The organism is Virgibacillus oceani, from assembly GCF_014638995.1.
GTDB lineage: Bacteria > Bacillota > Bacilli > Bacillales > Amphibacillaceae > Virgibacillus_E > Virgibacillus_E oceani.
Genome location: NZ_BMFR01000001.1, coordinates 230686 through 288356 on the forward strand (window position 1 = coordinate 230686; position 57671 = coordinate 288356).

A 57671-nucleotide genomic window follows, 5' to 3' on the forward strand; every position below is an offset into this window, starting at 1 on the left:
GATTACGATAAAAGGAACAAGAGATGGACTCACATTGTTTATCGACGATTCGTGCTCCTTTGAAGATGTGTTCATCGAATTAAACGGAAAACTTACTGAAAATCATTCAAAAAAAGACGAGCCAACGGTACACGTAACTGTTAAATTAGGTAATCGTTATTTAACCGCTGAACAAGCTGCCAGGCTAAGAGAATTAATAGGGAAAGAAAATCGTTTCCGGGTTCAGTCTATTGAATCTAATGTAGTACCAAGGGACAAGGCGCTATCGTGGATGGAAGATAGTGAAGTGAAACCAATAAATAGAATTATAAGGTCTGGACAGGTCTTAGATGTGAAAGGGGATTTACTCTTAATTGGAGATGTAAATCCAGGCGGGAAGGTAGTATCAACAGGGAATATCTATATTATGGGCAGTTTGCGGGGAATAGCACATGCTGGAGTCAATGGTGACCGGGATGCTGTCATAGCTGCATCATACATGAAGCCCAGTCAACTCCGTATAGCAGATTATATTAGCCGTGCTCCAGATTACGAATCTGATGGTGTGTATATGGAATGTGGTCTTATTGATGAAAAGCAAGACAAAATTGTAATTGATCGACTACAAGTTCTTTCACATAAACGAAAAGATTTAAATGGATTCGAAAGGAGAATAAACAATGGGTGAGGCAATAGTAATTACATCTGGTAAAGGTGGAGTAGGTAAAACTACTACTACGGCAAACATAGGTACAGCTTTGGCATTAATGGAGAAAAAGGTTTGTTTAATTGACACGGATATTGGGTTACGAAACCTTGATGTCGTAATGGGCTTAGAGAATAGGATTATATACGATATTATTGATGTAATTGAAGGGCGTTGTAAATTAAAACAAGCGCTTATTAAAGATAAGCGGTTTGATTATTTATCGTTGCTTCCTGCTGCGCAAACAAGTGATAAATCCGCAAGCACAATCGAGAGTATGAAAAAGATTATAACTGAATTAAAACAGGAATTTGATTATATTATTATCGACTGTCCTGCTGGAATAGAACAGGGTTTTCAAAATGCAGTTGCGGGAGCGGACAAAGCGATTGTTGTCACTACTCCTGAAAAATCCAGCGTTCGGGATGCTGACCGTATAATTGGATTATTGGAGAAAAAAGATATGGATCCACCAAGCTTAATCATAAATCGAATACGGAATCATATGATGAAAAATGGTGATATGCTGGATATAGATGAAATTGTACATATACTCTCAATTGATCTTATTGGTATAGTTATAGACGATGATGAAGTAATCAAAGCCTCAAATAATGGTGAACCAATTGCACTTAATCCAAACACAAGAGTATCTATCTCATACCGGAATATAGCGCGAAGAATTTTGGGTGAAACAGTACCATTACAATCCTTAGAAGATGAAAAGGGAATGTTTTATAAAGTAAAGAAATTTTTTGGTATGCGTTCGTGATTAGAATACTAGCAGATAAATGCAATGATTGCACAAAGCTATCATTGCATTTTTGTTTTATATGACGACAATAATACATTTACGATTATCATCTTCGTTTAGCTATTCCGCTTTTGTAATAACTCGTCTACTTTACTCATACAATTATAAAAAAGTATGGTAAAGGATTGTGAGAATTATGAATAAAGGGGTAAAGCAGGTACGAAAATCTATCAATCAGCGAAAAAACATTCGTGGCATAAAAGCTAAAGGAATGCCCAAAAGAATTACACCTTCATTTCCGCAAGAAGAAGAAAAGCATGGGTACTTTCCGATCTTCCCAGATAACACACATACGCAGCAAACGAAAGACAAAAGCCGGTTTATATCTGGAATAATGCTGAAGGGAATCTTATCGATTATTTTGTTCTTTGGTGCAGCTTTCCTATTCCAAACTAATACAGATCTGTTGGAAAAACCAACTATGTGGACAAGCCATGCACTAACAAAAGAATTTCCATTTGCACGGGTTAATCAATGGTATCAGGAAACTTTCGGATCCCCACTTGCATTTGCGCCACAACAAAAACAGCAAAAGGATAATGAACAGCTTGCCCTGCCTGTTAGTGGAAACGTTACGGAATCATTTCAGGCTAATGGATCGGGTATTATGATTGCACCGCAAGATACTTCAGAAGTAATGGCAATGGATTCAGGTGTCGTCATTTTTGCTGGTAATGATCCGGAGACAGATAAAACGGTGGTTGTGCAGCATGCAGACGGCAGTTTATCATCATATGGATTTTTAAGTGAAATTGATGTACATTTATATCAATTTGTTTCAAATAATGAGCAGATTGGAAATTTTGTACCCAATGACAAGAATGAGACTGTATTTTTTGCGATTGAAAAAGATAATCATTACGTAGACCCGGTACAGGTGATCAAAGTTGACGATACTCCATAAAATAGTACCTACCATTCATATTCATCCAATTCTATTATTATTTATTGGTATTGCTTTTATTACAGGTACATTTGTGGAATTATTTGTTATCCTATCTATTGTTTTAATTCATGAGCTCGGACATTATGTAATGGCTCATTTCTTTAAATGGCGTGTTAGAAGCATTATGCTATGGATTTTTGGCGGGGTAATGGATACAGATGAACATGGGAACAGGCCATTCCATGAAGAAGCACTCGTTACAATAGCTGGTCCATTCCAGCATATTGCAATTTATGGGTTATTATTGTTTTTTTCAAATGCAGAAATTTTCCCTCCATCCATTTTAGAGATAATGTTTTTTTATAATACGGTAATTTTCTTATTTAATCTATTGCCAGTTTGGCCGTTAGATGGCGGAAAACTTTTATTTTTGTCATTATCGGCAATTTTTCCATATCGAAAAGCATACCACTCTGTTATTTTAATCTCATTGGCAGCATGTTTGATCATTATATTGCTTCAATTATTTGTTCTTCCATTTACGCTAAGCTCCGTAGTTCTTATGCTGTTTTTACTTAAAGAAAATAGGGTAGAATGGAAACAGCGCTATTATGTTTTTATTCGTTTTTTATTAAAAAGATATCAAAACCGCAATTTGAGGATTAATGGGGTTCGTCCGATAGTTGTGCCCCACCAAAGTTCATTAATTGAAGTATTCGAACACTTCAGGCGTGAAAAAAAACATCCTATCTATATAATATATCCCGATGATGAACGCAAAGCGATTGATGAAAATGATTGTTTACGCAGTTATTTTTATGATAAGCAGTATTCTAAAACAATCGGAGAAATTGCCAGATCCATTTATTAATTATAATCAAAAATAACAATATGAATTCTTGACAACTACTCGTAAAACGTGCTAATATCAATACGTTATTCATCGTAGCAGCACATGCTACAACCGCACAGAACAGGTTTTTAAACTCAGAAACAGAGTACCTGAATGGCGAGTCCCTATAATTTAAGGAGGTGCAAGGCATGTACGCAATTATTGAAACTGGTGGTAAACAAGTAAAAGTTACAGAAGGACAAGAAATTTACATTGAGAAAGTAACTGCAGAGACAAATGATTCTGTAACATTTGACAAAGTTCTTTTCGTTGGCGGGGATGATGTAAAAGTAGGCGCTCCATATGTTGATGGTGCAACTGTAACTGCTAAAGTTGAAAAGCACGGTCGTCAAAGAAAAGTTACTGTATTCAAATATAAGCCTAAGAAAAACTACCATCGCAAGCAAGGTCATCGTCAGCCTTATACGAAATTAGTTATTGAAAAAATTAATGCTTAAAGGTATTTTCATATGATAAATGTGACTGTGTTTAGGAACAACAACCAAATAAAGGCCTTTGAATTATCTGGACATGCAGAGAGCGGCCCACATGGCTATGATTTAGTATGTGCAGGAGTATCGGCTGTATCGTTTGGTGCTGTCAATGCAGTACTTACATTATGTGAAACAGACCTTGAAATTGAACAGGGAAGTGATGGTGGTTTTCTGCATGTCACACTTCCAGACACTTTAGATTATCAAGTAATGGAAAAAATACAAATCCTGTTCGAAGGAATGATTATTTCACTGGAAACGATTGAACGTGAATATAATCAGTATATTACGATTCAAAGTAAATAAGGAGGTGCAGCTAAATGCTACGTCTAGATTTACAATTTTTCTCACAGAAAAAAGGTGCTGGTAGTACAAAAAACGGACGTGATTCTGAATCAAAACGTCTTGGTGCTAAACGTGCAGACGGTCAGTTTGTAACTGGTGGGTCTATTTTGTATCGTCAACGCGGTACAAAAATCTATCCAGGTGAAAACGTGGGTCGAGGTGGAGATGATACACTATTTGCTAAAGTGGATGGTGTTGTGAAATTTGAACGCTTCGGTCGTGATCGTAAAAAAGTAAGTGTCTATGCAACTGCTCAGGAAGCATAAAAACATAAGCCGGATAAAACTCCAACTATTCTTGGTTGGAGTTTTTTTGTTGCTTAATCATTTTTCTGCTATACTTTTGTTATTATGGGGGGATGGGCGTGAGGGAAAAAGATATTATTGATGTTCTGCGATTATATCGTCATGATTTAATGAACGATTTACAGATTATACAAGGGTATTTAACGATGGGTAAAATGGATAAGGTACATGATAAAATAACTTCATGTATGGCTCATTTTGATAAAGAAAGAAAATTAATGAGTTTAAATATTCCAAAATTCGCTTTATGGTTAATACAATTTAATTCCTTACATGCAACGTTTCGATTTACATATGATATTTGCATCGAAAATAAAAATTTAAACGAAATAGACACTATTCTTTTAAAACAGTGTCAAGCTTGTATTAATTTTCTTGAAAAAGCGGCAAATGATTCTGAGGTATTCGAAGGAAATATAAGTCTTGGTTATCAAGATGAAATGATTGTAACAGTCCAAATTTTTCTTGCAGGTAACTTGAAAAGGTTAGAAAATTATGAAGCAGCGCCTATTTTAGAGCGGTTTTCGTTACATATGAAACAAGAAGATGATGGAATAACTTGTAATTTAGCTATTCCGTTAAATTAATTGAGGTGACTAGCAGTGTTTGTAGATCAGGTGAGTGTTTATGTGAAAGCAGGTGATGGAGGTAACGGTCTTGTTGCCTATCGTCGCGAAAAATACGTACCAAAAGGCGGACCAGCGGGGGGAGATGGCGGAGACGGCGGTAATGTTGTTTTTGAGGTAGATGAAGGGTTAAATACGTTAATGGACTTTCGCTATAACCGACATTTTAAAGCTAAGCGTGGAGAAAATGGTATGAGTAAAAATCAGCATGGTAAAAATGCATTTCCGTTAATTGTACCTGTACCGCCTGGCACTACGGTGGTAGATGCAGATACTAATGCAGTTATAGCTGATTTAACGTATCACAAACAGCAAGCTGTAATAGCACATGGTGGAAGAGGTGGAAGAGGCAATTCACGTTTTGCCACTCCAAGAAACCCCGCTCCAGATTTTGCCGAAAATGGTGAACCTGGACAGGAGCGTAATATTAAAGTTGAACTAAAGCTTATTGCTGATGTTGGTCTTGTTGGATTTCCAAGTGTTGGGAAGTCTACGTTCATCTCAGTGGTAAGTGCAGCGAAACCGAAAATTGCTGATTATCATTTTACAACATTATCGCCTAACCTTGGTGTAGTTGATACAAATGATCATAGAAGCTTTGTGATGGCCGATTTACCAGGATTAATTGAAGGTGCACACGCTGGCGTAGGTCTGGGTCATCAATTTTTGCGACATGTTGAGCGGACAAGAGTGATTGTTCATGTTATCGATATGGCAGGTACAGAAGGCCGGGATCCATATAATGATTTTATTAAAATAAATCAGGAAATAAAGGAATATGACGAAAAGTTAATGAATCGACCGCAGATAATTGCGGCTAATAAAATGGACATGCCTGGTGCAGAGGAAAATTTACAGATATTTAAGAGGAAATTGACGGAAGATTTTCCTGTATTCCCTATTTCAGCCTTGACAAAAGAAGGATTAAGAGATATTTTATTTGAAATCGCTGATACCCTGGAAACTATTCCAAAAACTGCACCGATTGCAGATGATAGTGATGAAGAAGTGGTGTATCGTTATCAGAAAGAAAAAGAGCCCTTTACTATATCCCGAGATGATGATGGTGCTTTTGTGCTTTCCGGAATAAAAATTGAAAAACTGTTTAAAATGACAGATTTTAATAGGGATGAAGCAGTGCAACGTTTTGCCCGTCAGCTCCGTGGTATGGGTGTCGATGAGGAACTTCGCAATCGTGGTGCTAAAGATGGAGATACAATCAGACTGCTGGACTTCGAATTTGAATTTATAGAGTAATTTCCTTGATAAGGGTGTAAAAGAGGGGTATTAATGACGCACATAGATGAAAAGTTTTATTTGGTCCGAAGTGATGTGTTACCTGAATCAATGAGGAAAACAATTGAAGTAAAAGAGTTAATTGAAAGAGGAAAGGTAAAAACAATTTTTGAAGCAGTACAGAAAGTAAACCTATCAAGAAGTGCTTATTACAAATATAAGGACACCGTTTTTCCTTTCCAAGCAATGGTTAAGGAAAAAATAATGACATTGTTTTTCCATTTAGAGGACCGTAGTGGTACACTTTCAAAATTGTTGGCAATTGCAGCAGAGGCTGGATGTAATGTTTTAACAATTCATCAAACCATTCCAATTCAAGGTAAAGCAAACGTTACATTGTCACTTGATATTTCTTCTATATCCTATGATGTAGAGAAACTTATTCATAAATTAAGGCAATTAGATTTTGTTGATCGTGTTGATATGTTAAGTTCAGGGTTAAGTTAGGGAGAGGATTTTTTGACAAAGAGAATAGGATATTTAGGTCCAAAAGGAACATTTACAAAATTGGCTGTTGACGCAGCATTTAATGGTGAAGATAAACATAGCTTTAAAACAATTCCAGAATGTATTGATGCTGTGAATGAAAATATGATTGATATAGGTGTAGTACCTTTGGAAAATGCCATTGAGGGGACCGTGCAATTAACTGTTGATTATCTTGTACATCAAGTGAGATTACCGATTTATGCTGAAATTGTCGTTCCTATCCAGCAACACTTACTCGTGCATTCTGATTTTACAGGGGATTTATCAGAAATAGAAGAAATTCATTCCCACAGCCATGCTATTGCTCAGTGTCATCAATATATTCATAAATACATTCCTTGGGCAGGTATTAAATTCACCTCATCAACAGGAAAAGCTGCCGAAATTGTTAGCGGCAGTGACAAATATATTGCAGCGATTGGAAATAAACTGGCTGCAGAAGAGTATGGTTTAGCCATTTATAAAGAGAATATTCATGACTATTCAAATAACCATACAAGATTTGCTGTTTTGGCAAAAGAAAAAGAAACTGTACATATAAAGCACGCAGTTGACACAGAAAAAACAAGTCTGTTAATTACATTGCCAAGTGATTATGCGGGGGCTTTACACCAAGTGCTATCCGCATTCGCATGGCGTAAAATGAATTTATCAAAAATAGAATCAAGACCAATGAAAACCGGATTGGGGAATTATTTCTTTATTGTTGATGTAAATCAGCCATATGATGATGTATTGTTCCCAAGTGTTAAAGCGGAACTTGAAGCATTAGGATGCAAAGTAACGATTCTTGGAACATATCCGGTTTATCAGCTGGATATTTAAATATGCTTTCCCAATTACTGTCTATTCCTTTAGAAAGGGATAGACAGTTTTTTTATTTAAAATTAAATTATTTTCAACTTTTTTCATTCTAATGCATATGTTGATAATGAGTGATTAGCCCAGTCAACTTGAAATGAAAGGAGTTTGGAATAACTTGAAGATTCACATCGTGCAAAAAGGAGATACATTGTGGGAACTATCAAAGAAATATGGAGTAGATTTTGAACAACTCAAGCAGGTCAATTCACAATTATCCAGTCCAGATATGATTATGCCAGGTATGAAAATAAAAATACCTAGTTCGTCAAAACCAGTACCAAAGGAGGGCATGAATCCAAAAGAATCACAACAGCCTATTGCTACGAATCCATATAAAAATACTTCACCAAAACCTTTACCTGTAATAAAAGAGGATGATAAAGAAAAACCAAAACCAATTCAGCCACAGATGCCAATGCAGCCGAAAAAGGAAATGCCGATAAAACCACAGCCACAACCGAAAAAAGAAATGCCAATACAACCGCAGCCTCAACCGCAAATACCAATGCAACCAATAATACAAATGCCAATTATGGAACAGGAAATGCAAAATTATACGACGATCAATCTTCCAAAAATGCCAGTTTATCATCCGCCGGTTGAAAAACCAAAAGAGAAACCTGCTGTTAAAGAAAAAATGAAGCCAATGCCTTTACCGCAGCCAATGCATATGGTTCCATTATGCTGTCATGTTATTAATCCATATTGTCCACCAGGACCTCATGATTTCTTTCCAGTAATGGGAACATTTCCAGCTGGCCACGCTCCAATGGCACCTATGCACATGCAGCATGGAGGAATGGCTCAACCATATGCACATGGTGGCCATATGATGGAATCACCTGAAATGGAAATGCCAGTGAAACCGAATTATCAGGCTGGAGGAAAGGATTGCGGTTGTAAAGGAAAGGGGTCTTATCCCAATCAAATGGGAGGATATCATATGAATAACCCATCATCATTTGGAGGCTATGATTTCAATCGACAGCCTGGTTATGTTCCACAAAATTATCCACCACATTTTGCTAATGTTCCAGTCACTGAAAATCAATACCCTAAACCACCTGGACCTTCTTTTGACTATAGGAATGAAGAGGAAGACATACAAGGTGAGTAGTAATAGCAGCAGAGACGAATTGAAAACCAATCGTCTCTCTTCTTTTTTATATCGAGAAGGAAAATTAAGAATTGCTAAAGCAGCCCCGATAAAATCAACTGTAATATTGGTGGAAACCGAAACAGGCAGCAAATTTATTTTGAAAAAACACAGTAAAAAAGTTGTTGTTGACCAGCAATGGGAGTTTTTTGCCAATGGAAGGTCGTCTGTAGTTATTCCGTTCATACGATTTCCTAATGGTAAAAAGTTTCTTGTCACCAGTGAACATTATTGGACAATTGCCCCATTTGTAGAAGGGATAAAATTAAATTATGGATTAATTAGCGATCGTAAAGCATGCATAACCACTTTACGATCGTTTCATGACAATGCACAAGGAATAAAAGTTTCAAATCCAATCAAACGTAAATTATTTTATAATCGTTGGTATAACAGATTGCAGTCATTTAAAAGAACGAACGAATATTTCGTTAAAAATGGTTTTGAAAGTCTCTTTACGGATATAGTACAAACTACGGAAACCCAATTACTTATTGTATCCGAACTTCCATGGAGGAAATTAGAGCAAAAAGCCGAACAGCAGCATTCTTGGATCCATGGGGATGTCGCATCACATAACTTTATACGTAACAATAATATTTATTTAATTGATTTTGATTTATTGGCACAATCCCCAATCATATATGATTATATTCAGTTAGCCCAGCGGTTTTTGCCGCATTTAGATTGGGATTTAGAAGCACTGCTTGCCTATCAAATGGTAGAAGAAAATCAATTTAAAAATTGGATTCTTGCAATGGCCGTTCCAAGCGATGTGTTACGTGAATGGCTGCATTATCTTTCTGGAAGCTCCCCGATGCCCATCCATCATTATTTAACGGACATGGAAAAAGAGTGGATTAAACGGCAAGAGTTTTTGAAAAATGCCAAATCAATGCTAAAATTATATTATTAAACAGGGCTGTTTCCAAAAATGCACAAAAGAGTGGGGTTTCTAAGAGGCAAAGGTGCATATTCCAGCAGTGTCCGGAAAGGTGAATTGGGAATCGGTGGTTACGTCGCATGTCAGTTCTTCTGTTTAGATAACAACAGTTTTTAATCACGGCAATAAATTTCTATTTTAGAAAAAAGGAGCAATGGATGATGAGAGAATCCGTGGATAATATTGTGCAATGGTTACAAGAACAAATCAAAGAGACTGGTGTAAAAGGATTATTGGTTGGTGTTAGTGGGGGAATTGATTCAGCAGTTGTTGCCCATTTAATAAAACGGGCAGCTCCAAATAATTCCCTGGGTGTGATTATGCCTTGTAAAAGCACAGCGTCCGACATGGAGCATGCACAGGATGTAATCGATAGCTGCGAAATTGAGGCTGTTACGGTTGATTTATCAGAGACACACGATGTCATGTACAATACTATTCAAAATCAGGTGAAACAAAAAAATCAATGGAATAAAAAAAATGACCAGCTTGCAGATGCCAATCTTAGGGCGAGACTTCGTATGAGTACGTTGTATACACTTGCAACAAATTACAACTATCTAGTTGTTGGTACAGATAATGCTGCCGAATGGTATACAGGGTATTTTACTAAATATGGTGATGGTGGAGTAGATATATTACCTATTGTTAATTTTACTAAAAGTGAAGTTAAGGAAATGGCTAGATATCTGGGTGTACCGGATCAAGTGATTAATAAAAAACCAAGTGCTGATTTATGGGAAGGGCAGACAGATGAAGCAGAAATGGGTACCACTTATGATGTTATTGACGCTTATTTAAAAGGGGAAAAGATACCGGATAGGGATAAGGAAATAATTGAAAGTCTCCATAAACGAACAGAGCATAAACGAAGTGGTGCAGCGCAATATAGTTAAAGGGATTATTTAACTGGTTTAAAAACACCTTTCTTTATACAGGCTAACTTGTAAGGGAGGTGTTTTTATGAACAATAAAATCGTTTTAACATCTGGTTTTATCCTTGTATTTCTATTCGGTTGTTCCAATACAAATCAAGATGATAATGCACAAGGGAATGATGCTGAAACACAACCAATGCATTATGAAACCGATAAAGGACAAAAGGATTTAGGTATCTACGACAATTATGTTGGAGAAAAAGGCGGCTACAAACAAAGTGATCAAAAGGGGACTAATGCTTCTGAAGGAAACAGCGGCAACTATACGGATATATTTACTAACGAAGAATCAAATGAAATATACAGACACGTAACCGGTCTTAAAGATGTAAAGAATGCTCAAATTGCTTCCACAGAAGATAAAATAATAGTCGCAGTTATGTTAAATGAACATCCCAATCCTGATATTCGTGATGTAATTGCACAGGAAGTTCAAAAATTTGTTCCAGACAAGACGGTTGTTGTGTATACGGATGAAATTTATTGGGACAGAATGAGTAATTTGAAGGCTAGATCGGAAGCGGAACATGGGGGAAATGATTTTCAGGAACAAATTAAAAAGTTTTTTAATAATGAATGACCTTTGCTTCCAGGCAAAGGTTTTTACTTTTTATTCGGCACTTTCACTATTTATTTGTCAAATGAATCCTTCACAATGAAGTTGCACTTTATAATTCATTCAATTTTTGATATAGTAAAAAAGGAAATTTCTAGAGAGGAGAATGTCCTATGGCTGGTCATTCTAAGTGGAAGAATATACAACGAAGAAAGAATGCTCAGGATGCGAAGAAAGGAAAAATCTTTATGCGACATGCTAAAGATATATACGTAGCTGCAAAACAAGGTGGCGGGGATATTACAACGAATGCATCATTAAGATTAGCAGTTGACAAAGCAAAAGCGGATAATATGCCGAATCACAATATTGATCGTGCTATAAAAAAAGCAACAGGTACACTAGACGGAGCCAATTTTGAGGAAATCACTTATGAAGGATACGGTCCTGGCGGGGCAGCAGTAATTGTTAATATTTTGACAGATAATAAAAACCGTACCGCTGCTGAAATCAGACATGCTTTCAAAAAAAATGGCGGGAACCTCGGCGAGAATGGCAGCGTTGCTTTCATGTTTGACCGAAAAGGCTATATAGTTATTGAGAATGAAGATGGAGCTATTGATGAGGACGAAATAACCCTTGAAGCAATTGAGGCAGGTGCTGATGATATTGTTGTAGAAGAAGGGGTGTATGAAATTTTTACATCACCTGAAAATTTTGATGCAGTATGTACACATTTGCGAGAAAATGATTATACACTGGCGGATGCTGAGGTCACATTAATTCCGCAAACGTATAGTAAACTAGCTGCAGAAGATACTGAGAAAATGATGAATCTTATTGATGTACTGGAAGATAATGAGGATGTTCAAGATATTCATCATAATTTAGAGGATGCTGAATAGAAATTTCATCTATTTTCTTAAAAAGAGGCTGGACATAACTAAATTGTTTAATCCAAAGCCGAACATTTCACCATACTACAGAAGGAAATACACGGAGACTCCTGCGGGATGAAAAGCCTAGGCTCAGGGCAGCCCGCGGAAAGCGTAGTGTATTTCCCTAGCGGTATGTATGCACCAACTATGTTCGGATTTTATTTTGGTTAAACACTTTTGTCCCAGGCTCTTTTTCAGGTTTTAACAGTGTTGTTATATTTCCTTGTTTCTGTACCCAGGATATAAAGGTGTGTTAAACTAAATAAAGGAATTCCGATGAGGAGAAGGGTAAATGATTGCTTATATTAAGGGTAATATTACATATATATTTGATGACTCTGTTATAGTTGATGTTCAGGGGGTTGGGTACGAGATTATGTGTGCCAATCCTTTTGTATTTCAATCATCATTGCATCAGGAAGTATTAATTCACACTTATCATTACGTTCGTGAAGATATGCAAGTGTTATACGGATTCAAAAACCAGGATCAAAAATCACTTTTCACAAAGCTTCTTCAAGTCTCTGGAATAGGCCCCAAAGGTGCTTTGGCAATATTAGGGGCTGTTAATGTGGGAGATTTTATTGCGGCAGTTGAGCGAGAAGATGACAAATTTTTAACAAGTTTTCCCGGAATAGGTAAAAAAACTGCGAGACAGGTTATATTGGATTTAAAAGGTAAATTGACAACAATGCTTTCGTTAGATGCACAGCCGGAGATATTAAATTCCGAAAGTACTGCTGTATCGCCAAACGGGTTAAATGAAGCCCAGGAGGCATTAAAAGCGTTGGGATACTCAGACCGGGAAATAAAATCAATAATGCCGAAACTGCAAAAGGAAAATATTAAAAATACAGATGAAATTATCCGCAAAGCATTAGGATTATTGGTGAAAAATTAAGGGGAAATCATTATGGATGAGCGTATTGTTACAGGTGAAATACAAGCTGAAGATTCAACAGTTGAGCTTAGTCTCCGCCCCACATCACTTAATCAATACATCGGTCAGCAAAAGGTGAAGGAAAATCTAAGTATATTCATTAAGGCTGCGAAAATGCGTGAGGAACCGCTCGACCATGTTTTACTTTACGGTCCACCAGGATTGGGAAAAACGACGCTTGCTGCCATTATTGCAAACGAAATGGGGGTACAGTTTCGCTCAACTTCAGGACCAGCGATAGAACGTGCGGGAGATCTTGCAGCAATTCTATCATCACTTGATCCAGGTGATGTTTTGTTCATTGATGAGGTCCATCGTCTGCCACGTTCAGTTGAAGAGGTTCTTTATTCGGCAATGGAAGACTTTTTCCTGGATATTGTTATAGGTACGGGTCCTAGCGCAAGGTCAGTCCGAATCGAACTTCCGCCATTCACATTGGTGGGGGCAACAACTCGTGCGGGACTATTATCAGCACCGCTCCGTGATCGTTTCGGTGTATTAAGCAGATTAGAATATTATGAGGCAAAGGATTTATGCTCCATTGTTGAAAGGACAGCAGATATATTTCAAACTTCAATTACAAAAGATGCTGCAGCAGAGGTTTCACGAAGGTCCAGAGGTACACCTAGAATAGCGAACAGACTGTTAAAACGCATTCGGGATATCTCCCAAGTTAAAGGAGAAAATACCATAAGTCTAGAAACAACCGATCTTGCTTTACAGATGCTTCAGGTTGATGATGTTGGCTTGGACCATATAGATCACAAACTTTTAAAAGGAATTATAGAGGGCTTTCAGGGTGGTCCAGTTGGCCTTGATACGATTGCTGCGACTATTGGTGAAGAATCACAGACAATTGAAGATGTTTACGAACCATACTTATTGCAAATTGGCTTTATTCAACGAACACCAAGAGGACGAATTGTAACACCAAAGGCATATCAGCATTTTGGTATAAAAGGGAACGAAACCGAATGAATATAGGAAAACTATTTATTTTTTTAGGGATAGTATTTATTGTGATCGGTGTTATTTGGACGTTTATCGGAAAACTGCCAGGTGACATAAGTTTTAAAAGGGGAAATGTTTCATTTCATTTTCCGATTATGACTTCAATTGTTGTTAGTATTATATTATCCCTTATCTTTTTTATATTAGGAAAATTTCGTTAGTAGTGTAAGGAGATCAGCATCATGAATATAGAGGATTTTGATTTTGATTTACCAGAAAAATTAATAGCGCAAACACCATTAAAAGAAAGAACAGCCTCACGATTGTTAGTATTTAATCGTGAATCAAAAGAAATTGAGCATCGTCATTTTACTGACATCAAACAATATTTAAAAAAGGGCGATTGTCTTGTGTTAAATGACACACGTGTACTTCCTGCAAGGTTATATGGTGTAAAAAAAGATACAGGAGCAAAAATAGAGGTGCTGCTGCTTCATCAGCAGGAAGAGGATTGCTGGGAGGTCCTTGCCAAACCAGCTAAGAAGATTAAGGTTGGAACGGAGTTAACATTTGGAGACGGTAAACTTCGGGCGAAATGTATTGGGACGAAGGAACATGGAGGACGTATTTTACAATTGCAATATGAGGGTATTTTGTATGAAATTTTAGATGAACTAGGTGAAATGCCCTTACCCCCATACATTAAAGAGCAATTACCTGAGAAAGAACGCTATCAAACCGTATATGCAAAAGAAGAAGGTTCGGCGGCAGCTCCTACAGCCGGCCTGCATTTTACAAATGAATTGCTGGATGAAATAAAAGAAATGGGAGTAACAATTGCTTTTATAACACTTCACGTTGGATTAGGCACATTTCGGCCGGTGAGTGTGGAGAATATCGATGACCATACGATGCATTCGGAATTCTACCATATGACGAAGGAAACCGCGGAAACACTTACTGCTATTCGTAAAAATAATGGACGAATCATCTCTGTCGGAACAACATCAACTAGGACTCTGGAAACAATCGCACGCGATAACAATGGACAATTTGCAGAAGCTAGTGGCTGGACGGATATTTTTATTTATCCGCCGTATACATTTCAGGCTATTGATGGTTTAATTACAAACTTTCATTTACCTAAGTCGACATTAATAATGCTGGTGAGTGCTTTAGCAGATAAAGAGAGTATACTACGAGCGTATAATGAGGCTGTACAGGAACGGTATCGTTTTTTCAGTTTTGGAGACGCAATGTTAATAATTTAAGCAGAGGAACGAATATATAATGACACCTATAACATATGAATTAATTAAGACATGCAAACAAACTGGTGCAAGACTCGGCAAAGTGCATACTCCACATGGTTCATTTGATACACCAATGTTTATGCCTGTCGGAACACTTGCTACTGTTAAAACCATGAGCCCGGAGGAATTGGAGGACATTAATGCAAAAATCATTCTTTCCAATACGTACCATTTATGGCTAAGACCAGGCGAAGATATAATCCGTGAAGCTGGTGGTCTTCATAAATTTATGAATTGGGATGGAGCAATTTTAACCGATTCTGGAGGGTTCCAGGTTTTCAGTTTAAGTGATATGAGAAAAATTAAGGAAGAAGGAGTGCATTTTCGTAATCATTTAAATGGTGAAAAATTATTTCTATCCCCTGAAAAGGCAATGCAGATTCAAAATGCGCTTGGCTCAGACATTATGATGGCATTTGATGAGTGTCCGCCATATCCGGCAGCATATGACTATATGAAAGCATCAGTTGAGCGGACATCCCGATGGGCAGAACGCTGTCTTGAAGCACACGCCCGAAAAGACGAACAAGGACTTTTCGGTATTGTTCAAGGTGGTGAGTATGAGGATTTACGAAAACAAAGTGCTCGTGATCTGACATCAATGGATTTTCCAGGGTATGCAATTGGCGGACTATCCGTTGGTGAGCCAAAAGAGATTATGAATCGAGTCCTTGAATTCACAACACCACTTTTGCCGGATAACAAACCGCGTTATCTAATGGGAGTGGGCTCACCTGATTCACTTATTGACGGTGCGATGCGCGGGGTGGATATGTTTGATTGTGTCTTGCCAACACGTATTGCACGGAATGGGACATGTATGACATCAAATGGACGACTCGTAGTTCGAAATGCCAAATATGCACATGATTTTAGTCCGATTGACGAAAATTGTGATTGCCATGTGTGCAAAAATTACACTCGCAGCTATATCCGGCATTTAATTAAATGCAATGAAACATTTGGATTTAGACTTACTACTTACCATAACTTATATTTTCTGTTAAAATTAATGGAGCAAGTACGAGCAGCTATCGCTGAAGATCGACTTGGTGATTTCAAGGAAACATTCTTTGAACAATATGGTTTTAATCAGCCAAATGCAAAGAATTTTTAGAGAAAGGAGGAATTCATAATGAACACACTTATAAATTTAGCACCAATTATTTTAATGTTTGTTATCTTTTACTTTTTGTTAATCCGTCCGCAGCAAAAACGCCAAAAGCAAGTGAAGCAGATGCAATCGGATTTGAAAAAGGGAGATTCAGTCGTAACAATTGGCGGTTTCCACGGAACAGTACATACGATTGATGAAGCGATCGTGGTAATTGAAGGCGGGGACGGTACAAAACTGACATACGACCGTTCTGCAATCCGTGAAGTAAAAAACAGCTAATGCGAAAATAGCAGTTAGAATCAGGGGACAAGCAATAGACGCGTTCCTTAACAGATTAAGGCGCAAGTCTGTTGCTTTTGCCGCTACTGTACATAAGAAAGAAGTTAATGGAATTAATCCATTAACTTCTTTTCATTATTCGTCTAGGAAACTATAAAATTTGAATGCTGTGGATAACTAAACTACCGCATCGGCCACGTCCAGCTCCAGCGCTAAAGCCGTGATGGACTGACAGATACCTCCGTACGATAAGGTCAACATCAATTCGCTTACGCTCACCCGAGTTTCCTTTATCTCCTGCGGTAGATTGTTCGGTTAAAACCGCCACTTTGCGTGGCAACACCGAACCACCCTGCTTGGCAAATCTTTTCGGTGGGACGAGTAAGCGCAGTCTACACGTCGCTAAACGGGCGCCCCCGCTTTTGTTCTTACGATTACTTTTCTTCATTTACTACAACGTTTACTCCAATTACTCCTCCGGCAAGTGCCGCTAAAATAAATCCTAAATGATGAAGCGATTGTTCCATAGAAAATGCTTGCTGATAGCCTAGGTATTGTACTAAAAACGTGAATAATGTGAAGCCTAAACCTGTAAAGGAACCAATTACCCAACCTTTTTGCTTCCCTTTAACACCCGCTACGATGCCTCCAATAAATAACGAAATTAATCCGACCGCCAATGTAATCCATGACAATGTTTTCTCATCCATACTCGTAAAGCGCAGTAGTAACCCTAAGACAAGGCTAACTACCAGAATTAAGCCGAGTATAACAATCCATCCATACATCAAGGCAATAAACTGTTGTTTCTTCATGATGTTGATCTCCCTCCCCCCTGTTTGTCCAGTTACTATCATTTTATTCATGCATTAAGAAAATAGACGGAAAATATTTTAGTTTTCGCTGCATATATTTTTTATAGGGTTGTTTAATATTCAAGGGAAGGTGACCTATGAATGTAATTCTTGCATCCGTTATTTTTATAGTCAGCTATTTATTGATCATGACAGACAAAATGAATCGTGCTGTTATAGCATTATTTGGCGGAACACTGCTGTTATTAACAGGAATATATACTACAGAAGAAGTGTTTATAAACTATATCGATTGGAATACAATTGGATTGTTGTTCGCGATGATGGTACTGATCTCAATTACGGAGAAAACAGGTTTATTTACATATATTGCAATACGTTTTGCTCAAAAGGTTAGAGGGAATCCAATTCCGTTATTAATTGGTGCAAGTGTTTTAACAGCCATAGGTTCTGCATTACTTGATAATGTAACGACCGTACTCATATTTGTACCCATTATGTTAAAAATAACAAAATTATTAAACCTGCCATCCTTTCCCTACTTATTGGCGATAATTTTTAGTTCTAATATAGGTGGAACAGCAACACTTATTGGTGATCCTCCAAATATTATGATTGGACAAGCGGTTGAGCATTTTAACTTTCTATCGTTTCTTATTCATTTAGCACCATTAGCACTGATTATCTTCTTAGCAATGATCTTTACAATCGTTTTCTTGTTTAAAAACAAGCTGCAAAAAAATAAGACGAATGAACAGGAGCTTCTTCATATCGATGCCTCAACATATTTAAGGAAAACACCTATGCTCTATAAATCAGTTTGCGTTTTAGGACTTACGATCACCGGATTTTTGTTTCATTCATTTTTACACATAGAACTGACAGCAATTGCTTTGGCTGGGGCGGTTTTGTTGTTATTATTAACAGAAAAAGAAGTATCCACGGAGCATATATTTGAAAAAGTAGAATGGGTAACATTGTTTTTCTTTATTGGATTATTTACGCTAGTCGGCGGTCTGCAGGAAGTTGGGATTATTGACGAATTAGCTCGTGCAATCATTGTATCTACAGATGGAGATTTCTCCAAGACAGCTATATTGATATTATGGGTTTCGGGTATATTCTCAGGAGTTGTAGATAACATTCCTTTTGTGGCTGCAATGATACCGGTCATTCAAGAATTCCAAAGTTATGGTATGGTATATTTAGATCCAATTTGGTGGTCCCTTGCACTTGGAGCATGCCTTGGAGGAAATGCAACATTAATAGGGGCTTCTGCGAATGTTGTTGTAGCGGGGCTGGCAGAGGGTGCCAAAGAAAGGATACCGTTCATACGCTTTCTGCTTTACGGAATTCCATTTGTATTATTTTCACTTCTTATTTCAACTATCTATATCATTTTCCGTTATCTGATTCCATATGCAGGACAAGCATTATGAAGGTGGCTGGGACAAAAAGTATTCAGTCAAAAAAATCCGAACTATGAATTCTTCCATTAGAATTTGTATTAGTTCGGATATTTCTATTTTATTATACTTATAGTTGCAGCGGGATTATAATGCACGACACATTACCACTTAACCGGTAAGTGTGAAGAGAAGGAGATGATTCACGAAATTACAAACTAATTGTTGAAAGAGTATAGTTCTAACCATCCTATACTGTATTCGATTGTCATTTGAGTCGATGTTCAAGATCTCTTGTTGTGCTTCCTAATTTGACTTCTTTATTCCCCATTCATACCCATTTTTGAATAATAGGTATTTGTTTTAATTCTTCTTTTGTAATAAACCTAAGCGCGAATAATGCCACTATATAGATGCAAGTTAAAATGATCAATATACCTAGGAATATGAAAATGTTAGGCTCAACTAAAGCATACATATCTTTAAGGAATTTACCAACAATCCATGTGATCGTAATTAATGCAATCATTTTACATAAGTCTTTTAAAGGAATGGAATATCGGATCGCTTTTTGAAGTGATGCCAAATGCAATAATGTTACTAATATAACACCTGTAACCATAGCAAGCGCAACACCCATAATTCCAAACTTGGCATTGGAAGCTAACAAAAAAAGTACAGTAAACTTGCATGCCGCCCCGATTAGACTATTCCACATGGCGGGTCTAGCTAAATCGAGAGCTTGTAATGCCGCTTGTAATGGTGCCTGAATATAAAGTAAAATGAAAAAAGGTGCCATTAATATTAAAAAATTGCTTGCATTAGCCGTTCCATACATATATGTTAAAATCGGTACAGAAAATAATGTCAGTACAATTGTTGCAATTGCACCTGAAGCAAACGAGATCCGAATTGCCTGGTGGATGCGATAATGGATCAGTTGCTTGTGTTTATTTGCTTCTGCCTCTGAAATGGATGGTACAAGTGCGATTGCTAAGGATTGAGTAATAAAGGTTGGTAAAAATAGCAATGGCAATACAAAACCAGTTAACTCACCATATTGCTTTGTTGCTAAAGAACTTGATATTCCTGCTATTGCCAGGCTTTGGGCAACTAATATGGGCTCAAGAAAGTATGAAAAGGAACCAATTAATCTACTGCCTGTACTAGGTAAAGCGATAGAAAAAAGTTCTTTCAATGTATCTTTGCTTGATTTTAAATAGCTGAAAAATCGATAACGTATTTTTACAACCTTGTTCCGTTTAAATATGTGGATCATAACTAATAGTGATACGAATTCTCCAAGAATAACACTTGCCATTGCACCAGCAGCCGCATATTCCACACCGTAAGGAAGCAACAGCTTAACGAAAAAGGCCACACAAATTATACGAACTACTTGTTCAATTACCTGCGTAAAACTTTGCGGTTTCATATTTTGCAGGCCTTGAAAATACCCTCTAAGGACGGCTGAAATTGCGACAATCGGTATTATGGGGCAGGTTGCAAATAATGGATACATTGTTCGTTCATCCGTAAGTAATTCGGTAGCAACAATTGGAGTAATAAAAATCATCACAATAGTAAATAAAATACTGGATAGTCCGGTTATAATTAACGATACGATAAGTATTTTTTTAATTTTAACACGATCGTTTCTTGCGTCCGCTTCTGCAACACGTTTAGAAATGGCAACAGGTAGCCCTAGCTGGGTGAATGTAATAACTAAAAAATATGTAGGCAGTGCCATCATGTAGAGGCCGACACCCTCTTCACCCATAATTCTTGCAACAACCATACGATTAATGAACCCTAAAAAACGGGTAATCATTCCGGCAGCAATCAAAATTATTGTTCCTTTTAGAAATGTTTGTTTGGTCATTTATTCGGACCTGCCTTCTCAAAAAATAAATTTTCATATACAATGATATATATGCTATTGAGTTGGCCAAGCATGACAAGAATAGGAAATTAGCTCTGAGTATAAACAGGGAGGGAAGATCTTGGAGGTAGTAAAAACTGTTAATGAATGGAGAGACCTTTTGAAGCCAGCACTCGAAAGTAAAACAAGTGAATTTAGATTAATGGGATATCCTCAAGCTACAAGTGATGACATATGGAATTGTCTGGTACAAAAGGTTTGGAAGGGTAACCCAACGATGCGGTTACATGAGGTTACCCAAGACATATTTCATCTTGCATCTAACTTGTATATGAGCTATTTAACTGTTAATGCCTATCAAGATGACGATTTAATGGCTTCTATTGCCGCTTTAACTGGTGGTCAAACGGGAGAAAATAGTAATAATTGAGGATTTTACATAATGTATTGGCCGTAGAAAAGGGAGGCAATTGGTAGATGAAAAACAGAGGTAAAATCGTTGCCTTTTTTCTGATCGTGTTATTATTTGCAGGTACGATTGGGACAACGATTACTGGAATTACAAAAAATATTAACTTAGGTTTGGATCTGCAGGGTGGTTTCGAGATCTTATACCAAATCGAACCCGTTGATGATGGGGAGGACGTAACACGGGATCTACTTGAAGCAACTGTCAGAACGTTAAATGAACGTGTAAATCGCCTAGGTATTAGTGAAGCTAATATCAATATTGAAGGCGATGACAGAATTCGGGTACAGCTTGCGGGTATAAAAGATCCGGAAGAAGCAAGAGAGATATTGTCAACGTCTGCTCGTCTGTCGTTTCGGAATGTTAGCGATGAGGAACTTTTAGATGGTTCTGATGTAAAAGAAGGAAGTGCAAAACAGGACTTCCATCCCGATACGAATCAGCCAATTGTTACATTGCAGCTGAAGGATGCAGAAAAATTCGGGGAAATTACAAGTAAACTTAAAACGAAAAAAGATCCGGAAACGCCATACCCTGATAATTTACTTGCTATTTGGATGGATTTTGAAGAAGGGGATTCTTTTGCAGAAGAATATAAAAAAGAAGAACCAAAATATATATCTGCACCATCAGTCAGCAGCACATTAAATACAACAAATGTTATGATTGAAGGTAATTTTACTGTCGATTCCGCACAGCGTTTGGCTGATATAATTAATTCAGGGTCACTGCCAGTGAACATGACGGAATTATATTCAACAACAGTAGGAGCACAATTTGGTGAAAAAGCACTGGATAAAACTGTTTTCGCGGGTATTATCGGTGTAAGTATAATCTTTTTGTTTATGATTGTTGTTTACCGATTCCCTGGATTCATTGCCGCAATAAATTTAAGTATATACATTTATTTAATTTTATTAGTTTTTGAATTAATGAATGGTGTATTAACATTGCAGGGAATTGCCGCGTTAATTCTAGGTGTCGGTATGGCAGTAGATGCGAACGTTATCACATTTGAACGTATAAAAGAGGAACTGCGTGAAGGAAAATCGATTTTTGCATCATTTAAAGCCGGTACGAGTAATTCTCTAAGAGCTATTATTGATGCGAATATTACAACTATATTAGCAGCTGTTGTATTATTTATTTTTGGTACCAGCTCCATTAAAGGCTTTGCAACGATGTTAATTTTAAGTATTTTAGTAAGCTTTTTAACAGCGGTTTATGGTACTAGATTATTGATGCAATTATGGATGAAAAGCAAGTTTTTGAAAAATCGTCCAGGATGGTTCGGAGTAAAGAAAAAGGATATTAAGGATATTAAAGATGCAACAGAAGTGGAACCCAAACTGTTTAATCGTGAAATTAATCCAGTTAAGCACAGAAATAAATTCTTTATCGCATCAGTAATTATGATTATACTGGGTGCAATATCTTTAGGAATTTTCCAATTGAATCCCGGCATTGATTTCACTGCTGGATCACGAATTCAACTTGCATCAGATACCAGTATAGCAACGGATAAGATAGAGGAAAGTCTGAATGAATTAGGGTTAGAGGCAAAATCGATAGTTTCATCGGGCGATAATAATGTTGTGTTACGTTTTGATAAAGTAATCGATGAAGATAGAATTTCGGAACTGCAAACATATTTTAATGAAAACTATAATGCCGAAACTAGTGTAAGTATTGTATCACCGATTGTTGGTGAAGAATTGGTTAAAAATGCCCTATATGCATTAGTAATCGCATCTATCGGAATGATTATATATGTTGCATTCCGTTTTGAGCTCTTCTTTGCGATCACTGCTATAATTGCGTTGCTGCATGATGTATTCTTCATGCTGGCTGTCTTCAGTTTTACACGAATTGAATTTGACATAACAATAATCGCGGCTATTCTGACGATTATTGGTTACTCAATTAATGACACAATCGTTACCTTCGACAGAATCAGGGAAAACTTACAGAAGAAGAAGCGAGTCAAGTCCTTTAAAGAACTTGCAATTATTGTAAACAGAAGCTTGGTCCAAACATTGACTAGAAGTATTAATACTTCGGTAACAACGTTGATTGCTGTTTTAGCGTTCTTGTTCTTAGGAGCTGAATCAATCACTGGATTTGCGATTGCCTTGACAGTTGGGCTAATTGCTGGTACCTACTCATCTCTATTCATTGCATCACAGCTTTGGCTAATATGGCGTGGTAAAATGCTTAAGAAGAAACCGGTTGTTTTTGCTAAAAAGAAAAAGGTTGAAGGACCGCAAGTTTAATTACAAACCCTTGCTGCAATTTGCAGCAAGGGTTTGTTTTACTAATGCTTAAAAATTTAGATAAAGGGGTAATTTAAAAACAGGAGGGGTTTCATGAGAGGACAATCATATGTTATTTTAGCCATTATCTTTGTAATCATCGTTGCGGTGTTTGCCGTTACAAATGTGGACACAGTGGAAGTGAATTATTTATTTTGGTCTGGCGAGGCACCGTTAATTTTAGTAATACTGTTTTCCGTTCTCATGGGAGGAATTATCACTGCTGCTGTTGGTGCTGTTAAAATGTTTCGTTTGCAAAGAGAGGTTCGTTCATTAAAGTCCGAGAACAAGAATATCAATTCCTTGCTTGAGAAGCACGGAATTGTCTTAGAGGGGGATACTAATCCTGATCCGAAAAAGAATAATTAAAAAACAGCACTTATGAAAATAATTAAAACTCATTGCTACCTCTGTCTTTCTTTGTGTATAATAAATTAGTCAGGGGTGAGTTTATGTTACAAAGTAAGGCAACATGGAAATTTACAACAATACAGGATAATATAAATCAATGGACGGACGATACAAATAATAACCTTTCCCCAGTAATAAAAGAACTTTTATTACAAAGAGGAATTAATACAGCACAGGATGCGAATGAATTTCTTTCCCCAAGTTTAGATAATTTATTTACGCCAAAAGGTTTTGCATCAATAGATAAAGCCGCAGAGCGTGTACATAAAGCAATCGAGCATAACGAGAAAATATTAATATATGGTGATTACGATGCAGATGGAGTAAGCTCTACTGCCGTAATACTCAAAGCATTGCAAGAGCTTGGAGCGGAAGTTGATTTTTATATTCCCAATCGCTTTACGGAGGGCTACGGTCCTAATGAAACAGCATTTAGACAAGCATATGAAAGAGGATACCGGTTAATTATTACTGTTGATACCGGTATTGCTTCCGTGCATGAAGCAAATGTAGCCAAGGAGCTTGACATTGATTTAATCATAACAGACCATCATGAACCACAGGATACACTGCCCGATGCGTTTGCAATTGTTCATCCAAAATGTTCACCGGATTATCCATTTAAGGAACTTGCTGGAGTCGGCGTTGCATTTAAGTTTGCAGAGCACCTGCTAGGCTATTTTCCAGAACATCTATTAGATTTGGCAGCGATAGGCACAATTGCTGACCTTGTGCCGTTAGTTAGTGAGAATCGTATTCTAGCTTATTATGGATTACGTAAATTAACAGTTACAAACAGACATGGACTTAATGCTTTGAAGAAACTTTGTAAGATTGAAGGTAATGTTACAGAAGAGGATGTCGGTTTTCTGATTGGCCCCCGATTGAATGCTGTCGGCAGGCTCCAGGATGCTGATTTAGCTGTCCAATTGCTGCTGACAGATGACCCTAATGAAGCGGAAGAACTAGCAGAAATGATTCAGGATTTAAACAAAGAGCGCCAGAAAATTGTTGCTGATATTGTAAAAGAAGCAGAAAAAATGGTACAGCCTATTGAGAATAATGGTGTCATTATCGTTGCAAAGGAAGGGTGGAATGAGGGGGTATTAGGTATTGTTGCATCGCGCCTCGTTCGAAAGTATGACCGTCCAGCAATTGTCCTAGCAGTTAACCCTGAAAACGAAAGTGTAAAAGGCTCAGCGCGAAGTATACCCGCTTTTGACTTATTTAAAAATTGCATGAAAGTCAGAAGCCTGTTTACCAGCTTTGGCGGACACGCACAAGCAGCAGGTATGACATTGCCATTGAACAATTTACAACGGTTACAAGATGAATTGAATATTGCTATAAACGATCAATTGACAAAGGAAGATTTCAAGCAGGTTATTGAAATAAGTAAAACGTTGGCTATACCGGAAATGAATGAGACCTTGGTTAATGAAATTAATCGGCTTGCTCCATTTGGAATGGCCAACCCAAAGCCAATATTTCACCTTAAGGAAACCCCAACTGATATAAGGCAATTGGGAAATATGAAAAAGCATCTTAAAGTACAATTCAGACAGGATGCGGAAAGTGTTGAAGGAATTGGGTTTGGCTTCGGAAGTCATTTTGATTGTATTTCTCAGCAAACTCCAGTTTCCCTAGTTGGTGAACTAGGTATAAATGAGTGGAATGGCAATAAAAAAGTACAAATTGTAATCCAGGACATAAAAATAGATGAATGGCAATTGTTTGATTATCGAGGTAAAAAGGATTTAGATATCCTGCCAATTGTAAAAGAAAATGAGGATACATTAATTGTCTGTAGTCGGGTAACGGAAATAATTCCTAAGCAGGCAAATCATTTAATTTATGGAGCAGGATTAGATACATTGTCTAAATTGAATACTTTATTTATTTATGATTTACCAGACAGTCTTACCGATTTAAAGGAGATTATCAAAAAAACAAAACCATCGCGCATTTATGCTTGTTATCATGTTGAGGATAGCAGTTATATGAAAGTTTTCCCAACACGTGATGACTTTAAATGGTTTTATGCGTTAATCCGGACTAAAAAAATTATAGATCTTAATAAAGAGATAGATATAATTAAAGATAGAAGGGCATGGACGCAGGATTTGATACTATTTATGTCAAAAGTGTTTTTTGAATTAGAATTTGTTACTATAGTAAATGGAATCCTTAAATTGAACCCTAATCCCGCTAAAAAAGATTTACAGGAATCAAAAGTTTTTCAACAGCGATTAAATCAAGCGGAAATCGAGAAAACTTTATATTATTCAAATTATGACAAATTAAAAGAGTGGTTTTCAACATGTATTGACGTTGCTGAAGTGCCCAAGGAGGAACCAACCCATGGATTACAAAAAATATATTAAAATCGTAGAAAACTGGCCAAAAGAAGGTATCCAATTTAAAGATATTACCCCATTGATGGACAATGGAAAAGCATTTAAATCTGCTGTTGATGAAATAGTTGAATTTGCAAAAGAAAAAGAAATTGATATCATTGTTGGACCAGAAGCAAGAGGATTTATTATTGGATGCCCTGTTTCATATGCGTTGGAGATAGGTTTTGCACCTGTAAGAAAAGAAGGAAAACTGCCCCGTGAGGTCATAAAAGTAGATTATGGTTTGGAATATGGCAGCAATAGATTAACCATTCATAAAGATGCGATTAAACCTGGACAACGTGTGTTAATTACAGATGATTTACTTGCCACTGGTGGTACAATAGAGGCAACAATTAAATTAGTAGAAGAACTTGGAGGAATTGTTGCAGGCTGTGCGTTTTTAATTGAGCTTACGTATCTGGACGGACGCGAAAAACTTGATGGATATGATGTTTTGACTTTAATGCAGTATTAAATACTATTTATTACCACGTTATTAAGTGTTAAATAATTGATGAAGGTCTGACCGAATGTGTCAGACCTATTTCTAATATAATACACAACACGTAACGCTTGTGAATATGCTACTATATTTCTAATCTTTACTTTTTATTCTTATGTTATAATGTTTATTCCTTTACATTTTTACGAAAATTTTCGATACTATTAAAAAGGCATTTTCATGATTATTCTTCTAAGTGAATTAAGGTGATTATATGGCAAAGGAAGCTATTTTGACAATTGAAGACATAATAGATAAGGCACGACAGTATCTTACGGAGGATGATGCTGCATTTATTCGCCGTGCATACCAATTTGCTGAAAACGCACATGCGGAGCAATATCGGAAATCTGGGGAGCCTTATATTATTCATCCAGTTCAGGTAGCAGGTATATTAGTTGAACTAGAGATGGACCCGGAAACAATTGCCGGCGGATTCCTGCACGATGTCGTTGAGGATACGGATGTAACAGTTGAACAGCTGGAAGAGCAATTTAATCATGAAGTTGCCATGCTCGTTGACGGTGTAACCAAACTGGGAAAGATTAAATATAAATCAAAAGAGGCTATTCAAGCTGAAAATCACCGCAAAATGTTTGTCGCAATGGCTAAGGATATTCGGGTGATTTTAATAAAATTAGCCGATCGCCTGCACAATATGCGTACATTAAAACACTTACCACCTGAAAAACAACGCCGTATCTCTAATGAAACATTGGAGATCTTTGCGCCTTTAGCCCACCGTTTAGGGATTTCCACGATAAAATGGGAGTTAGAGGATACAGCGTTGCGATATTTAAACCCTCAACAATATTACCGTATCGTTCAATTAATGAAACAAAAACGCGAACAGCGGGAATCGTATATTAAAGACGTTATGGACGAGGTTAATCATCAGTTAGAAGAAGTTAACTTAAAAGCGGATATTTCTGGCCGTCCAAAACACCTTTACAGCATATATCGTAAAATGGTTAAACAGAATAAACAATTTAATGAAATTTACGACTTGTTGGCTGTTCGGATTATTGTTGACAGCATTAAAGATTGTTATGCAGTTTTAGGCATCATTCATACTTGCTGGAAACCGATGCCCGGCAGGTTCAAGGATTATATTGCAATGCCAAAACCGAATCTATACCAATCGTTGCACACAACGGTTATTGGACCAAAAGGTGATCCGCTTGAAGTACAAATACGAACGAAGGAAATGCATGAAATTGCTGAGTACGGTATTGCTGCACACTGGGCATATAAAGAAGGGCGGCAATTAAATAAAGATAAGCAATCATTTGAAGAAAAGTTAACTTGGTTTAGGGAAATACTTGAATGGCAAAATGAAACCCATGACGCAGAAGAGTTTATGGAATCATTAAAAGTAGACTTATTTTCTGATATGGTTTATGTATTCACACCAAAAGGCGATGTGATTGAGCTGCCATCAGGCTCTGTACCGCTGGATTTCGCATACAAAATTCATACAGAGATTGGGAATCAAACGATTGGTGCCAAAATAAACGGGAAGATGGAGCCGCTTGATTATAAACTTAAGAACGGTGATATTATTGAGGTAATGACATCAAAGCATTCCTATGGCCCATCACAGGACTGGCTGAATGTAACACAGACCTCTCAAGCAAAAAATAAAATTAAGCAGTTTTTTAAAAAACAACGGCGGGAAGAAAATGTTGCAAAAGGGAAGGATTTGGTTGAGAAAGAAATCAGGTCGTTCTCCCTTGAGCCGAAAGAAGTGTTATCGCAAGAAAATTTAAAACGAGTATATGAAAAGTTTAATTTTACAAATGATGAGGACATGTATGCAGCGGTTGGGTATCAAGGAATTACAGCGGCAATTATTGCAACGCGCCTTACGGATAGAATCCGAGCCACGCAGCAGAAGGAACAAGATCTTGAACAAACACTGGAAAATGTTAAAAGTGAAGTAAAGGAAAGAAAATCGCATAAACGTGATTCCGGTGTTCAAGTTGAAGGGGTTGATAATCTTTTAGTGCGATTATCAAAATGCTGCAACCCAGTACCAGGGGATGCGATTGTAGGCTATATCACTAAAGGCCGTGGTGTTTCCGTCCACCGTGCTGATTGCCCAAATGTTCAAACGGAAGAGGCTCAGCAACGATATTTACAGGTTAAATGGGAAAGTGATCATACAGATAAAAAACAATATCATGTTGATTTGGAAATCTCCGGTTATGATAGAAGAGGCCTGTTGAATGAGGTTTTACAGGCAGTTAATGAAACAAAAACGAATATAACTCAAGTAAATGGCAGGTCAGACCGAAACAAAATGGCAATCATTAATATAACCATTCTCATTCATAATACAAACCATTTACGAAAAATTGTTGAGCGTATTAAACAAATTAAAGATGTATATACAGTAACTAGAACATTGCAGTAGAGGGGCTTTAGAATGAAAGCTGTTATTCAGCGTGCTAAAAATGCAAGTGTATCCGTAAATGAAAAAGTAATCGGTGAAATTATAGATGGATTAGTTGTACTTTTAGGAGTTACGCATGAAGATACGGATGACGATATTAAATATTTGGTGAACAAAATTGTGAATTTGCGAATATTTGAGGATGAAAATGAAAAGATGAACCTCTCCTTAAAAGATGTCAATGGAAGTGTTCTTTCTATTTCCCAATTCACTTTATATGGTGACACTAAAAAAGGAAGAAGACCAAATTTCCTTCAGGCAGCGAAACCGGACATTGCTAATAGTATGTATCAGCGCTTTAACAATCTCGTTTCAGAGCAAAATATTAAAGTGGAAACCGGCGAATTTGGTGCAATGATGGATGTACAATTTACAAATGTCGGTCCGGTTACGTTGATAATAGACAGTAAGGATAAATAGAAATGGATGGCAGATTTCTGCCATCCATTTCTATTGGTTCCCAAAATATTTTGCAAACCCGTTGACGATACCTTTTACGAGCTTCTTTTGGTAGGCGTCAGTTAATAAGAGCTGCTCTTTTTCAAGGTTAGACATGAATCCAAGTTCTACTAAAACACCAGGTTTAAAAGTCTGCCTGATAACATGAAAATCCCCAAATGTAATTCCTCTGTCTTTTGCATTCGTTTCTTTTATAACCTCATGCTGAATAAATCCCGCTAAGCTTTTGTTTTGGTCGTAATAGTAATAGGTTCCAATTCCCGTAACGTTTGGCAGTGTTGGCACGCTATTGTAATGAATACTAATAAAAGCATCGGCATCGATTATATTAGCCAGGCTTGTACGACTGCCAAGTGCAATAAATTCATCATTTTTTCGCGTTAAAACAACCTCCGCACCCAGTATAGAAAGCTCTTGCTTTAATTCTAACGCAGTTTTGTATGAGATATTTTTTTCAAAGGAGCCACTTGTGCCAATTGCACCGACATCACGTCCTCCGTGTCCAGCATCAATTACAATTGTTTTGTTTTTAATCCCACCGCTGAATGAACTAGCCTTCTTGTCTACAAGTGATTTAAAGACAAATCCTGATTTGTCACCATTAGAGATCTCATACCATTCATTTGATTCTGAAACCACTTCAAATTTTTCTCCCTTACTGACAAAATCGGTAATTTCATAATCCGTTGATGGTCCTTTGCGAATGTGCGTATTTTCATGTTGAATCGTGATAGACTTGTTTTCTTTGGCAGTTGAATCCATTTCTTGTTTTTTGTTTGAATCCGCAGCAAGAGAACTGCTGCCATCGCCAGATATTGTTATATAATCATCTGTTATCCAGCCAGTATTATTGTCTAGTTGAATTTCAACCCATCCATTTTGTTCTTGTAAAATCGGGTATTTTTGATCGGTATGTACTTGTCCGGTTTTTTCATAGTTCGTACCAGGACCTGAACGTACATTTAAATTGTCCGTATTAATTATAGCTTCGTTTGCACTCACTGTAATGGAGAACAATAGAAATATACTGAAAAAAAGTAATGTTGTTGATGTAATACGCAAAAGTAATATCCTCCTATTTGAATAAGTAAATACTTATTCTATTTTAATAAAAATATTATTTTTAGGCAAAAATAGAGGGATGGGAGGTTTTATTTTATGCGACTGAACGAAAAACATTGGAATTCAATGACAAATAATGGTATTCATAGTGTAGATCTTCATCGATTTATGGAATTAGAAAATCATGCAAATCATATGGAAATTGCACAGGAGTTAGGAATCTCATTAGGTGAGGTAAAAATGTTAAAGAAAAAAATTAATCGTGCTTGACATTAGTATATAGACAGATTATGATTATAATCATTCAACAATCAAGTTATCCTATACGATTTGTTCAATAGAAAATCCGTTGAGGGAAAAAGTATTTAGAAATCAAATGAAAAGAGAGAAAATGTCATCGGCTGAGAGCATTTTCACATTATGACCTAATGAAAGACATTCCCTAGGATCTGTATCGAAATAAAGTAGGTATAGACGTTTTGCAGGCGTTAACTGTGAAGAGCGGATGCACATTTTTGCATCAACTAGGGTGGCAACGCGGGTAAACTCCCGTCCCTTATTTTAGGGACGGGAGTTTTTTGTATACTTTTTAGTATTTAATGAAAAATTCCAGTGAAATTGGGGGTATTTATAATGACGATTAATGCACCACGTGGTACAGTAGACATTTTACCAAAAGACGCAAAGAAATGGCAGTTTGTTGAGAATACAATAAAAAATGTGTGTAATCGATTTAATTATGAAGAAATAAGAACACCGGTATTTGAGCATACAGAGCTATTTCAACGGGGTGTAGGAGATTCAACAGATATTGTACAAAAAGAAATGTATACATTTGAAGATAGAGGTGGGAGAAGTTTAACACTTCGTCCTGAAGGTACAGCACCCGTTACCCGCGCATATGTTCAAAATAAACTGCACGGATCACCGGTTCAGCCTGCAAAGCTTTATTATTTTGGACAAATGTTTCGATATGAACGTCCACAAGCAGGAAGAATGCGACAGCTCAATCAGTTTGGTGCAGAGGTGTTAGGAAGTGCTAACCCGGCTGTGGATGCTGAGGTGATCGGGCTTGCAATGATGTGTTACCAAGAGCTCGGATTACGTGATTTAAAGCTCGTCATTAATAGCTTAGGCGATAATGAAAGCAGGAAAAATTACCGCAATGCATTAATAGAACATTTTACACCACATAAGAACGAGTTATGCAGTGATTGTCAGACAAGGCTAACGCAAAATCCATTGCGAATACTGGATTGCAAAACAGACCGAAATCATCCGGCAATACAAACCGCACCATCAATGCTGGATTATTTAAACCGTGAATCAAAATTATATTTTGATCAAGTTAAAGAATATTTAACAATGATGGATATTCCATTTACTGTTGACAAAAATTTGGTTCGCGGGCTGGATTACTATAATCACACTGCCTTTGAAATTATGAGTGAGGCAGAAGGATTTGGTGCGATCACAACACTTTGCGGTGGTGGAAGGTACAATGGTCTAGTCGAGGAACTGGGCGGACCTAACACACCAGGTATTGGATTTGGACTAGGACTTGAACGTCTGCTATTAGCATTAGAAGCAGAGAAAATCGAATTGCCGGTTACAGAAGAATTAGACTGTTACTTCATTGCTGTAGGTGAAGAGGCTGAAAAACAAGCTGTTCGCCTTACTTATGAGTTAAGAAAACAGGGAATACAGATTGACAAGGATTACCAAGATCGGAAAATGAAAGGGCAGTTTAAAGCGGCTGATAGATTACATGCTAAATTTGTATTAATCTTGGGTGATGAAGAGTTAAATAATCAGGTTATCAATGTGAAATCAATGCAAACAGGTGAACAAAAGGAAATCCCTATTCCTGAAATGGTTCACTATATGAATGAGATGCTTCAAGGAGGAAAAGCGTAATGAATAATCGTATTTTAGCAGGGACACTTAGGTCTTGGAACATTGATCAGAAAGTTTTACTAAAAGGGTGGGTACAAAAAAGACGTGATTTGGGCGGACTGATATTTATTGACCTGCGTGATAAATCCGGTCTTGTACAAGTTGTATTTAACCCTTCTTCAAAAGAAGCATTGGAAACGGCAGAGAGCGTTCGCAGTGAATTTGTTGTTGAAATCATAGGGAGGGTTGTCAAACGCGATGAAGCAACTGTGAATGATACAATGGAAACCGGAAGCATAGAAGTTGTTGCGGAAGAGATTACTATTCTCAACAAAGCAAAAAATCCGCCATTTCAAATTCAGGACGAAACGGATGTCTCTGAAGATCTTCGATTAAAATACAGATATTTGGATCTGCGGAGAAGGGATCTGCAAAATACATTCAAACTTCGTCATCAAACAACACAGGCGGTAAGAAACTATTTAAACGAAGACGGATACTTAGAAATGGAAACACCTATTTTAACAAAGAGTACCCCAGAGGGAGCACGTGACTATTTAGTTCCAAGTCGTGTACATTCAGGTGAATTTTATGCACTTCCCCAATCACCTCAGCTGTTTAAACAGTTAATCATGATGTCTGGATTTGAGAAATACTATCAAATCGCAAGGTGTTTTCGAGATGAAGATTTACGTGCAGATCGTCAGCCGGAGTTTACGCAAATAGATATCGAAACCTCATTTATGTCAAGTGATGACATCATGGAAATGACCGAAAAGATGATGCAAAGAGTGATGAAAGAGGTAAAAAACATTGATATACAACTGCCATTACAACGCATGAAGTATGATGAAGCAATGGCTCGTTTTGGATCCGATAAGCCTGATACAAGATTTGCAATGGAGCTTATTCATGTATCCGATATTTTAAAGGATTCTTCTTTTAAAGTGTTTAAGGGTGCATTAGAGTCAGGTGGTAAAGTTTGTTTGCTAAACGTGAAGAATGAAGCTGCAAACTTTTCACGTAAAGATATTGATAAGCTGACTGATTTCGTGAAAGTATATGGCGCAAAGGGGCTGGCATGGTTAAAGGTGGAAAACGGCGAAGTAAAAGGACCAATAGCCAAATTCTTATCGGATGTTGAGGTAGCTGGAATCGTTGATCGCGCAAACGCTGCGGACGGTGACCTATTGCTGTTTGGAGCAGACAAAACGGGTGTAGTGTATGATAGTCTTGGAGCGTTGCGGTTGAAGCTTGGTAAGGAATTGGAACTAATTGATGAGGCTAAATTTAATTTCCTTTGGGTTACAGATTGGCCATTGTTCGAATACGACGAAGATGCAAAGAGATATTTTGCCGCGCACCATCCGTTTACAATGCCTGCTGAGGAAGATTTAGATAAATTATCAACAGACCCTGGAAGTGTTCGTGCAATTGCCTATGACCTGGTATTAAATGGCTATGAGCTTGGTGGTGGGTCACTTCGGATTTATAAACGTGAACAGCAGGATAAGATGTTTAACGTATTAGGTTTTACAAAAGCAGAAGCAGAGGAGCAGTTCGGCTTTTTGCTTGATGCCCTAGAATATGGGGCACCACCACATGGCGGTATTGCTTTAGGATTGGACAGAATTGTGATGCTGTTAGCAGGCAGGACAAATCTTAGGGATACAATATTATTTCCAAAGACCGCTTCTGCATCCGATTTATTAACAGATGCTCCAAGTGAGGTTAGTACAGATCAATTGAAAGAGTTATCGATAAACGTACTTGAAAAATATACCGAAAATCGCGAACTGTAGTATAAATGTAACAAGTGTAATCGATTTTTCATATTCAATGTTATTGAAAAAGTATTATAGATATGATACGATAATGTTACAATAATTAAACAATTTAGAAATCAATCCTGATGTGTTCGTCTTATACAATCGTTTTGACCGAACAACTGTATAATTGGGAGCCTGAACGGTTTCCTTATTACGTGAACGCCTCATTTATACTTATTGTGAGGACTCATAAAGTCTGGAACAGGGCACCCACCTGCTGAGAGCGGGATCAAAACTGGAATTCAGACGGCACAATTGGGATTGATAGAATACATAATAAAAACAGGATGTTCCTTATCAATTGGAACATCCTGTTTTTCTAAATGTTTATCAACGGGCTGAATGCTCAGCTGTTTGAAACAACACTTTACTAAATAGATATTTTATTGATTGGAGCCCTGCGCTAATTGCTGCAGGTTTCCGTTTTTGTCCATTCGGAATGCCGGTGGTTTCATGGATCCTTGATCATCTAGGACTGTCATTTTTCGCGCTCTATCCATTATTTGCATAAATACTTGATAATCTTCTTGAATGGTTGCTAATTGTTCTTCTGTATCTGTTAATTTCTTTTCTAATTCACTTACATGGTCTCGTAACATGCTATTCTCTTTTTGTGTTTGCTCTAGTGATAGCTTTGATTGATTAGAAGCATGATAGTCTTTTTTCAGTTCTTTTAGAAAACGGATAACCATATCCATTGTCAGCTGTGGTTGTTCAATAATGTTTGTGCTTTGAACTGCCTCTTCCGTATAGGTAGTATCTTTTTCATAGTTTTGTGGTTGAGCTAGGGGCAGGACAGTTTGTTTCTGTTTCTGTGGTTTGCCCGCCATCGCACGTTTTCGCTCTTTTCGTTGTCTTTTTGCAAGATCAATAGCATGGTCATATTTTTGTCTGACCTCCGCGTTCCAGCGAAATCCGCATGCAGCAGATGTGCGATTTAAATTATCTCCCACTTCTTCAAATGCATTTAATTGGGTGCTGCCTTCCCTAATATGGCGCAGTACTGTTTCTGCTAATAATAAGTCATCTTCATGCGACCAAGCATCTTGTCTAACCTTAACCATTTGTTCCATCTCCTTTTTCATTAACAGCAATTACATAATTCCATAGATTTATTTTTAACTGCGTGGCTATCTCTCTAATCTATTGTGACCGCTGTAAAAAGGAAATATACCTAACTAGTGATTATTGTTTTTGTCTTTCTCGATTTTTTCGTAAACTTGCTTTAATGCCTGTTCAAATTTACCAGTATTTTTAGGCTGATAATAGTGTTTGTTTTTTATAGAGTCCGGCAAGTACTGTTGACTGATCCAATTGTTCTCATAATCGTGCGGGTACTTGTATTCAACTCCGCGTCCAAGTTTTTTTGCACCTTGATAGTGTGAATCTTTAAGATGGATTGGAATATCACCACTTTTACCTCTGCGAATGTCAGCTAATGCTGCATCCAATGCTTTGTATGCCGTGTTGGATTTTGGCGATAAACTTAATTCGACAATTGCAGCAGACAGAGGAATACGGGCTTCTGGAAAGCCTAATCGTTCTGCTGCCTGTACAGCGGCAATGGCACGTGGCCCAGCCTGAGGGTTTGCAAGTCCGATATCTTCATAGGCACAGACAATCATTCTTCTAGCAATGCTATCTAAATCGCCTGCCTCAATTAATCTACCTAAATAATGAAGCGCGGCATTTACATCACTGCCGCGAATGGATTTCTGAAATGCTGAAAGTACGTCGTAATGGGCATCTCCATCCTTGTCATGCGAAAAGCTCTTCTTTTGCATACATTCTTCAGCGATATCCAGTGTTATGACAGTTTGATTGTCGTTATTTCTGGGCGTTGATGATACGGCGAGTTCCAATCCGTTTAGTGCGGATCGCATATCACCGTTGGAGGTGTATGCAAAATGCTCTAGTGCTTCATTGGTAATCTCAATCGCATGATCTCCAAGCCCATTTACATTATCTGCGATTGCACGTTTTAAGGCAGTCATTATATCTGATGGTGTTAATGCATGTAATTCAAACAAATGACATCTGCTTCTTATGGCTGGATTAATAGAATGATAAGGGTTGCTTGTGGTACAGCCAATTAATGTAAGTAAGTTACTTTCAACATATGGCAATAAAAAGTCTTGCTTGCCCTTATCCAACCTGTGTACTTCGTCTAGGATTAATACAATCTGTCCAGTCATTTTTGCCTCTTCCACAACAATTTCCATATCCTTCTTCTTGTCAACAACAGCATTAAGCATTTTTACTGGTATACCTAGGCTTTTTGCTAAGGCAACTGCCATTGAAGTTTTTCCGGTTCCAGGGGGACCAAATAATATCATAGAAGCTAACCGCTCTGCCTGAACCATTCGATTTAATATTTTTCCCTCGCCAACTAGGTGTTCCTGACCAATTATTTCACTTATATGGGTTGGTCTCATTCGATATGCAAGTGGTTTTTGTTTCATATTTATCGTCCTTTATATAAAATATTAATTTGCTTTTACCTAATTAAAGGCTATATCTGATACTGATGAAATGCAAGAAACATCCTATTCGTGCTATAATAGCATGTATTGTCTATCGATTGATTTAAAGTGTTAGTAAAAACCGAGGTGTTTGATATGAAAATTTCTACTAAGGGTCGGTATGGATTGACCATTATGATTGAACTTGCAAGGAACTTTGGTGATGGTCCGATATCACTTAAATCCATTGCACGAGATAAAAATCTATCAGAACATTATTTAGAGCAGCTGGCATCACCGCTTAGAAATGCTGGCTTAATAAAGAGCATTCGTGGAGCATACGGTGGTTATATTTTAGCAAAAAAACCGGGTGAAATAACAGCTGGAGATATTATACGTGTATTGGAAGGTCCGATAACTCCTGTAGAAGGTATTGAGGAAGAAGAGCCGGCCAAGCAGGCATTATGGCTGCGAATTAGAGATGCAGTAAAAGATGTACTGGATACGACTACATTGGATGATTTAAAAGATCATGAAGATGATCAGCAACAGGAATCCTACATGTTTTATATATAAGTCAGGAATAACAAATAGAAAGGAAAGGTAGAAAATGGAACACATTTATTTGGATCATGCGGCAACGACACCTGTTAACAAACAAGTTATAGATGTAATGTATCCAATTTATGAAAGGGTGTTTGGAAATCCATCCAGTGTTCATTCATTTGGCAGAAAGGCAAGGAGTCTTCTGGACGAAGCAAGACGTGTGATGGCGAATAGCATACATGCAAATGAAAAAGAGATCGTTTTTACAAGCGGCGGGACAGAAGCAGATAATTTAGCTCTTATTGGATCAGCTTTTGCTAATAAAGAAAAAGGAAAGCACATAATTACTACTGTACAGGAGCACCATGCTACACTTCATACTGCAGAGTTTTTGGAGAAAAGCGGTTTCAATGTAACTTATTTGCCAGTTTATGAAAATGGAAGTATTTCAATTGATGATTTACGAAATGCGTTGACAGACGAGACGATTCTTGTGTCGATTATGGCCGTTAACAATGAAACAGGTGTTGTGCAGCCGATTCGGGAAGCGGGAAAGCTTTTGAAGGATCATCAGGCTAATTTTCACACAGATGCTGTACAGGCATTTGGCTTAATGCAGTTAAATGTAAAAGAATTGGGGATTGATTTATTAACCGTTTCATCGCATAAAATTAATGGACCAAAAGGGATTGGGTTTTTATATGTCGCGGAGGGTGTTAAACTCAATCCTTTGCAATATGGAGGCGAGCAAGAGAGAAAACGGCGAGCAGGCACAGAGAATATTGTGAGTGCCGTAGGGTTTCAAAAAGCTGTTGAATTGGTTGAGGAAGAAAGGGAAAAGCGAACTAATTTGTATAAACAATATAAAAGCCATTTTCTAAACGTGTTAGAGAATAAACATATAGATTTTAAGGTTAATGGAAATTATGATGGAACAATTCCGGCTATTGTTAATATTAGCTTCAAAGGAATGAACGTAGAAACATTGCTTACCAATTTTGACTTGGAAGGAATAGCGGCATCAAGCGGCAGTGCGTGTACGGCCGGATCTGTTGAACCTTCGCACGTATTGACAGAAATGTACGGAGCGGACAATCCACGGACAACTAATTCCATTCGCTTTAGTTTTGGGGCAGCAAATACAACGGAGAATGTAGAAGAAGCGGCGAATCGCATTGCCAAGATAATAAAACGATTAGCCTCTTATTAAGGTGGTGAAAAACATGAAAAGTAAACAAGAAACAAGAGTAGTAGTTGGAATGAGTGGTGGAGTAGATTCATCTGTAGCGGCACTGCTTTTAAAAGAGCAAGGGTATGATGTAGTAGGTATTTTTATGAAAAACTGGGACGATACTGATGAAAATGGAGTATGTACCGCAACGGAAGATTTTGAGGATGTAGTACGTGTATGCAATCAAATTGGCATTCCATATTATGCAGTTAACTTTGAAAAACAATATTGGGACAAGGTATTTACCTATTTTCTTGATGAATATAAAGCAGGAAGAACGCCAAATCCTGATGTTATGTGCAACAAAGAAATTAAATTTAAAGCATTTTTAGACCATGCGTTGTCATTAGGTGCTGACTATCTGGCAACTGGTCATTATGCACAAGTGCGTGTTAATGATGGGAAATATGAAATGTTACGCGGGATAGATGATAATAAAGATCAGACGTATTTTTTGAATCAATTAACGAGTGACGTCTTAGAAAAAGTGATGTTCCCATTAGGGCATTTACCAAAATCAAAAGTAAGAGAAATTGCCATGCAGCACAATTTGGCAACGGCAGCTAAGAAAGACAGTACTGGGATATGCTTTATTGGGGAGCGCAATTTTAAAGAGTTCCTAAGTGAATATATACCAGCGCAGCCTGGTAAAATGAAAACGCTGAATGGAATTGATAAAGGAAAACATGATGGACTCATGTATTATACAATTGGTCAGCGGCAAGGTCTCGGTATTGGCGGGTCAGGTGATCCGTGGTTCGTAGTTGGGAAGAATTTAAAAGAAAATATCCTATACGTTGAACAAGGCTTTAGTCACCCTGCGCTTTATTCAGATGGACTAATAGCTGCAGATGTAAATTGGATTAATGAAAACAATACGGAAAAAACCTTTACATGTACAGCGAAATTTCGTTATCGGCAAAAAGATAGTGCTGTAACGGTAGACATTCTAGATGATGGTAATGTACATGTGAAATTTGACGAAAAAGAACGTGCAATAACTCCTGGGCAGGCAGTCGTCTTTTACGATGGTGAGGTTTGTCTTGGAGGAGGCACAATAGAAGAGGTTATAAAAGGCAATCAGTACTTGGATTATGTAGGTTAAAAACAGCTAGGACCATACTCCGGAAACCGATAACAATGGTTCTTGGATAATGGTCCTGTACTTTTTTAGTGAAGGATTGGTTACATGGATAAAATTACACAAGCAATTACTTATATGAAGGAACAAAAATATGAGGATTCCGCAAAACTTTTTACTGAAATTATTGAAGAAAACCCAGAAGATCCAATTGGATACATAAACTTTGGTAATCTGCTGGTTCATATCAATGAACTGCAACGCGCGGAAAATTTTTTTCAACGAGCAATTGAATTAGATGAACATACAGCAACCGCTTATTACGGGTTAGGTAACCTGTATTTTGAACAATCACTCTATCCAAAGGCAGCAGAAAACTTTCAAAAAGCAATTGAATTAGGCTTGGAAGAAAGTGATGTTTATTATATGCTGGGAATGACATTACAGAAACAGGAGCAATTAAAGCTTTCTATCCCATATTTACTTCGAGCAACTGAATTAGAAGAGGATGATGATGAAATTCTATTTCAATATGGATTAGCATTAGCACAATCCAATCATATTGAGGAGGCAGAATCGGTTTTCGAAAAGGTTTTGAAGAAGAATTCCAAACATAGTGATGCACACTATAATCTAGGTGTCATCTCTCTATATAATGACGATGCAAAGAGTGCGTTGGATCATTTTAATAAGGCATTAACAATTCAATCGGACCACGTACTGGCAGCTAACGGAAAAAAACAGATAGAAGAATTGTTAAATCAAAACGAAGCGTAAGACGGTGGGGTTGTTTAGATGGAACAGCAAAGGCAATCTATCGAAAATGAAGAGCAGGGATATATTACGGGGGTACTTTTGTACACCATTTTTCATAATGAACAGGAGCATTTTTCGATTGCAAAAATAAAAGTAAAAGATACGAATGAAGATTACAAGGAAAAAGATATTGTAGCAAAAGGATATTTCGCCAATTTACAAGAGGACAAAACGTATCGATTTTATGGAAGCTTCGAAAGACATTCTAAGTTCGGAATGCAGTATAAAGTTACATCTTATCAAACTGTTATTCCGGACACAAAAGATGGTTTGATTGCCTATTTATCTAGTGATATGTTCTATGGAATTGGTAAGAAAACTGCAAAAAGGATTGTTGGCCATTTAGGTGAAAATGCAATATCTAAAATCCTAAATAACAAAGATGTATTACATGATATCCCTGGAATTAAACACGATAAAGCCGAGCTGCTAGTTAAAAGCTTACAGGAAAATCAAGGGTTTGAACATATTGTTGTGCATTTATCGAAATATGGGATTGGTTTGAAAATGGCACAAAAAATCTACCAGAAGTATAAGGATGAAGCACTGCAAATATTACAGGAGGATCCTTACCAATATGTGTTCGATATTGAAGGGTTTGGGTTCCAAAAGGCAGATGAAATAGCACGACAAAGTGGTCTTTCATTAACACATCCCAATCGATTGGGGGCTGGCTCTATTTATGTATTGCAAAAAAGCATCCAGGACGGCCATGTTTTTATTCCACTGGACACTTGTCTGAAACAGGTCGTCAATTTGCTTTACCATTCTAACGAAAAGCTATCGGAAAAAGATATTGCAGATCGATTGATGGAATTAAACAAAGAGAAGAAAGTGATTATTCAAAACGGAAATGTCTATTTACCTTCACTTTATTATGCTGAAGATGGTTTTGCTTCCAATTTAAAACGCCTTATCACTAAACCTATTGAAAACACTGCAACACTTGCTGAGCTGATGAAGATTATTGGGCAGATTGAGGAAGAAGAAATTTTAAGTTATGGAAAAGAGCAATTTTCTGCAATTAATCAATCACTTGACTCAAAGGTAACGATTGTCACAGGCGGCCCTGGCACTGGAAAAACTACAGTTATTAAAGGTATTTTAAAAGCTTATGCTGCAATCCATGATGTTGCTCTTGATATTAAAGAATACGTCAAAAGGGCGGACTACCCATTTATTCTAACGGCTCCAACAGGTCGTGCAGCCAAACGTCTGAATGAATCAACAGGACTCCCGGCAGTTACGATTCACCGTCTATTAGGCTGGGATGGAAAAGATGGATTCGAGAAAAATCAGCAAGAACCATTAACGGGAAAGTTTTTGATTGTAGATGAATTTTCCATGGTTGATATTTGGCTGGCGAACAATTTATTCAAGGCGGTCCCGGATGATATGCAAGTCCTTTTAGTTGGGGATGAGGACCAATTACCATCTGTTGGCCCTGGACAAGTGTTAAGTGATTTATTGTCTAGTGAATTGATTCCATTTGTAAGTCTCAATGAAGTATACCGGCAAAAGGAAGGTTCCAAAATTATTCAGCTTGCCCACACAATTAAAAACAATGCTTGCTCAAGTGGATCACTTAAAAATGATAAAGATTTCAGCTTTATTCATTGCCATGAACAGCAAATGATAGATGTTATTACAAAAATTTATTCACGTGCAAGTTCGAAAGGGATTGACATTCAGGATATTCAAGTTCTTGCCCCAATGTATCGGTCTCAAGCGGGAATCACACTAATCAACAAAGAGCTCCAAGAATTAGTGAACCCAAAAACGAAAACAAAACGTGAGGTAAAAGCAGCAAATGATGTGGTTTTTCGGGTTGGGGATAAGGTTATTCAGCTTGTTAATCAGCCTGAGGACCATGTATATAATGGTGACATTGGCGAGGTAGCTGCAATATTTACTGAGGATGAAAATATAGAAAATGTTGAACAATTGGTGGTTTCATTTGATGGTAAAGAGGTAGTTTATGAGCGAAAGGATTACATAAACATTATGCATGCATATTGTATTTCCATACATAAATCGCAGGGCAGTGAATTTCCAATCGTCATTCTCCCAGTGGTCTCTACTTACAATCGAATGCTGCGCAAGAATTTACTATACACCGCTATTACTAGAAGTAAACAGTCATTAATCATTTGCGGTGAAGAAAATGCATTCCTAAGGGGAGTTCGAACACTGGATACCAATAAACGATACACATCGTTAAAAGAACAGCTAGTGGAAAGATTGCAAGGAATCGAAACAAAACCAGCAGTTGATGAAGAAGAAAAAGTAATTACACCTTATGACTTTATGTAAATGCATATGTATATTATCTGCAATTCCGGGTTAAGCTAACGTAATAAATTTATTTTGCTGAAAAGGAGCAATAAATAGTATGATGCAATGCCCGAATTGTAGAGGAAAAGATATAGGGAAAATCGGTTCACAGCAATTTTACTGCTGGAATTGTTTTATTGAACTGTCAGTGACCGATAATAATGAATTAACCGTACATCAAATTGAAGCGGATGGTTCCCTAAGTTCGCTAAATGACTTATTTACGGATGATGAGCGAAGAATCCAGTGGTAACCCTCAGTCACAAAAATGTTGAATTTTTTGTACTAGGGAGTGCTGTTTATGTTTAAAGAAAAAAAGCCATTGAATTTTTTATATTGGATTGTTATCGGTATATTAGTTTTTTTATTCCTGTATTTACTTGTAAAACTGTTTCCTATCTATGGAACTGTTTTTTCATTTCTTTTTCATCTATTAGCTCCTTTTATTGTGTCGGGATTAATTGCTTACCTGCTATTCCCTGTAATTAAAAAAATACATTCCTATCACATTCCCAAAAGCTTGGCTATTCTTTTTATCTATATTCTATTTTTTGGCGGAATAGGCTATTTGATTTATCGTGTTTATCCTGCTGTATTGCATCAGCTGAAAGATTTAACGGAACAATTGCCGCTATTAATAGATATGTATGAGGATTTAATCTATCAGCTATATGAATACACCTCATTTTTGCCTGAAGCTGTTCACGATAAAATGGATCAACTAATAATCGGGGTTGAAACCTCCTTAGAGAATTTATTGGGCAAACTAATTGGCGGGTTCACAAAAATTTTTGACATGATTATATTCCTTACCGTTATTCCGGTATTGGTTTTTTACTTTTTAAAGGATTTCAGCAAAATCAAGAATTATTTTAAGAAATGGATTCCAGTACGATATCATGAGCAAAGCAGTAAGCTATTTCACGCAATTGATGAAAGTTTGGGAAATTACATACGCGGACAATTAATCGTTTGTTTATTTGTAAGCATAACTACATTTGTTGCTTTTCAGCTTTTGCATATTAAATATGCACTCCTGTTAGCGATCATTATGGGCCTTACCAATATTATTCCATATTTCGGTCCAATTATTGGTGCGGTTCCGGCAGTAGCCATTACACTTACAATGTCTGCAAAGTTAATTGTATTTGTGTTATTAGCAATTTTTATCGTCCAACTGATTGAAAGTAATTTACTTTCCCCTTATATAGTTGGGAAGAGTATTGATATACATCCAATTGCAATAATTTTTGCTTTGCTTCTGGGAGGACAAATAGGTGGAGTAATCGGGATGATAGCAGCAGTTCCACTATTAACCATTTTAAAGGTTATCGTTTCACATGTAGCCATAATAAAACAACACCATTGACTTTTCAGGGATATTTTTTTATAATATCGCTAAACTAGTATTAATCATAATAGGAACATGTTGAAGGTTCTAAGTACATGATAACTTCCTTATTAAGAGAGGGATTTCCACAGGCTGAAAGAAATCCCAGGCAAAGAATCATGGAAAGCTAAACTGGAGTACGGTTAAAACCCGTCGGACTGCACACCGTTATCGTGATAAAGTGACAAATGATTCATTTCGTTTGTAATTAGGGTGGTACCGCGAATATCTCGTCCCTGCATGAAGCAGAGAGGGGTATTTTTTTTCGGTTATTTTGCAGAAGGTTTTGTTTTTGAAGCAATAGACGTAAAATGCGACTGAGTATATTCGGGCTGCGGGGCGAAAAAGCATCATAAAATACTTACGATGCATTTTACGGAGAATGGGAAAGTATAAACAACAAAATTTACGAAATAGGGTTTGAAATGAAAATGATAGATGGAGGTTACAATATGAAACAGCTAAGTTCACAGCAAGTTCGTCAAATGTTCTTGGACTTTTTTAAAGAAAAAGGCCACCGGGTTGAACCAAGTGCATCATTGGTACCGATTGAAGATCCAACATTGCTCTGGATTAATAGTGGTGTTGCAACGTTAAAAAAATATTTTGATGGACGTGTAATTCCTGATAACCCACGCATAGTTAACGCACAAAAATCAATTCGCACAAACGATATCGAGAATGTAGGATTTACAGCAAGGCACCAAACATTTTTCGAAATGCTTGGGAACTTTTCAATCGGAGATTATTTTAAAAAAGAAGCAATTAGATGGGCATGGGAATTTTTAACAGATGAAAAGTGGATTAATTTTGATCCAGAACTTTTATCTGTTACTGTACATCCAGAAGACGATGAAGCTTATGAATTATGGCTTCATGAAATAAAACTTCCTAAAGAACGGATTATACGTCTTGAGGAAAACTTCTGGGATATTGGGGAAGGACCAAGTGGACCGAATACAGAAATATTTTACGATCGCGGGGAAAAATATGGCAATGACCCGAACGATCCTGAATTGTATCCTGGCGGTGAAAATGATCGCTATCTCGAAATCTGGAACTTAGTATTTTCCCAGTTTAATCATAATCCAGATGATACGTATACCCCGCTTCCTAAAAAGAATATTGATACTGGTATGGGCCTCGAACGAATTGTGTCTGTCATTCAAGATGTACCTACAAACTTTGAGACAGATTTGTTTATGCCAATTATTAAAAAGACAGAGGAATTTGCTAATGTCACATATGGTTTAAACAAAGAAAGTGATACAGCATTTAAGGTAATCGCTGATCATATCCGAACAGTAGCTTTTGCAATCGGAGATAATGCACTTCCATCAAATGAAGGAAGAGGATATGTATTAAGGCGCCTTTTAAGAAGGGCAGTCCGCTATGCGAAACAAATAGGAATTGAAAAGCCATTTATGTACAAACTAGTATCCGTTGTAGGAAATATTATGAAGGATTTTTATCCAGAGGTCACGAAGCAGCAGGAATATATTGAAAACGTAATTAAAACAGAAGAAGACCGTTTCCATGAGACGTTACATGAAGGGCTGGATATTCTGAATTCTATTATGGAAAAAGAAAAAAGTAATGGAAGTTCTGTATTTCCTGGAACAGAAGTGTTTCGTCTATATGATACGTATGGATTTCCTAAAGAATTAACGGAGGAATATGTTGAGGAAGAAGGATTTACGATTGACGAAGCTGGATTTGAAAAAGAAATGGAAAAACAGCGCGAACGCGCACGCAATGCACGCCAAAAGGTAGACTCCATGCAGGTCCAGGATGAAATTTTAAGCAAGGTAACTGTTAAAAGTCAATTTATCGGATACGAGAACCTCGAAGTGGAAACAACGATTGCGCAAATGATAAACGGAAAAGAAATGGCCGATGCTGCATATGAAGGTGATGAAGTAGTATTATTCTTGGATGAAACCCCTTTTTATGCGGAAAGCGGCGGGCAAATTGCTGATAACGGATGGATATTTACAGACGAAGCTTCTGCATTTGTAGAAAATGTTCAAAAAGCACCTAAAGGACAGCATATTCATCATGTGAAAATAAGAGACGGTGAATTAAAGGTCGGTCAAAAAGTTAAAGCAATTGTCGATAGCAAATTCCGTAAAGCAATTGTCAAAAATCATACAGCTACCCATTTATTGCATCAAGCATTGAAGGATATATTGGGTAATCATGTAAACCAGGCGGGTTCTCTCGTAACTCCAGATAGATTGCGATTCGATTTCTCTCATTTTGGTGCAATTACGGATGAAGAACTAGATAAGATAGAGCAGATTGTTAATGAGCAAATATGGAAATCTACGCAATTAGTTATTGAGAATAAAAAAATTGACGAAGCTAAAGAAATGGGAGCAATGGCCTTATTTGGTGAAAAGTATGGTGATATCGTACGTGTTGTTCAGGTGGATGACTATAGTATCGAATTGTGTGGAGGCTGTCATGTGCAAAACACAGCGGAAATAGGGTTGTTCAAAATCGTTTCCGAAACTGGAATTGGCGCAGGTACACGCAGAATTGAAGCTGTTACAAGTGAAAAGGCATATCATTATGTGAACGATAAAATTGACTCGTTAAACCATGCTGCAACACTATTAAAAACAAATGATGAAAAGGTTGCCGAGCGAATTGAGGTGTTATTCCAGGATATCAAATCACTGCAAAAGGAAAATGAATCACTAAATGCCAAAGTATCAAATATGGAAGCTTCTTCTATATTAGATCAAGTGGAAACGATTGATGGTGTGAATTTATTAGCACAGCAGGTAAATGTAAAGGATATGAATCAGTTAAGGAATATGGTTGATGACTTAAAACAAAAACTTGGATCCGGTATCATATTGCTTGCTGCAGAAAATAATCAAAAAGTACAATTAGCAGCAGGAGTTTCTAAAGATTTAATCGAAAGCGGTCTTCATGCAGGTAATTTAATTAAACAAGCAGCACAGTTATGTGGAGGCGGTGGCGGCGGCCGTCCGGATATGGCACAGGCAGGCGGTAAAGACCCGCAAAAAATTAAACAGGCTTTGCTATATGCAAGCCAATATGTTAAAGATAATATATAGAATTGAGGTCTTGTCCTTTATCTAGCATAAAAAGATATAATATTAGGTAGAAACATGTTAGAATAAGAATGAAGGCAAAACTTGGAATGAGGTGTCACTATGAGCTCTATTGATAAAACGATGAAATTTAATTTTTCGGAGGAACCATTTGATCAGGATATTAAAGAGATTCTAATGACTGTCCATGATTCACTTAGGGAAAAAGGTTACAATCCGATTAATCAAATTGTGGGTTATTTGTTAAGTGGTGACCCTGCATATATCCCAAGATATAACGATGCAAGGAATTTGATCCGGAAAATTGAGCGTGATGAAGTTATCGAAGAATTGGTGAAATTTTATTTAGAACAGCAAGCTAAAGGATAGAATAAATGAAAATAATAGGCTTAGATGTCGGATCCAAAACAATTGGTGTCGCAGTTAGCGATGCAATGGGGTGGACTGCACAAGGATTAACAACAATAAAGTGGGATGAGAATGACATCACATCCGCAGATGAAGAATTAAAAGCTATTATCGCGCAGCACGAAGCGAAAAAAGCAGTTATAGGTTTACCAAAAAATATGAATGGGACTATTGGCGAACGTGGTGAAGCTTCGGAAAGATACGCTAAACACGTGGAAGAAACGCATCAAATCCCGACTGTATTATGGGATGAACGGTTAACTACAATAGCTGCGGAGCGTGTATTATTAGAAGCAGATGTCAGCAGAAAAAAACGAAAAAAAGTGATAGATAAAATGGCCGCTGTAATGATATTACAAGGCTTTCTTGAGTCAAAAAGTTAAGGAGTGAAGGCATGGCACTAGAGGAAAAAGAACGTATTATTGTTCCTGATGAAAATGGGGAAGAGCATCTATTTGAAGTATTATTTACGTTTGATGTTGATCAAACAAATCAATCGTATATAGCAGTAGTTCCGGTTGAGCAAAAGGATGACGAGGAAGTTGAGGTTTACGCATTTCGTTATGAAGAAAAAGAAGAAGACGATAATGATTTATCACTTTTCCCAATTGAATCTGATGAAGAATGGGAAATGGTAGAGGAAATGCTTAATACGTTAGCGGATGAAGAAGATAATGACAATAAGTAAATGATATGAAAAAGCTGATGTTAAGGCTTGACATCAGCTTTTCTTATGTGTTTTTATTGGGATATTTTAGCGAATCGTGGCATATCTTATATTTTTTTAGTATAATATACCGGATGAGAGGGGGATACTTGATGTCCAAAAAGAAAAACAATGGAAACTATAAGGACAACCTAATTGCTAGAAGTGAAGAAGCGAGAACGGTTCGCAAAATCGTATCGATCATTATCATATCGTTAATTCTAATCCTTGTAGTTGGTGGTATCTCAGGGTATATGTATGTAAAATCTGCTTTGAAGCCTGTAGATTCATCAAGTAAGAAAGAAATTAATGTTGAAATTCCAATGGGATCATCAACGTCAGATATCGCTCATATTTTAGAAGAAAAGGGCATTATAAAAGATGCTCGTGTATTTCGCTTTTACATAAAATTTCAGAATGAGTCGGAATTTCAGGCAGGGGAGTATGCATTGACAAAAGCAATGACTCTGGATGAAATTATCGAAGCGTTGCAAAAAGGAAAAGTTATGGAGGAAGCCTTATATACAGTAACGATACCTGAAGGAAAATCGATTGAACAAATTGCTGAGATTTATGCGAATAAATTAAAGATAAATAAGGAAGATTTCTTAACTAAAATAAATGATCCTGCATACGTCGAACAATTGATGGGTAAATACCCGGAGATTTTAACAAATGCGATACTTGAACCAGATATCAGAATGCCATTGGAGGGCTATTTATTTGCAGCAACGTATGATTTTTATGAAGAAAAGCCAACAGTGGAAGCGATTGTGGAAAAAATGCTTAAAAAAACAGTTGAAGTAGTTACACCTTACCTGGATGACATTGCAGCAAGAGATACCACAGTCCATGAAGCAATAACAATGGCATCGTTAGTTGAAAATGAGGCCAAAACAGTGAAGCAGCGCAAAATGATTGCTGGAGTTTTTTATAACCGTTTAGAAGACGGAATGAAGCTCCAAACGGATCCAACTGTTCAATACGCCATGGGTGAGCACAAGGAAAAGGTGACATACAAGGATTTGGAAATTAAATCACCATATAATACTTATTATGTCGATGCATTACCTGTAGGCCCAATTTCAAACTTTGCCGAAAGTTCGTTAAAGGCGACACTGCAGCCAGAAGAAACGGAATATAAGTATTTTTTACATGACAAAGAAGGTAAGATTCATTATTCAAAAACGAACAAAGAACATAATAAACTTAAAGATAAATATATTGATTAAGGAATCCGGAAGTGTGAATGCCATTTCACATTTCCCGTTTTTTTAGTGTGTTCCCAGAAAAAGTGAATAGGGGCTGATAAGATGGATAGGAATGAACAATATTATTTAACCCAGTTATTACCCCCACAAGAGGAATGGGTTACAGAGCTTGAACGTCAGGCAGAAATAGAACGAATACCGATAATGGATCCATTAGGCATACATTTTTTAATGCAGCTTATTAACATGAATAAGCCAAACACTATTCTAGAGATTGGTACTGCAATAGGATATTCGGCCCTGCGGATGCTTGAAGCAAATCCACTTGCACAAATTGTTACAATAGAGCGTGATGAAAAAAGGTATCATCAGGCATTGGAAAATATTCAAAGCCAGTCAAAGCAAAAGCAAATTCACGTCATCTATGGCGATGCTCTTGAAAAGTCACAGGAAATTATCAACCGTGGATTATTTGACCTTATGTTTATTGATGCTGCTAAAGGCCAATACCAACGATTTTTTGAATTGTATTGTCAATGTATTCCAAGTGGTGGCGTAATTGTTTCCGATAATGTATTATTTAAGGGTTATGTTGCAGATTCAGAGAAAATCCATTCGCGCAATAGCAAGATTGGGCAAAAGATCAGAAACTATAATGAATGGCTGATAAATCATCCGGATTTTACGACGACCATTGTTCCAATTGGTGATGGGGTCGCCATAAGTATAAAAAAATAACGAGAGGAGCTCCTTTTTTCATGCAGGATAAGCCAGTAGTAATAGGGGTTGCAGGGGGAAGCGGAAGTGGAAAAACCACTGTAACACGCTCCATTTGTCAACGCTTTTCCGATACAACGATCCTTGTTATTGAACAGGATTATTATTATAAAGATCAAAGTCACTTACCATTTGAAGAACGATTGAATACAAATTATGATCATCCGCTTGCATTTGATAATGACTTATTGATTAAGCATATACATGATTTAATGAATCAAAAGGCAATTGAAAAACCGGTATATGATTACAAAATTCATACACGGTCCAATGAAATTATTCCAGTAGAGCCAAAAGAGGTTATTATATTGGAAGGAATATTAATTTTAGAAGATCCGCGGTTGGTTGATCTAATGGATATTAAGGTATTTGTCGACACAGATGCCGATGTAAGGATAATCCGCCGCCTTTTAAGAGATATTAAGGAACGTGGACGGACACTTGATTCTGTTATTGATCAATACATTAATAATGTACGTCCAATGCATTTACAGTTTGTAGAACCTACAAAACGCTATGCTGATATAATTATTCCTGAAGGCGGTCAGAATCACGTTGCAATCGATATCATGGCCACAAAGATTGAGAACATTTTATCGAAAAATCACGAAAACAAATAAAGGAAAAGTATTGAAAATTTAAATAAAGTCTGCCATAGTAAATATTAGTATATTATCTAAATACTTATTTTAAGCGGGCAGACAATGATGCTGCTCATTTATATCGGGTTTTTGATCATTTGGTTAATGAATTTTCTAGCTGAATGATGAATCACTTATATTGGTATTTTCAGTGGAGAATGAAAAGGAGTGTTTTTTTAATGGCTACAGAGAAAAGTTATTACATGACACAAGAGGGGAAAGAAAAATTAGAGAAAGAATTACATTATTTAAAAACAGAAAGAAGACAGGAAGTTGTTGAACGTATAAAGGTTGCACGCGGCTTCGGGGATTTATCTGAGAACTCGGAGTATGACGCTGCAAAGGATGAACAAGCATTTGTTGAATCACGTATTTCACAGGTCGAAAAAATGATTCGAAATGCGGTAATTATTGAAAATGATGATAACAATCAAAATATAGTATCTTTAGGAAAGTCAGTGACATTCACCGAATTACCCGATGGCGAGGAAGAAACGTACACCATTGTTGGGAGTGCTGAAGCCGATCCGTTTGAAGGTAAAATTTCCAATGACTCTCCAATGGCGAAAAGCTTACTTGGACATGAAGTAGGAGAAGAGGTTGCTGTTGCTACACCAGGCGGAGAGATTCAGGTTAAAATTGTAAAGATTAATTAATGCTTGATCAGAAAAAAGCGGGGTACATACCTCGCTTTTTTCTATTCTAAATTAAATACAATTTCCTCATTATCAGTTACAACGTGATAGTATAATTCATTTTTATCCAATTGCCATTTATCCGATTTTCCATCGTATACTACAGTAAGCATTCTTGTTCTTGTGTAATTCTTTTTGTCTTTGTCTCTATACAGCCATCCCAGGTCGCCATTTGGCTCATGATACGTTACTTCTGCTTTTATATTAAATTTGTAGGTTTTTGATTGTTTGTCATATTCGGTTTCGAGCAATGTATCTTTATTGTATACGGTTTTTAATAATTTGCCTGTATAGTCTGGTTCATCAATCTTTATTCCTTTGATCCTTTCTGCTAAAGTTTTTTAACTTGTCAGTTATACCATCTTTCATAACTGATGCATCTCTTTTTGTTAATGCCTGGGCGTATTGCGCAAGTGTTTCATTTAGTTGATTCAGCATTTCGTCTTGATTTTCTTTGGACAATGGATAAATGGTATCAAACGTTTCGTGGTTGCTGTTGATATATACTTCTTCACTCTTTGCGGTTCCCCAGGGAAATTCTTTCTCAACATAAATAGAAACAGACTCATTCGTGGGAAACATTCCGATTGATTTTTCTTCGGGTCCAACCGTAATATCTGTTTTTTTACCATCCACAAATAGTGCAGCATCATCATAAATAGAGCTTATCGTAACTTCCTCTGCTTCAAGCTCTAACGTATGTACAAGTTTAGATTCACTTGAGTCAAATAACTCTACTTCATCACTCACACTTGAAGCAGCATATGGATTCTTAAATGTTGCTTTAATCTCATGAATGCCCGGCATAAATGGCCCAAATTCTTCATGATAATCTTTTCCGGTAGATGTGCCTACCTTATTTCCATCTACATACAATTCAACATCTTTTGTATCCATATAAAGGTCTAGATACATTGGCGTAACAATTATTTGATAATCATCAAATAACAGCCACTTTTTTCCTTCTTTTATCATGTTAAGTGTTGCATATGTATCGTTTAAGTATGCCATTTCATTTTCTCCAGAATTACTCATACTTTCTGCCTGTTGTGTTAATCTGCTAAGCAGTGCATCATACTTTTGAGGATTGCTGTTTAAATACTTTATAAAGTTTGCCGTGTTTTCTTTCGTAATATCAAATGAATCATTGACTGGACTAAGAAGTTTTTGCAGTTTATCTGTATTTTTATCTTCTATTGCTTGTTCAAAGTTTTGCAGTTTGTTTTCGGGTTGAAACTTTCCTTTGCCGATAAAGTAAAAGACAATGCAGGATAGACTTAAGATCGCGGCAATTGAGGCAATTAGGATAACCTTTTTACTAAGTGGCTTCTTTATAGTTGGATCATTCGACGATTTGGTCAATTGATTACCGCATTCCGGACAGAACTTTTTGTCGTCATTCGTTTGGTATCCACAATTTTTACACTCCATTGATTGACATCTCTCCCTTACTGAGAAAATTGAATTGAAATTTTACAATAATATAACCATCGTATCACAGTCGGAAAAAATCTTAATACCACTTTCTCACTATTTTAAGCCCTGTTACGTAGCTCTTTTTAACTAGTTTAAGTGGTGTGTCATAAAATTCCATTATCCTGAAAACGCTTAGAATTAACAAAACTAGCGGATTTAATATTACATTTTAATTACAAAGCGATGGGAAAATTGCGATTTATGAGCATTAATACCTAGTTTGAAAGTCACTGGAAAAAGGAATGAAGCTTCAACTGAAAAAGCAGGGGTGACTAATAATTTCTAATATCCATAATTGTTACTCAAATTGATATAATTTTTGTCTATTAACGAACGATATATAGAAAACTGTAGTTAATATTCGTTAAAATATCTTGAAATCAAAGTATTTAATCTAAAATATCTCGAATTCAAAGTATTTTCCGTGGGTGATAGGTATAAATGACTGTTTTGTGAATTCTAGCTTATCTTTGTAAGGCTTTTTTAGTAACATTGTTAAGAATGGTAAAACAGTATTAAATGATTAGGTAAAGGTGATCCAAATGAATAAAATTAGTCTGGTTTTATTAACGAAAGACAGCAGTTATGCAAATTACTTCTCAAACTTTATGATCAGCTCCAACATCAAAGAGAAATTTTCTTCTAAGATTTTCACGGATACAGATTCCTTCAAGAAAAACACACGTAATCAAAAACAGCATATTTTATTGACTGATCTTGAGGTTGACAATGAATGCTCTGTCAGTTTTGATAAGGTGATTTCACTCTCAGAGGAGCAAATAATGGTCCCGGATGAATTGAAGACTTCGATTTATAAATACCAGCCTTTCCATGAGCTTTTGTCACAGGTATTAGCCATATATTATGAGATGAATGGTAAATTAAGTTCGGTAATAAATGGTAAGGAAAAAGAAAAGGTGATTAGCTTCTTTAGCGGGAATGGCGGGGTTGGCAAGTCATTGTTATCCCTTTGCTTGGCAAAACATCTGAGCATGAATGATAAGCGGGTGTTCTATCTTAACCTTGAGGAATTACATAATACATATCTATATTTCAAACAAGATAGACCATCTTCAGCTGAGGTATTTTATTATTTGAAAAAGAATAAAAATCAGCTTATCGCTAATATCGAATCATTAAAATCCAGAGATTCATTAACTAACATAGACTACTTTGCATTACCTGTTCTCCCTGAGGAAATGCAAATAGCAACTGAAGAGAATATTGAATCATTAATTCAAGCCATAAGGGACACCCAAAACTATGATTATATTATTGTTGATCTTGACAGTTCTATCCATGAACGAAATCGTTCTGCCCTTAAGAACAGTGACGAAATATTTTGGATCTTATCGTCTAATGAAACCAGTTTTTCGAGTTCTGACAGCCTTTTAGCAAATGATTTGGTGGGCCTTGGAAACGATCGGTCCAATATACATTTTATACTAAACAATGTAGGCGAAGCGTTATTTGATGGTTTTGATTCGTTTAACTTTAGTATTGAAACGCATATCCGATTTAATATCCGCTATCTTGGCAGAAGTGAAGAAACAAAACTTATGGAAGATACTGTTATCGGTGAACAGCTATTCAAACTATTAAAAGAAAATGCTGTTCATTCATCGGAGGTGTCCCAGCAGTGGCAATAATTAATTCACAATCTAAAGAAACCACAGATAAGAACTTACCTAAAAGTGAAGATGATATTACTAAACTATTAATTGAAAAGCTTAGAGAAACGCTAGATTTTATGCACTCTACTACCAATGAGGAACTTTTGGGGCTTGTTGAAGAAACAGTAATTGAATACGCAAGAGAAAATAAAATCTCATCTACAATGATTAAAAAGATAGTCGACCGAATGTACCATGCATTCAGAGGGCTTGGTGTATTGCAGCCTATACTTGACGATCCGACAATAACAGAGATCATGATAAATAATTATGATGAAATCTATATCGAGAGAGCAGGTCAAGTATCAAATGCTGATGTAAAGTTTGAAAATCAGCAAAAGCTTGAAGATACCATTCAAGCAATTGTTTCCAAGGTAAATCGTGTTGTTAATGAATCCAGTCCGATTGTTGATGCAAGACTGGAAGATGGCTCCCGTGTAAATGTTGTTCTGCCCCCGGTAGCATTAAAAGGTCCAGCTATGACAATTCGTAAATTTCCAGAAAAACCATTAATGATAGAAGACCTGATAAATTTTGGAACTTTGGATGAAGAGACTGCTTACTTTCTGCAACAGTTAGTGGAAGCGAAATACAATGTATTTATTAGCGGGGGAACAGGTTCAGGAAAGACTACCTTTCTGAATGTATTGTCAAATTTTATCCTAGAAGATGAACGCATTCTTACGATAGAGGATTCCGCAGAATTACAAATTCGAAAAGTACCTAATTTAGTTAGCCTGGAAACTCGGAATGCCAATACGGAAGGAAAGGGAGAAATTGTAATTAAAGATTTAATAAAAGCTTCCTTGCGTATGCGTCCCAATAGAATAATCGTTGGTGAGGTCCGTGGAGAGGAGGCTCTTGATATGCTTCAGGCCATGAACACTGGTCACGATGGTTCATTATCCACCGGTCATGCTAACTCCGTATATGATATGCTAAGCCGTTTAGAGACAATGGTGTTAAGCGGTGCGGAGATGCCAATTGAAGTTATACGCAAGCAAATAAGCTCTGCGATTGATATTATGGTACATTTATCGAGACTTAGGGATCATTCCAGACGTGTTATGGAGATATCCGAAATCTGTGGAATGGAATATGGTGAAATTATTACTAAACCATTATATGTCTTTGAAGAAAGCGGAGAGGACTACAGAGGTAAAATAATTGGCAAGCTGCAAAAGACAGATCACAAGCTGGAAAACATAACAAAACTTAAACTAACTGGAAAGAAAGATATATTGGAGCAGTTTGCATAGAAGTGTAATTAAGGAGGGTGATAAATGAATACGAGAGAAATCCTTTCCCTTATTGCTATCTTTGTTTTTATAGGAATTATTATTTTTCGCAGAATCAGAAAGAATAAAATTAAAAACATTGAAAAAAAACTTGCTGAAAAACATGGTGCAGAAGTAAGGCGAAGAAGTATTGAGGCAATTAAAAGAAGAACAATTGGCGGGGAAAATCTTATTGATTATGGAACATACCAACTGTCAAAAAGTGAGTGGATTAAATATTCATTGCTAGCAGGGGCCGTTATTTTTGGTGTTGGGTTAATATTTTATGATAACCTTGTTATTTCAGGAATAGCAGCATGTTTGGGAATGTTTTATCCAAAGTTTAAACGAAAAGATTTAATAAAAGTAAGAAAAGATGAGTTATCACTTCAATTTAAAGAAGCAATTAGTTCCCTAGCCTCTTCGCTTGCAGCAGGTCAGTCAATTGAGAATGCATTTAGAGAGACACAAAAGGATTTAAAATTGTTATACCCTGATGGCGATACATATATCCTCAAAGAATTAAATTTGATTAATCGTCGAGTGGAAAACGGAGAAATAATTGAACGTGCAATTGATGATTTTGCAAAACGTTCAGATGTAGATGATATCCGTAACTTCTCAGATGTCTTTATCACATGTAAACGGACAGGTGGAGATCTAGTAGAGGTAATCAAACGAACAGCAGATATTATTACAGATAAAATTGAAATTCAACAGGATATAAGAGTATTAGTTTCCCAAAAGAAATTTGAATCCAAGATTATGGCTGTTGCACCAGTTGGAATTACCGTAATGCTAAAAGTTACATCGCCAGATTTTGTGGAGCCTTTATATAAATTCGGCACATTGGGACCTATTGTGATGACGGTTGCCCTTGCATGTATTATTTGCGGTCTTTTAATCAGTCAAAAAATCATGGATATTGAAGTATAGGAAGTGAATTTCTATGATAATAAAAAGTATTCTGCTTGTGATTCTTCTATTTATAGTTTTTATGAATCTTAAAAATAAAAAGATATATGAATCATTTATTGAAAGTTACAAAGAAGATATCACGTTGCCAATAATTGCTCCATATTCATTAGCAGTAATAGATAAATTAAAATTATACAAACGTATGCCGAAGCTAATAAA

General features: G+C 36.8%; 60 protein-coding genes, 1 other RNA gene and 3 other annotated features (2 of these 64 only partly in view). Of the genes, 53 read left to right on the forward strand and 8 right to left on the reverse strand.

Features of this window, described 5'->3' with window-relative positions:
- The 22 genes from minC to yajC all read left to right on the forward strand — a co-directional run.
- Window positions 1–667, forward strand: the 3' portion of a protein-coding gene (minC, locus tag IEV74_RS01160) for a septum site-determining protein MinC (protein WP_188453510.1). The gene continues 20 nt to the left of window position 1, outside the view; 667 of the gene's 687 nt are visible here — the last part of the coding sequence; the start codon falls outside the window, past its left edge; it ends in the stop codon at window positions 665–667.
- Window positions 660–1457 carry a septum site-determining protein MinD gene (minD, locus tag IEV74_RS01165; protein ID WP_188453511.1) on the forward strand — a complete coding sequence of 266 codons (798 nt, stop codon included), beginning with the start codon at window positions 660–662 and terminating at the stop codon, window positions 1455–1457. Before minC ends, minD begins: the two co-directional genes overlap by 8 nt.
- A 178-nt stretch (window positions 1458–1635) precedes the next feature.
- The gene (locus IEV74_RS01170; protein WP_188453512.1) at window positions 1636–2403 is read left to right on the forward strand and encodes a M23 family metallopeptidase; all 768 of its coding nucleotides are present in this window, start codon (window positions 1636–1638) and stop codon (window positions 2401–2403) included.
- Entirely contained in the window at window positions 2387–3256 is an 870-nt protein-coding gene (locus IEV74_RS01175; RefSeq protein WP_188453513.1) for a M50 family metallopeptidase, read from the forward strand. Before IEV74_RS01170 ends, IEV74_RS01175 begins: the two co-directional genes overlap by 17 nt.
- 81 nt (window positions 3257–3337) lie before the next feature.
- Window positions 3338–3412, forward strand: a sequence feature (ribosomal protein L21 leader region).
- Between the two features lie 14 nt (window positions 3413–3426).
- Window positions 3427–3735, forward strand: a complete 309-nt coding sequence (gene rplU / locus IEV74_RS01180) for a 50S ribosomal protein L21 (RefSeq protein ID WP_188453514.1) — start codon at window positions 3427–3429, stop codon at window positions 3733–3735.
- 12 nt (window positions 3736–3747) lie between these two features.
- Window positions 3748–4077, forward strand: a complete 330-nt coding sequence (locus IEV74_RS01185; RefSeq protein ID WP_188453515.1) for a ribosomal-processing cysteine protease Prp — start codon at window positions 3748–3750, stop codon at window positions 4075–4077.
- Window positions 4078–4091: 14 nt separating this feature from the next.
- Window positions 4092–4382: a 50S ribosomal protein L27 gene (gene rpmA, locus IEV74_RS01190; protein ID WP_188453516.1), complete on the forward strand. Its 291-nt coding sequence runs from the start codon at window positions 4092–4094 to the stop codon at window positions 4380–4382.
- Between the two features lie 98 nt (window positions 4383–4480).
- On the forward strand, window positions 4481–5008 hold the full coding sequence (locus IEV74_RS01195; RefSeq protein WP_188453517.1) for a Spo0B domain-containing protein: 528 nt from the start codon (window positions 4481–4483) through the stop codon (window positions 5006–5008).
- A 15-nt stretch (window positions 5009–5023) separates the two neighbouring features.
- On the forward strand, window positions 5024–6304 hold the full coding sequence (gene obgE / locus IEV74_RS01200; RefSeq protein WP_188453518.1) for a GTPase ObgE: 1281 nt from the start codon (window positions 5024–5026) through the stop codon (window positions 6302–6304).
- Between the two features lie 33 nt (window positions 6305–6337).
- Complete coding sequence (gene thrR, locus IEV74_RS01205; protein ID WP_188453519.1) at window positions 6338–6790, forward strand: transcriptional regulator ThrR; 453 nt, start codon at window positions 6338–6340, stop codon at window positions 6788–6790.
- Between the two features lie 12 nt (window positions 6791–6802).
- Window positions 6803–7657 carry a prephenate dehydratase gene (gene pheA / locus IEV74_RS01210; RefSeq protein ID WP_188453520.1) on the forward strand — a complete coding sequence of 285 codons (855 nt, stop codon included), beginning with the start codon at window positions 6803–6805 and terminating at the stop codon, window positions 7655–7657.
- 154 nt (window positions 7658–7811) lie between these two features.
- On the forward strand, window positions 7812–8813 hold the full coding sequence (gene safA, locus IEV74_RS01215) for a SafA/ExsA family spore coat assembly protein (RefSeq protein WP_188453521.1): 1002 nt from the start codon (window positions 7812–7814) through the stop codon (window positions 8811–8813).
- Window positions 8806–9768 (forward strand): phosphotransferase, encoded by a 963-nt coding sequence (locus IEV74_RS01220; RefSeq protein WP_188453522.1) that lies wholly within the window; start codon window positions 8806–8808, stop codon window positions 9766–9768. The genes safA and IEV74_RS01220 overlap by 8 nt, the downstream gene beginning before the upstream one ends.
- Before the next feature lie 188 nt (window positions 9769–9956).
- On the forward strand, window positions 9957–10691 hold the full coding sequence (nadE, locus tag IEV74_RS01225) for an NAD(+) synthase (RefSeq protein WP_188453523.1): 735 nt from the start codon (window positions 9957–9959) through the stop codon (window positions 10689–10691).
- 67 nt (window positions 10692–10758) lie between these two features.
- A complete protein-coding gene (locus IEV74_RS01230; RefSeq protein WP_188453524.1) occupies window positions 10759–11313 on the forward strand; it encodes a YhcN/YlaJ family sporulation lipoprotein in 555 nt (184 codons plus the stop codon).
- 149 nt (window positions 11314–11462) lie between these two features.
- Window positions 11463–12194, forward strand: coding sequence for a YebC/PmpR family DNA-binding transcriptional regulator (locus tag IEV74_RS01235; protein WP_188453525.1), 732 nt, complete (start codon window positions 11463–11465; stop codon window positions 12192–12194).
- Window positions 12195–12519: 325 nt separating this feature from the next.
- Window positions 12520–13128, forward strand: a complete 609-nt coding sequence (gene ruvA, locus IEV74_RS01240) for a Holliday junction branch migration protein RuvA (RefSeq protein ID WP_188453526.1) — start codon at window positions 12520–12522, stop codon at window positions 13126–13128.
- Between the two features lie 12 nt (window positions 13129–13140).
- Entirely contained in the window at window positions 13141–14145 is a 1005-nt protein-coding gene (ruvB, locus tag IEV74_RS01245; protein ID WP_188453527.1) for a Holliday junction branch migration DNA helicase RuvB, read from the forward strand.
- Entirely contained in the window at window positions 14142–14339 is a 198-nt protein-coding gene (locus IEV74_RS01250) for a DUF2905 domain-containing protein (protein ID WP_188453528.1), read from the forward strand. The genes ruvB and IEV74_RS01250 overlap by 4 nt, the downstream gene beginning before the upstream one ends.
- 21 nt (window positions 14340–14360) lie before the next feature.
- Complete coding sequence (gene queA, locus IEV74_RS01255) at window positions 14361–15389, forward strand: tRNA preQ1(34) S-adenosylmethionine ribosyltransferase-isomerase QueA (protein WP_188453529.1); 1029 nt, start codon at window positions 14361–14363, stop codon at window positions 15387–15389.
- A gap of 19 nt (window positions 15390–15408) precedes the next feature.
- The gene (tgt, locus tag IEV74_RS01260; RefSeq protein ID WP_188453530.1) at window positions 15409–16548 is read left to right on the forward strand and encodes a tRNA guanosine(34) transglycosylase Tgt; all 1140 of its coding nucleotides are present in this window, start codon (window positions 15409–15411) and stop codon (window positions 16546–16548) included.
- An 18-nt stretch (window positions 16549–16566) separates the two neighbouring features.
- Window positions 16567–16827, forward strand: coding sequence for a preprotein translocase subunit YajC (gene yajC, locus IEV74_RS01265; RefSeq protein WP_188453531.1), 261 nt, complete (start codon window positions 16567–16569; stop codon window positions 16825–16827).
- Window positions 16828–16978: 151 nt separating this feature from the next.
- Here yajC and IEV74_RS01270 read toward each other — a convergent pair whose 3' ends face one another.
- Both IEV74_RS01270 and IEV74_RS01275 read right to left on the reverse strand, forming a co-directional pair.
- Window positions 16979–17167, reverse strand: coding sequence for a hypothetical protein (locus tag IEV74_RS01270; RefSeq protein ID WP_188453532.1), 189 nt, complete (start codon window positions 17165–17167; stop codon window positions 16979–16981).
- Window positions 17168–17261: 94 nt separating this feature from the next.
- The gene (locus IEV74_RS01275; RefSeq protein ID WP_188453533.1) at window positions 17262–17642 is read right to left on the reverse strand and encodes a TIGR04086 family membrane protein; all 381 of its coding nucleotides are present in this window, start codon (window positions 17640–17642) and stop codon (window positions 17262–17264) included.
- Between the two features lie 137 nt (window positions 17643–17779).
- Between IEV74_RS01275 and IEV74_RS01280 the strand changes: the two genes are divergently transcribed.
- On the forward strand, window positions 17780–19081 hold the full coding sequence (locus IEV74_RS01280) for an ArsB/NhaD family transporter (protein ID WP_188453534.1): 1302 nt from the start codon (window positions 17780–17782) through the stop codon (window positions 19079–19081).
- A gap of 298 nt (window positions 19082–19379) precedes the next feature.
- On the opposite strand, the gene spoVB is transcribed toward IEV74_RS01280, so the two are convergent.
- A complete protein-coding gene (gene spoVB, locus IEV74_RS01285) occupies window positions 19380–20930 on the reverse strand; it encodes a stage V sporulation protein B (protein WP_188453535.1) in 1551 nt (516 codons plus the stop codon).
- 121 nt (window positions 20931–21051) lie between these two features.
- Here spoVB and IEV74_RS01290 point away from each other — a divergent pair, with 121 nt between their 5' ends.
- The 7 genes from IEV74_RS01290 to dtd all read left to right on the forward strand — a co-directional run bounded on the left by IEV74_RS01290 (window position 21052) and on the right by dtd (window position 29898).
- A complete protein-coding gene (locus IEV74_RS01290) occupies window positions 21052–21360 on the forward strand; it encodes a post-transcriptional regulator (RefSeq protein WP_188453536.1) in 309 nt (102 codons plus the stop codon).
- A 47-nt stretch (window positions 21361–21407) separates the two neighbouring features.
- Entirely contained in the window at window positions 21408–23672 is a 2265-nt protein-coding gene (gene secDF, locus IEV74_RS01295; protein WP_188453537.1) for a protein translocase subunit SecDF, read from the forward strand.
- Between the two features lie 93 nt (window positions 23673–23765).
- Complete coding sequence (locus IEV74_RS01300) at window positions 23766–24080, forward strand: LapA family protein (RefSeq protein WP_188453538.1); 315 nt, start codon at window positions 23766–23768, stop codon at window positions 24078–24080.
- Between the two features lie 83 nt (window positions 24081–24163).
- The gene (gene recJ, locus IEV74_RS01305; RefSeq protein ID WP_188453539.1) at window positions 24164–26506 is read left to right on the forward strand and encodes a single-stranded-DNA-specific exonuclease RecJ; all 2343 of its coding nucleotides are present in this window, start codon (window positions 24164–24166) and stop codon (window positions 26504–26506) included.
- Window positions 26484–26996 carry an adenine phosphoribosyltransferase gene (locus IEV74_RS01310; protein WP_188453540.1) on the forward strand — a complete coding sequence of 171 codons (513 nt, stop codon included), beginning with the start codon at window positions 26484–26486 and terminating at the stop codon, window positions 26994–26996. The genes recJ and IEV74_RS01310 overlap by 23 nt, the downstream gene beginning before the upstream one ends.
- Window positions 26997–27237: 241 nt before the next feature.
- A complete protein-coding gene (locus tag IEV74_RS01315) occupies window positions 27238–29439 on the forward strand; it encodes a RelA/SpoT family protein (protein ID WP_188453541.1) in 2202 nt (733 codons plus the stop codon).
- Between the two features lie 12 nt (window positions 29440–29451).
- Window positions 29452–29898: a D-aminoacyl-tRNA deacylase gene (gene dtd, locus IEV74_RS01320; RefSeq protein ID WP_188453542.1), complete on the forward strand. Its 447-nt coding sequence runs from the start codon at window positions 29452–29454 to the stop codon at window positions 29896–29898.
- 30 nt (window positions 29899–29928) lie between these two features.
- Here the strand turns inward: dtd and IEV74_RS01325 are convergent, their stop codons facing one another.
- Window positions 29929–30999: an N-acetylmuramoyl-L-alanine amidase family protein gene (locus IEV74_RS01325; RefSeq protein WP_188453543.1), complete on the reverse strand. Its 1071-nt coding sequence runs from the start codon at window positions 30997–30999 to the stop codon at window positions 29929–29931.
- A 96-nt stretch (window positions 31000–31095) separates the two neighbouring features.
- On the opposite strand from IEV74_RS01325, the gene IEV74_RS01330 reads away from it, so the two are divergent.
- From IEV74_RS01330 to ssrS, 4 genes are all read left to right on the forward strand, one after another.
- The gene (locus IEV74_RS01330) at window positions 31096–31269 is read left to right on the forward strand and encodes a hypothetical protein (RefSeq protein WP_188453544.1); all 174 of its coding nucleotides are present in this window, start codon (window positions 31096–31098) and stop codon (window positions 31267–31269) included.
- Window positions 31270–31339: 70 nt separating this feature from the next.
- Window positions 31340–31559 (forward strand) — a binding site (T-box leader).
- Between the two features lie 73 nt (window positions 31560–31632).
- Complete coding sequence (gene hisS / locus IEV74_RS01335) at window positions 31633–32916, forward strand: histidine--tRNA ligase (protein ID WP_188453545.1); 1284 nt, start codon at window positions 31633–31635, stop codon at window positions 32914–32916.
- Window positions 32916–34697, forward strand: a complete 1782-nt coding sequence (gene aspS, locus IEV74_RS01340) for an aspartate--tRNA ligase (protein WP_188453546.1) — start codon at window positions 32916–32918, stop codon at window positions 34695–34697. Before hisS ends, aspS begins: the two co-directional genes overlap by 1 nt.
- A 101-nt stretch (window positions 34698–34798) precedes the next feature.
- Window positions 34799–34990: non-coding RNA, 6S RNA (gene ssrS, locus IEV74_RS01345), on the forward strand.
- 117 nt (window positions 34991–35107) lie between these two features.
- Here ssrS and IEV74_RS01350 read toward each other — a convergent pair.
- Window positions 35108–35788, reverse strand: a complete 681-nt coding sequence (locus IEV74_RS01350) for an RsfA family transcriptional regulator (RefSeq protein WP_188453547.1) — start codon at window positions 35786–35788, stop codon at window positions 35108–35110.
- Between the two features lie 114 nt (window positions 35789–35902).
- Window positions 35903–37186 (reverse strand): replication-associated recombination protein A, encoded by a 1284-nt coding sequence (locus IEV74_RS01355; protein ID WP_188453548.1) that lies wholly within the window; start codon window positions 37184–37186, stop codon window positions 35903–35905.
- Window positions 37187–37342: 156 nt separating this feature from the next.
- Here IEV74_RS01355 and cymR point away from each other — a divergent pair, with 156 nt between their 5' ends.
- From cymR to greA, 15 genes are all read left to right on the forward strand, one after another.
- Window positions 37343–37762: a cysteine metabolism transcriptional regulator CymR gene (gene cymR / locus IEV74_RS01360; protein ID WP_188453549.1), complete on the forward strand. Its 420-nt coding sequence runs from the start codon at window positions 37343–37345 to the stop codon at window positions 37760–37762.
- A gap of 34 nt (window positions 37763–37796) precedes the next feature.
- A complete protein-coding gene (locus tag IEV74_RS01365) occupies window positions 37797–38942 on the forward strand; it encodes a cysteine desulfurase family protein (RefSeq protein WP_188453550.1) in 1146 nt (381 codons plus the stop codon).
- A gap of 13 nt (window positions 38943–38955) precedes the next feature.
- On the forward strand, window positions 38956–40068 hold the full coding sequence (gene mnmA, locus IEV74_RS01370) for a tRNA 2-thiouridine(34) synthase MnmA (RefSeq protein WP_188453551.1): 1113 nt from the start codon (window positions 38956–38958) through the stop codon (window positions 40066–40068).
- Between the two features lie 84 nt (window positions 40069–40152).
- Window positions 40153–40821: a tetratricopeptide repeat protein gene (locus tag IEV74_RS01375; protein ID WP_188453552.1), complete on the forward strand. Its 669-nt coding sequence runs from the start codon at window positions 40153–40155 to the stop codon at window positions 40819–40821.
- Window positions 40822–40839: 18 nt separating this feature from the next.
- Window positions 40840–43173, forward strand: a complete 2334-nt coding sequence (recD2, locus tag IEV74_RS01380) for an SF1B family DNA helicase RecD2 (RefSeq protein ID WP_188453553.1) — start codon at window positions 40840–40842, stop codon at window positions 43171–43173.
- A gap of 79 nt (window positions 43174–43252) precedes the next feature.
- Window positions 43253–43447: a YrzR-like zinc ribbon domain gene (locus IEV74_RS19630; RefSeq protein ID WP_229683031.1), complete on the forward strand. Its 195-nt coding sequence runs from the start codon at window positions 43253–43255 to the stop codon at window positions 43445–43447.
- Window positions 43448–43495: 48 nt separating this feature from the next.
- A complete protein-coding gene (locus tag IEV74_RS01385) occupies window positions 43496–44563 on the forward strand; it encodes an AI-2E family transporter (protein ID WP_188453554.1) in 1068 nt (355 codons plus the stop codon).
- Between the two features lie 51 nt (window positions 44564–44614).
- Window positions 44615–44825 (forward strand) — a binding site (T-box leader).
- 211 nt (window positions 44826–45036) lie between these two features.
- Entirely contained in the window at window positions 45037–47673 is a 2637-nt protein-coding gene (alaS, locus tag IEV74_RS01390) for an alanine--tRNA ligase (RefSeq protein WP_188453555.1), read from the forward strand.
- Window positions 47674–47772: 99 nt separating this feature from the next.
- Complete coding sequence (locus IEV74_RS01395) at window positions 47773–48039, forward strand: IreB family regulatory phosphoprotein (protein ID WP_188453556.1); 267 nt, start codon at window positions 47773–47775, stop codon at window positions 48037–48039.
- Window positions 48040–48044: 5 nt separating this feature from the next.
- Window positions 48045–48461, forward strand: coding sequence for a Holliday junction resolvase RuvX (gene ruvX / locus IEV74_RS01400; RefSeq protein WP_188453557.1), 417 nt, complete (start codon window positions 48045–48047; stop codon window positions 48459–48461).
- An 11-nt stretch (window positions 48462–48472) separates the two neighbouring features.
- Entirely contained in the window at window positions 48473–48766 is a 294-nt protein-coding gene (locus IEV74_RS01405) for a DUF1292 domain-containing protein (RefSeq protein WP_188453558.1), read from the forward strand.
- 131 nt (window positions 48767–48897) lie between these two features.
- Window positions 48898–50016, forward strand: a complete 1119-nt coding sequence (gene mltG / locus IEV74_RS01410; RefSeq protein WP_188453559.1) for an endolytic transglycosylase MltG — start codon at window positions 48898–48900, stop codon at window positions 50014–50016.
- 81 nt (window positions 50017–50097) lie between these two features.
- Window positions 50098–50733, forward strand: coding sequence for an O-methyltransferase (locus IEV74_RS01415; RefSeq protein ID WP_188453560.1), 636 nt, complete (start codon window positions 50098–50100; stop codon window positions 50731–50733).
- Window positions 50734–50753: 20 nt separating this feature from the next.
- Entirely contained in the window at window positions 50754–51392 is a 639-nt protein-coding gene (gene udk / locus IEV74_RS01420) for a uridine kinase (RefSeq protein ID WP_188453561.1), read from the forward strand.
- Window positions 51393–51592: 200 nt separating this feature from the next.
- Complete coding sequence (gene greA / locus IEV74_RS01425) at window positions 51593–52069, forward strand: transcription elongation factor GreA (protein ID WP_188453562.1); 477 nt, start codon at window positions 51593–51595, stop codon at window positions 52067–52069.
- Window positions 52070–52110: 41 nt separating this feature from the next.
- On the opposite strand, the gene IEV74_RS01430 is transcribed toward greA, so the two are convergent.
- A complete protein-coding gene (locus IEV74_RS01430; protein ID WP_444545755.1) occupies window positions 52111–52431 on the reverse strand; it encodes a YvbJ-related protein in 321 nt (106 codons plus the stop codon).
- Window positions 52412–53539, reverse strand: a complete 1128-nt coding sequence (locus tag IEV74_RS01435; RefSeq protein ID WP_188453564.1) for a zinc ribbon domain-containing protein — start codon at window positions 53537–53539, stop codon at window positions 52412–52414. The genes IEV74_RS01430 and IEV74_RS01435 overlap by 20 nt, the downstream gene beginning before the upstream one ends.
- A gap of 587 nt (window positions 53540–54126) precedes the next feature.
- Here IEV74_RS01435 and IEV74_RS01440 point away from each other — a divergent pair.
- The 4 genes from IEV74_RS01440 to IEV74_RS01455 all read left to right on the forward strand — a co-directional run.
- Window positions 54127–55233, forward strand: coding sequence for an AAA family ATPase (locus IEV74_RS01440; protein ID WP_188453565.1), 1107 nt, complete (start codon window positions 54127–54129; stop codon window positions 55231–55233).
- 101 nt (window positions 55234–55334) lie between these two features.
- Window positions 55335–56516, forward strand: a complete 1182-nt coding sequence (locus IEV74_RS01445; protein WP_188453950.1) for a TadA family conjugal transfer-associated ATPase — start codon at window positions 55335–55337, stop codon at window positions 56514–56516.
- Window positions 56517–56540: 24 nt separating this feature from the next.
- Window positions 56541–57470, forward strand: coding sequence for a type II secretion system F family protein (locus tag IEV74_RS01450; RefSeq protein ID WP_188453566.1), 930 nt, complete (start codon window positions 56541–56543; stop codon window positions 57468–57470).
- 13 nt (window positions 57471–57483) lie between these two features.
- Window positions 57484–57671, forward strand: partial view of a type II secretion system F family protein gene (locus tag IEV74_RS01455; protein WP_188453567.1) — the beginning only. The gene runs 679 nt beyond the window's last position; only the first 188 of its 867 coding nucleotides appear in the window; its start codon is at window positions 57484–57486; the stop codon falls past the right edge of the window.

Coding starts and splice junctions, on each gene's coding strand:
- minD (WP_188453511.1), top strand. CDS start 660: ATGGGTGAGGCAATAGTAATTACATCTGGTAAAGGTGGAGTAGGTAAA.
- IEV74_RS01170 (WP_188453512.1), top strand. CDS start 1,636: ATGAATAAAGGGGTAAAGCAGGTACGAAAATCTATCAATCAGCGAAAA.
- rplU (WP_188453514.1), top strand. CDS start 3,427: ATGTACGCAATTATTGAAACTGGTGGTAAACAAGTAAAAGTTACAGAA.
- IEV74_RS01185 (WP_188453515.1), top strand. CDS start 3,748: ATGATAAATGTGACTGTGTTTAGGAACAACAACCAAATAAAGGCCTTT.
- rpmA (WP_188453516.1), top strand. CDS start 4,092: ATGCTACGTCTAGATTTACAATTTTTCTCACAGAAAAAAGGTGCTGGT.
- thrR (WP_188453519.1), top strand. CDS start 6,338: ATGACGCACATAGATGAAAAGTTTTATTTGGTCCGAAGTGATGTGTTA.
- nadE (WP_188453523.1), top strand. CDS start 9,957: ATGAGAGAATCCGTGGATAATATTGTGCAATGGTTACAAGAACAAATC.
- IEV74_RS01230 (WP_188453524.1), top strand. CDS start 10,759: ATGAACAATAAAATCGTTTTAACATCTGGTTTTATCCTTGTATTTCTA.
- IEV74_RS01235 (WP_188453525.1), top strand. CDS start 11,463: ATGGCTGGTCATTCTAAGTGGAAGAATATACAACGAAGAAAGAATGCT.
- ruvA (WP_188453526.1), top strand. CDS start 12,520: ATGATTGCTTATATTAAGGGTAATATTACATATATATTTGATGACTCT.
- ruvB (WP_188453527.1), top strand. CDS start 13,141: ATGGATGAGCGTATTGTTACAGGTGAAATACAAGCTGAAGATTCAACA.
- IEV74_RS01250 (WP_188453528.1), top strand. CDS start 14,142: ATGAATATAGGAAAACTATTTATTTTTTTAGGGATAGTATTTATTGTG.
- queA (WP_188453529.1), top strand. CDS start 14,361: ATGAATATAGAGGATTTTGATTTTGATTTACCAGAAAAATTAATAGCG.
- tgt (WP_188453530.1), top strand. CDS start 15,409: ATGACACCTATAACATATGAATTAATTAAGACATGCAAACAAACTGGT.
- yajC (WP_188453531.1), top strand. CDS start 16,567: ATGAACACACTTATAAATTTAGCACCAATTATTTTAATGTTTGTTATC.
- IEV74_RS01275 (WP_188453533.1), bottom strand. CDS start 17,642: ATGAAGAAACAACAGTTTATTGCCTTGATGTATGGATGGATTGTTATA.
- IEV74_RS01280 (WP_188453534.1), top strand. CDS start 17,780: ATGAATGTAATTCTTGCATCCGTTATTTTTATAGTCAGCTATTTATTG.
- spoVB (WP_188453535.1), bottom strand. CDS start 20,930: ATGACCAAACAAACATTTCTAAAAGGAACAATAATTTTGATTGCTGCC.
- secDF (WP_188453537.1), top strand. CDS start 21,408: ATGAAAAACAGAGGTAAAATCGTTGCCTTTTTTCTGATCGTGTTATTA.
- IEV74_RS01300 (WP_188453538.1), top strand. CDS start 23,766: ATGAGAGGACAATCATATGTTATTTTAGCCATTATCTTTGTAATCATC.
- recJ (WP_188453539.1), top strand. CDS start 24,164: ATGTTACAAAGTAAGGCAACATGGAAATTTACAACAATACAGGATAAT.
- IEV74_RS01310 (WP_188453540.1), top strand. CDS start 26,484: ATGGATTACAAAAAATATATTAAAATCGTAGAAAACTGGCCAAAAGAA.
- IEV74_RS01315 (WP_188453541.1), top strand. CDS start 27,238: ATGGCAAAGGAAGCTATTTTGACAATTGAAGACATAATAGATAAGGCA.
- dtd (WP_188453542.1), top strand. CDS start 29,452: ATGAAAGCTGTTATTCAGCGTGCTAAAAATGCAAGTGTATCCGTAAAT.
- IEV74_RS01330 (WP_188453544.1), top strand. CDS start 31,096: ATGCGACTGAACGAAAAACATTGGAATTCAATGACAAATAATGGTATT.
- hisS (WP_188453545.1), top strand. CDS start 31,633: ATGACGATTAATGCACCACGTGGTACAGTAGACATTTTACCAAAAGAC.
- aspS (WP_188453546.1), top strand. CDS start 32,916: ATGAATAATCGTATTTTAGCAGGGACACTTAGGTCTTGGAACATTGAT.
- IEV74_RS01350 (WP_188453547.1), bottom strand. CDS start 35,788: ATGGTTAAGGTTAGACAAGATGCTTGGTCGCATGAAGATGACTTATTA.
- IEV74_RS01355 (WP_188453548.1), bottom strand. CDS start 37,186: ATGAAACAAAAACCACTTGCATATCGAATGAGACCAACCCATATAAGT.
- cymR (WP_188453549.1), top strand. CDS start 37,343: ATGAAAATTTCTACTAAGGGTCGGTATGGATTGACCATTATGATTGAA.
- IEV74_RS01365 (WP_188453550.1), top strand. CDS start 37,797: ATGGAACACATTTATTTGGATCATGCGGCAACGACACCTGTTAACAAA.
- mnmA (WP_188453551.1), top strand. CDS start 38,956: ATGAAAAGTAAACAAGAAACAAGAGTAGTAGTTGGAATGAGTGGTGGA.
- IEV74_RS01375 (WP_188453552.1), top strand. CDS start 40,153: ATGGATAAAATTACACAAGCAATTACTTATATGAAGGAACAAAAATAT.
- recD2 (WP_188453553.1), top strand. CDS start 40,840: ATGGAACAGCAAAGGCAATCTATCGAAAATGAAGAGCAGGGATATATT.
- IEV74_RS19630 (WP_229683031.1), top strand. CDS start 43,253: ATGATGCAATGCCCGAATTGTAGAGGAAAAGATATAGGGAAAATCGGT.
- IEV74_RS01385 (WP_188453554.1), top strand. CDS start 43,496: ATGTTTAAAGAAAAAAAGCCATTGAATTTTTTATATTGGATTGTTATC.
- alaS (WP_188453555.1), top strand. CDS start 45,037: ATGAAACAGCTAAGTTCACAGCAAGTTCGTCAAATGTTCTTGGACTTT.
- IEV74_RS01395 (WP_188453556.1), top strand. CDS start 47,773: ATGAGCTCTATTGATAAAACGATGAAATTTAATTTTTCGGAGGAACCA.
- ruvX (WP_188453557.1), top strand. CDS start 48,045: ATGAAAATAATAGGCTTAGATGTCGGATCCAAAACAATTGGTGTCGCA.
- IEV74_RS01405 (WP_188453558.1), top strand. CDS start 48,473: ATGGCACTAGAGGAAAAAGAACGTATTATTGTTCCTGATGAAAATGGG.
- mltG (WP_188453559.1), top strand. CDS start 48,898: ATGTCCAAAAAGAAAAACAATGGAAACTATAAGGACAACCTAATTGCT.
- IEV74_RS01415 (WP_188453560.1), top strand. CDS start 50,098: ATGGATAGGAATGAACAATATTATTTAACCCAGTTATTACCCCCACAA.
- udk (WP_188453561.1), top strand. CDS start 50,754: ATGCAGGATAAGCCAGTAGTAATAGGGGTTGCAGGGGGAAGCGGAAGT.
- greA (WP_188453562.1), top strand. CDS start 51,593: ATGGCTACAGAGAAAAGTTATTACATGACACAAGAGGGGAAAGAAAAA.
- IEV74_RS01435 (WP_188453564.1), bottom strand. CDS start 53,539: ATGGAGTGTAAAAATTGTGGATACCAAACGAATGACGACAAAAAGTTC.
- IEV74_RS01440 (WP_188453565.1), top strand. CDS start 54,127: ATGAATAAAATTAGTCTGGTTTTATTAACGAAAGACAGCAGTTATGCA.
- IEV74_RS01445 (WP_188453950.1), top strand. CDS start 55,335: ATGCACTCTACTACCAATGAGGAACTTTTGGGGCTTGTTGAAGAAACA.
- IEV74_RS01450 (WP_188453566.1), top strand. CDS start 56,541: ATGAATACGAGAGAAATCCTTTCCCTTATTGCTATCTTTGTTTTTATA.